The organism is Arthrobacter sp. StoSoilB20 (assembly GCF_019977295.1).
In the GTDB taxonomy this organism is placed as follows: domain Bacteria; phylum Actinomycetota; class Actinomycetes; order Actinomycetales; family Micrococcaceae; genus Arthrobacter; species Arthrobacter nicotinovorans_A.
Genome location: NZ_AP024651.1, coordinates 1,661,928 through 1,718,415, shown reverse-complemented (window position 1 = coordinate 1,718,415; position 56,488 = coordinate 1,661,928). Strand labels below are relative to the sequence as shown.

General features: G+C 63.0%; 53 protein-coding genes, 3 tRNA genes and 1 riboswitch (2 of these 57 only partly in view). Of the genes, 23 read left to right on the top strand and 33 right to left on the bottom strand.

Annotated elements, in window-relative coordinates; genetic code table 11:
- Both LDN85_RS07720 and LDN85_RS07715 read right to left on the bottom strand, forming a co-directional pair.
- Positions 1 to 1,536, bottom strand: partial view of a biotin carboxylase N-terminal domain-containing protein gene (locus tag LDN85_RS07720; protein ID WP_223945048.1) — the 5' portion only. 651 nt of this gene lie to the left of the window's left edge; the window shows 1,536 of its 2,187 coding nt (coding positions 1-1,536); the start codon lies at positions 1,534 to 1,536; its stop codon lies off the left edge, out of view.
- Positions 1,537 to 1,538: 2 nt separating this feature from the next.
- The gene (locus tag LDN85_RS07715) at positions 1,539 to 3,149 is read right to left on the bottom strand and encodes a carboxyl transferase domain-containing protein (protein WP_091550625.1); all 1,611 of its coding nucleotides are present in this window, start codon (positions 3,147 to 3,149) and stop codon (positions 1,539 to 1,541) included.
- A gap of 141 nt (positions 3,150 to 3,290) precedes the next feature.
- Between LDN85_RS07715 and LDN85_RS07710 the strand changes: the two genes are divergently transcribed.
- A complete protein-coding gene (locus tag LDN85_RS07710; RefSeq protein WP_026541511.1) occupies positions 3,291 to 3,923 on the top strand; it encodes a TetR/AcrR family transcriptional regulator in 633 nt (210 codons plus the stop codon).
- A gap of 29 nt (positions 3,924 to 3,952) precedes the next feature.
- Here LDN85_RS07710 and LDN85_RS07705 read toward each other — a convergent pair whose 3' ends face one another.
- Together LDN85_RS07705 and LDN85_RS07700 are read right to left on the bottom strand one after the other, a co-directional pair.
- On the bottom strand, positions 3,953 to 5,809 hold the full coding sequence (locus LDN85_RS07705) for an alpha/beta fold hydrolase (RefSeq protein WP_223945047.1): 1,857 nt from the start codon (positions 5,807 to 5,809) through the stop codon (positions 3,953 to 3,955).
- A complete protein-coding gene (locus LDN85_RS07700; protein WP_223945046.1) occupies positions 5,806 to 6,405 on the bottom strand; it encodes a TetR/AcrR family transcriptional regulator in 600 nt (199 codons plus the stop codon). The genes LDN85_RS07705 and LDN85_RS07700 overlap by 4 nt, the downstream gene beginning before the upstream one ends.
- Positions 6,406 to 6,638: 233 nt before the next feature.
- On the opposite strand from LDN85_RS07700, the gene LDN85_RS07695 reads away from it, so the two are divergent.
- The gene (locus LDN85_RS07695) at positions 6,639 to 7,511 is read left to right on the top strand and encodes an NAD(P)-dependent oxidoreductase (protein ID WP_223945045.1); all 873 of its coding nucleotides are present in this window, start codon (positions 6,639 to 6,641) and stop codon (positions 7,509 to 7,511) included.
- Between the two features lie 77 nt (positions 7,512 to 7,588).
- Here the strand turns inward: LDN85_RS07695 and LDN85_RS07690 are convergent, their stop codons facing one another.
- From LDN85_RS07690 to pdhA, 3 genes are read right to left on the bottom strand one after another with little or no spacing between them, the layout of a single operon-like run.
- Positions 7,589 to 8,989, bottom strand: a complete 1,401-nt coding sequence (locus LDN85_RS07690; protein WP_223945044.1) for a dihydrolipoamide acetyltransferase family protein — start codon at positions 8,987 to 8,989, stop codon at positions 7,589 to 7,591.
- A complete protein-coding gene (locus tag LDN85_RS07685) occupies positions 8,986 to 9,996 on the bottom strand; it encodes an alpha-ketoacid dehydrogenase subunit beta (RefSeq protein ID WP_026541507.1) in 1,011 nt (336 codons plus the stop codon). The genes LDN85_RS07690 and LDN85_RS07685 overlap by 4 nt, the downstream gene beginning before the upstream one ends.
- The gene (gene pdhA, locus LDN85_RS07680; protein WP_223945043.1) at positions 9,996 to 11,183 is read right to left on the bottom strand and encodes a pyruvate dehydrogenase (acetyl-transferring) E1 component subunit alpha; all 1,188 of its coding nucleotides are present in this window, start codon (positions 11,181 to 11,183) and stop codon (positions 9,996 to 9,998) included. Before pdhA ends, LDN85_RS07685 begins: the two co-directional genes overlap by 1 nt.
- A 195-nt stretch (positions 11,184 to 11,378) precedes the next feature.
- Here pdhA and LDN85_RS07675 point away from each other — a divergent pair, with 195 nt between their 5' ends.
- From LDN85_RS07675 to LDN85_RS07655, 5 genes are all read left to right on the top strand, one after another.
- Positions 11,379 to 11,849, top strand: coding sequence for an Lrp/AsnC family transcriptional regulator (locus tag LDN85_RS07675; protein WP_026541505.1), 471 nt, complete (start codon positions 11,379 to 11,381; stop codon positions 11,847 to 11,849).
- Between the two features lie 148 nt (positions 11,850 to 11,997).
- Positions 11,998 to 12,780, top strand: a complete 783-nt coding sequence (locus LDN85_RS07670; protein ID WP_223945042.1) for a hypothetical protein — start codon at positions 11,998 to 12,000, stop codon at positions 12,778 to 12,780.
- 129 nt (positions 12,781 to 12,909) lie between these two features.
- Complete coding sequence (locus LDN85_RS07665) at positions 12,910 to 13,317, top strand: DUF4383 domain-containing protein (protein ID WP_026541503.1); 408 nt, start codon at positions 12,910 to 12,912, stop codon at positions 13,315 to 13,317.
- A gap of 56 nt (positions 13,318 to 13,373) precedes the next feature.
- Positions 13,374 to 13,979 (top strand): hypothetical protein, encoded by a 606-nt coding sequence (locus LDN85_RS07660; protein ID WP_223945041.1) that lies wholly within the window; start codon positions 13,374 to 13,376, stop codon positions 13,977 to 13,979.
- 76 nt (positions 13,980 to 14,055) lie between these two features.
- Positions 14,056 to 15,075, top strand: coding sequence for a PHP domain-containing protein (locus tag LDN85_RS07655; RefSeq protein ID WP_223945040.1), 1,020 nt, complete (start codon positions 14,056 to 14,058; stop codon positions 15,073 to 15,075).
- A 99-nt stretch (positions 15,076 to 15,174) separates the two neighbouring features.
- Here the strand turns inward: LDN85_RS07655 and LDN85_RS07650 are convergent, their stop codons facing one another.
- Entirely contained in the window at positions 15,175 to 16,794 is a 1,620-nt protein-coding gene (locus tag LDN85_RS07650; RefSeq protein WP_026541500.1) for a sodium/solute symporter, read from the bottom strand.
- Positions 16,791 to 17,171, bottom strand: a complete 381-nt coding sequence (locus LDN85_RS07645) for a DUF485 domain-containing protein (RefSeq protein WP_026541499.1) — start codon at positions 17,169 to 17,171, stop codon at positions 16,791 to 16,793. The genes LDN85_RS07650 and LDN85_RS07645 overlap by 4 nt, the downstream gene beginning before the upstream one ends.
- A gap of 216 nt (positions 17,172 to 17,387) precedes the next feature.
- On the opposite strand from LDN85_RS07645, the gene LDN85_RS07640 reads away from it, so the two are divergent.
- From LDN85_RS07640 to LDN85_RS07620, 5 genes are read left to right on the top strand one after another with little or no spacing between them, the layout of a single operon-like run.
- Positions 17,388 to 18,590, top strand: coding sequence for a histidine kinase (locus LDN85_RS07640; protein WP_026541498.1), 1,203 nt, complete (start codon positions 17,388 to 17,390; stop codon positions 18,588 to 18,590).
- 21 nt (positions 18,591 to 18,611) lie between these two features.
- Positions 18,612 to 19,331: a LytTR family DNA-binding domain-containing protein gene (locus tag LDN85_RS07635; RefSeq protein ID WP_026541497.1), complete on the top strand. Its 720-nt coding sequence runs from the start codon at positions 18,612 to 18,614 to the stop codon at positions 19,329 to 19,331.
- On the top strand, positions 19,328 to 19,690 hold the full coding sequence (locus LDN85_RS07630) for a hypothetical protein (RefSeq protein ID WP_223945039.1): 363 nt from the start codon (positions 19,328 to 19,330) through the stop codon (positions 19,688 to 19,690). Before LDN85_RS07635 ends, LDN85_RS07630 begins: the two co-directional genes overlap by 4 nt.
- Positions 19,687 to 21,153 carry a cation acetate symporter gene (locus tag LDN85_RS07625; RefSeq protein WP_026541495.1) on the top strand — a complete coding sequence of 489 codons (1,467 nt, stop codon included), beginning with the start codon at positions 19,687 to 19,689 and terminating at the stop codon, positions 21,151 to 21,153. Before LDN85_RS07630 ends, LDN85_RS07625 begins: the two co-directional genes overlap by 4 nt.
- Positions 21,154 to 21,201: 48 nt before the next feature.
- Positions 21,202 to 21,891 carry a hypothetical protein gene (locus LDN85_RS07620; protein WP_026541494.1) on the top strand — a complete coding sequence of 230 codons (690 nt, stop codon included), beginning with the start codon at positions 21,202 to 21,204 and terminating at the stop codon, positions 21,889 to 21,891.
- A gap of 22 nt (positions 21,892 to 21,913) precedes the next feature.
- Here the strand turns inward: LDN85_RS07620 and LDN85_RS07615 are convergent, their stop codons facing one another.
- From LDN85_RS07615 to rpsB, 6 genes are all read right to left on the bottom strand, one after another.
- Positions 21,914 to 22,498: a DivIVA domain-containing protein gene (locus tag LDN85_RS07615; protein ID WP_026541493.1), complete on the bottom strand. Its 585-nt coding sequence runs from the start codon at positions 22,496 to 22,498 to the stop codon at positions 21,914 to 21,916.
- Positions 22,499 to 22,518: 20 nt separating this feature from the next.
- Complete coding sequence (locus tag LDN85_RS07610; RefSeq protein ID WP_026547285.1) at positions 22,519 to 23,454, bottom strand: phosphatidate cytidylyltransferase; 936 nt, start codon at positions 23,452 to 23,454, stop codon at positions 22,519 to 22,521.
- Positions 23,454 to 24,011: a ribosome recycling factor gene (gene frr / locus LDN85_RS07605; RefSeq protein WP_026541491.1), complete on the bottom strand. Its 558-nt coding sequence runs from the start codon at positions 24,009 to 24,011 to the stop codon at positions 23,454 to 23,456. Before frr ends, LDN85_RS07610 begins: the two co-directional genes overlap by 1 nt.
- Positions 24,012 to 24,113: 102 nt before the next feature.
- Complete coding sequence (pyrH, locus tag LDN85_RS07600; RefSeq protein ID WP_026541490.1) at positions 24,114 to 24,851, bottom strand: UMP kinase; 738 nt, start codon at positions 24,849 to 24,851, stop codon at positions 24,114 to 24,116.
- A gap of 120 nt (positions 24,852 to 24,971) precedes the next feature.
- Positions 24,972 to 25,808 carry a translation elongation factor Ts gene (gene tsf / locus LDN85_RS07595; protein WP_026541489.1) on the bottom strand — a complete coding sequence of 279 codons (837 nt, stop codon included), beginning with the start codon at positions 25,806 to 25,808 and terminating at the stop codon, positions 24,972 to 24,974.
- A gap of 121 nt (positions 25,809 to 25,929) precedes the next feature.
- A complete protein-coding gene (rpsB, locus tag LDN85_RS07590; protein WP_223945038.1) occupies positions 25,930 to 26,784 on the bottom strand; it encodes a 30S ribosomal protein S2 in 855 nt (284 codons plus the stop codon).
- Between the two features lie 406 nt (positions 26,785 to 27,190).
- Between rpsB and LDN85_RS07585 the strand changes: the two genes are divergently transcribed.
- The gene (locus LDN85_RS07585) at positions 27,191 to 27,715 is read left to right on the top strand and encodes a M23 family metallopeptidase (RefSeq protein WP_223945037.1); all 525 of its coding nucleotides are present in this window, start codon (positions 27,191 to 27,193) and stop codon (positions 27,713 to 27,715) included.
- Positions 27,716 to 27,728: 13 nt separating this feature from the next.
- Here the strand turns inward: LDN85_RS07585 and LDN85_RS07580 are convergent, their stop codons facing one another.
- From LDN85_RS07580 to LDN85_RS07555, 6 genes are all read right to left on the bottom strand, one after another.
- Positions 27,729 to 28,919 (bottom strand): acyl-CoA dehydrogenase family protein, encoded by a 1,191-nt coding sequence (locus tag LDN85_RS07580; protein WP_026541487.1) that lies wholly within the window; start codon positions 28,917 to 28,919, stop codon positions 27,729 to 27,731.
- A 135-nt stretch (positions 28,920 to 29,054) separates the two neighbouring features.
- A tRNA-Ile gene (locus LDN85_RS07575) sits at positions 29,055 to 29,128 on the bottom strand.
- A gap of 85 nt (positions 29,129 to 29,213) precedes the next feature.
- Complete coding sequence (locus LDN85_RS07570; protein ID WP_026541486.1) at positions 29,214 to 30,410, bottom strand: glycosyltransferase; 1,197 nt, start codon at positions 30,408 to 30,410, stop codon at positions 29,214 to 29,216.
- Between the two features lie 109 nt (positions 30,411 to 30,519).
- Positions 30,520 to 31,425: a DMT family transporter gene (locus tag LDN85_RS07565; RefSeq protein ID WP_026541485.1), complete on the bottom strand. Its 906-nt coding sequence runs from the start codon at positions 31,423 to 31,425 to the stop codon at positions 30,520 to 30,522.
- Positions 31,425 to 32,048 (bottom strand): CDP-alcohol phosphatidyltransferase family protein, encoded by a 624-nt coding sequence (locus LDN85_RS07560; RefSeq protein ID WP_026547281.1) that lies wholly within the window; start codon positions 32,046 to 32,048, stop codon positions 31,425 to 31,427. The genes LDN85_RS07565 and LDN85_RS07560 overlap by 1 nt, the downstream gene beginning before the upstream one ends.
- Before the next feature lie 49 nt (positions 32,049 to 32,097).
- Positions 32,098 to 32,946: a phage holin family protein gene (locus LDN85_RS07555; protein ID WP_223945036.1), complete on the bottom strand. Its 849-nt coding sequence runs from the start codon at positions 32,944 to 32,946 to the stop codon at positions 32,098 to 32,100.
- Positions 32,947 to 33,120: 174 nt separating this feature from the next.
- Here LDN85_RS07555 and LDN85_RS07550 point away from each other — a divergent pair, with 174 nt between their 5' ends.
- The 5 genes from LDN85_RS07550 (at position 33,121) to LDN85_RS07530 (ending at position 38,963) form a co-directional block, all read left to right on the top strand.
- Positions 33,121 to 34,350, top strand: a complete 1,230-nt coding sequence (locus tag LDN85_RS07550; RefSeq protein ID WP_223945035.1) for a multidrug effflux MFS transporter — start codon at positions 33,121 to 33,123, stop codon at positions 34,348 to 34,350.
- A 23-nt stretch (positions 34,351 to 34,373) separates the two neighbouring features.
- Positions 34,374 to 34,553, top strand: a complete 180-nt coding sequence (locus LDN85_RS07545; protein WP_026541481.1) for a glycine zipper domain-containing protein — start codon at positions 34,374 to 34,376, stop codon at positions 34,551 to 34,553.
- Between the two features lie 138 nt (positions 34,554 to 34,691).
- Positions 34,692 to 37,208 carry a DUF2156 domain-containing protein gene (locus LDN85_RS07540; protein ID WP_223945034.1) on the top strand — a complete coding sequence of 839 codons (2,517 nt, stop codon included), beginning with the start codon at positions 34,692 to 34,694 and terminating at the stop codon, positions 37,206 to 37,208.
- A gap of 19 nt (positions 37,209 to 37,227) precedes the next feature.
- Complete coding sequence (locus LDN85_RS07535; protein WP_026541479.1) at positions 37,228 to 38,511, top strand: alpha/beta hydrolase-fold protein; 1,284 nt, start codon at positions 37,228 to 37,230, stop codon at positions 38,509 to 38,511.
- 44 nt (positions 38,512 to 38,555) lie between these two features.
- Entirely contained in the window at positions 38,556 to 38,963 is a 408-nt protein-coding gene (locus LDN85_RS07530; protein WP_026541478.1) for a hypothetical protein, read from the top strand.
- A gap of 48 nt (positions 38,964 to 39,011) precedes the next feature.
- On the opposite strand, the gene LDN85_RS07525 is transcribed toward LDN85_RS07530, so the two are convergent.
- From LDN85_RS07525 to LDN85_RS07485, 9 genes are all read right to left on the bottom strand, one after another.
- A tRNA-Asn gene (locus tag LDN85_RS07525) sits at positions 39,012 to 39,084 on the bottom strand.
- Between the two features lie 115 nt (positions 39,085 to 39,199).
- A tRNA-Asn gene (locus LDN85_RS07520) sits at positions 39,200 to 39,272 on the bottom strand.
- 53 nt (positions 39,273 to 39,325) lie between these two features.
- Complete coding sequence (dnaG, locus tag LDN85_RS07515; protein WP_223945033.1) at positions 39,326 to 41,212, bottom strand: DNA primase; 1,887 nt, start codon at positions 41,210 to 41,212, stop codon at positions 39,326 to 39,328.
- 59 nt (positions 41,213 to 41,271) lie between these two features.
- Complete coding sequence (locus tag LDN85_RS07510) at positions 41,272 to 42,588, bottom strand: deoxyguanosinetriphosphate triphosphohydrolase (protein WP_026541476.1); 1,317 nt, start codon at positions 42,586 to 42,588, stop codon at positions 41,272 to 41,274.
- A gap of 64 nt (positions 42,589 to 42,652) precedes the next feature.
- Positions 42,653 to 43,834, bottom strand: coding sequence for a tRNA dihydrouridine synthase DusB (dusB, locus tag LDN85_RS07505; protein ID WP_026541475.1), 1,182 nt, complete (start codon positions 43,832 to 43,834; stop codon positions 42,653 to 42,655).
- 109 nt (positions 43,835 to 43,943) lie between these two features.
- Positions 43,944 to 45,461: a YibE/F family protein gene (locus LDN85_RS07500; protein ID WP_223945032.1), complete on the bottom strand. Its 1,518-nt coding sequence runs from the start codon at positions 45,459 to 45,461 to the stop codon at positions 43,944 to 43,946.
- Positions 45,462 to 45,589: 128 nt separating this feature from the next.
- Positions 45,590 to 46,546, bottom strand: a complete 957-nt coding sequence (locus tag LDN85_RS07495; protein ID WP_223945031.1) for a GNAT family N-acetyltransferase — start codon at positions 46,544 to 46,546, stop codon at positions 45,590 to 45,592.
- 2 nt (positions 46,547 to 46,548) lie between these two features.
- Positions 46,549 to 47,934 (bottom strand): glycine--tRNA ligase, encoded by a 1,386-nt coding sequence (locus LDN85_RS07490; RefSeq protein WP_026541472.1) that lies wholly within the window; start codon positions 47,932 to 47,934, stop codon positions 46,549 to 46,551.
- Between the two features lie 145 nt (positions 47,935 to 48,079).
- Complete coding sequence (locus LDN85_RS07485; RefSeq protein WP_026541471.1) at positions 48,080 to 49,084, bottom strand: DMT family transporter; 1,005 nt, start codon at positions 49,082 to 49,084, stop codon at positions 48,080 to 48,082.
- Positions 49,085 to 49,107: 23 nt separating this feature from the next.
- On the opposite strand from LDN85_RS07485, the gene LDN85_RS07480 reads away from it, so the two are divergent.
- Positions 49,108 to 49,335, top strand: coding sequence for an RNA-binding S4 domain-containing protein (locus LDN85_RS07480; RefSeq protein WP_026541470.1), 228 nt, complete (start codon positions 49,108 to 49,110; stop codon positions 49,333 to 49,335).
- Between the two features lie 135 nt (positions 49,336 to 49,470).
- Here LDN85_RS07480 and LDN85_RS07475 read toward each other — a convergent pair whose 3' ends face one another.
- On the bottom strand, positions 49,471 to 50,121 hold the full coding sequence (locus LDN85_RS07475; RefSeq protein ID WP_223945030.1) for an alpha/beta fold hydrolase: 651 nt from the start codon (positions 50,119 to 50,121) through the stop codon (positions 49,471 to 49,473).
- Positions 50,122 to 50,191: 70 nt separating this feature from the next.
- Here LDN85_RS07475 and LDN85_RS07470 point away from each other — a divergent pair, with 70 nt between their 5' ends.
- The 3 genes from LDN85_RS07470 to LDN85_RS07460 all read left to right on the top strand — a co-directional run bounded on the left by LDN85_RS07470 (position 50,192) and on the right by LDN85_RS07460 (position 52,849).
- Positions 50,192 to 51,034, top strand: coding sequence for an SGNH/GDSL hydrolase family protein (locus tag LDN85_RS07470; RefSeq protein WP_051420857.1), 843 nt, complete (start codon positions 50,192 to 50,194; stop codon positions 51,032 to 51,034).
- Between the two features lie 74 nt (positions 51,035 to 51,108).
- A complete protein-coding gene (locus LDN85_RS07465) occupies positions 51,109 to 52,272 on the top strand; it encodes a winged helix DNA-binding domain-containing protein (protein ID WP_223945029.1) in 1,164 nt (387 codons plus the stop codon).
- 94 nt (positions 52,273 to 52,366) lie between these two features.
- A complete protein-coding gene (locus LDN85_RS07460) occupies positions 52,367 to 52,849 on the top strand; it encodes a hypothetical protein (RefSeq protein WP_223945028.1) in 483 nt (160 codons plus the stop codon).
- Between the two features lie 36 nt (positions 52,850 to 52,885).
- Here the strand turns inward: LDN85_RS07460 and LDN85_RS07455 are convergent, their stop codons facing one another.
- Complete coding sequence (locus tag LDN85_RS07455; RefSeq protein ID WP_223945027.1) at positions 52,886 to 54,007, bottom strand: homoserine O-acetyltransferase; 1,122 nt, start codon at positions 54,005 to 54,007, stop codon at positions 52,886 to 52,888.
- 15 nt (positions 54,008 to 54,022) lie between these two features.
- Positions 54,023 to 54,139: riboswitch (SAM riboswitch) on the bottom strand.
- 185 nt (positions 54,140 to 54,324) lie between these two features.
- Positions 54,325 to 55,641 carry a bifunctional o-acetylhomoserine/o-acetylserine sulfhydrylase gene (locus tag LDN85_RS07450; protein ID WP_223945438.1) on the bottom strand — a complete coding sequence of 439 codons (1,317 nt, stop codon included), beginning with the start codon at positions 55,639 to 55,641 and terminating at the stop codon, positions 54,325 to 54,327.
- 226 nt (positions 55,642 to 55,867) lie between these two features.
- Between LDN85_RS07450 and LDN85_RS07445 the strand changes: the two genes are divergently transcribed.
- Positions 55,868 to 56,488 carry the 5' portion of a VOC family protein gene (locus LDN85_RS07445; RefSeq protein ID WP_026541463.1) on the top strand. Its footprint extends 18 nt past the window's final position, so the window shows 621 of its 639 coding nt (coding positions 1-621); it begins with the start codon at positions 55,868 to 55,870; the stop codon falls past the right edge of the window.

Below are 56,488 nucleotides of genomic sequence, written 5' to 3'. Positions count from 1 at the left end.
CGTCGCTCCGGTCCGTTCCAACCACAAGGTGAGAGCGGCGGCGATCAGCTCTACGGGACCTGCGTGCCGGAACTCCATGAACGGAAGACGGCGCTCGATCAATCCCGTATCCAGTTGCCCGGCGCGGACCTGGGAATCATTGATCAGCAGCCGCAGGTATTCAACATTCGTATCAACACCCAGCAAGGTATACCGGCCAAGGGCAGCGTCCAGGGTATCCAGGGCCGCTTCCCGTTCCCCGCCCCAAGCGATGACCTTGGCAAGCATGGGATCGTAGTCCCCTGTGATCTCCAGGTTCTCCCGCATGGCCGAATCAATCCGCACATCCGCGCGCGCCCATTGCTGCCCTGACACGGACGGATCCCCGGCGCCCTGCTCTGCGAGCGCCACGATCCGCCCCATCGACGGCATGAAGTTCCGCTCGGGCACTTCCGCGTAAACGCGTGCCTCCACGGCGTGGCCATGAAGTACGACGTCGGACTGCGCCACGGTGAGCACCTCACCTGCGGCGATCCTCACCTGCCATTCCACGAGGTCGATGCCGGTGACCATTTCAGTCACCGGATGCTCCACCTGGAGCCGGGTGTTCATCTCCATGAAGAAGAACTCGTCAGGGTGTTGGTCCGAGACCAGGAACTCGACGGTTCCGGCGCCGCTGTAGTTGACGGACCGCGCCGCGTTGCAGGCTGCCTCACCAATGCGGGCCCGCTGCTCCGCGCCGTTCGGCAGCGATTCGAACAGGGCGGACGGGGCTTCTTCGATCACTTTCTGGTGGCGTCGCTGGAGGGAGCACTCGCGCTCGCCGAGGTGGATGACGTTGCCGTGGTTGTCGGCCAGGACCTGTACTTCGATGTGCCGGGGCGTGCTGATGAGCCGCTCCAGGAAAAGAGTGTCATCACCGAACGCGGATGCAGCCACGCGCCTGGCCGTCACGAGGGTTGAGGCCATGTCTTCGGGCCGTTCCACCACATGCATGCCTTTGCCGCCACCACCGGCGGAGGGCTTAATCAGCAGGGGAAAACCCACCTCCGCTGCCGCCTCGATCAGTTCCTGGTCGGTCAGGCCGGGCTGGGCTATTCCCGGAACGCACGGCACGCCGTAGGCCATGACGTGGTTCTTGGACCGGATTTTGTCGCCCATGACGTCGATCGCACCAATTCCCGGCCCGATGAACGCGATGCCCGCGGACTCCAGCGCCTTGGCGAACTCAACGTTCTCTGACAGGAAGCCGTAACCGGGGTGGACCGCTTCGGCGCCGCTTCGACGGCACGCCTCGATGATGGCATCGATTCTCAGGTAGCTTTCCGCAGGTGCGGTTCCTCCGATTGCCACGGCGGTGTCGGCCAAAGCGACGTGCTCGGCGTCTTTGTCGGCGTCCGAGTACACAGCGACGGATCGAATGCCCATCGCCTTCAGGGTGCGGATGACACGACACGCGATTTCACCTCGGTTGGCAACGAGGACGGCGCTGAAACTACGGGGTTCGACTTCCGGGCCGGATGGTGCGGGGGCTGTAGTTGTTGTTGGCAGGGTCATGGTCACATCCTGAAGAGGCCGAAGGCGGTCTCGGGCAGTTGCTGGCGGGAGAGGACATCCAAGGCCATTCCCAGAATCCGCCGGGTGTCAGCGGGATCGATGATGCCGTCGTCCCACAACCGGGCGGTGGAGTAATACGGACTTCCTTGGTCCTCGTACTGTTGCTTGATGGGCGCTTTGAAGGCTTCCTCATCCTCGGCAGACCATTCCTGGCCGGCCGCCTCGTACTGATCCCGTTTGACGGTTGCGAGGACACTGGAGGCCTGGTTTCCGCCCATTACGGAGATCCTTGCGGCCGGCCACATCCAGAGGAACCGCGGCGAATACGCGCGTCCGCACATGGAGTAGTTGCCCGCGCCGAAGGAACCGCCGATGACCACTGTCAGTTTGGGTACCCGGGCTGTGGCCACCGCGGTGACCATCTTGGCCCCGTTCTTGGCGATGCCGCCCTGTTCGTAGTCTTTGCCGACCATGAAGCCGGAGAGGTTCTGCAGGAAGACCAGGGGAATGCCACGCTGGTCGCAGAGCTCGATGAAGTGGGCTCCCTTCAAGGAAGACTCGCTGAAGAGGACCCCGTTGTTGGCAACGATCCCCACCGGATGGCCGTGCAGGTGCGCGAATCCGGTGACCAGGGTGGTGCCGTAGTTCTTCTTGAACTCATGGAACTCCGAGCCATCCACGAGCCTGGCAATGACTTCGCGGACGTCGTACTGTGCGTTCACGTCCACGGGAACCACACCGTAGATTCCTGAAGGATCGACGACGGGCGGCAGGACGACGTCGGACACGTCCCAGGCCGGCTGCGCCGGCTTCGGCAAGGTTGCAACAATGTCCCGAACGATCTCCAGAGCGTGCTGGTCGTTCTCGGCCAAGTGGTCGGTAACCCCGGAAATCCTTGAATGGACGTCCCCGCCGCCCAGTTCCTCCGCGGTGACGATCTCGCCAATGGCCGCTTTCACCAAGGGAGGTCCGCCGAGGAAGATGGTGCCCTGGTTCCGAACGATGATGGTCTCATCGCTCATGGCAGGTACGTAGGCGCCACCTGCCGTGCACGATCCCATGACAGAGGCGATCTGCGGGATTTTGGCCGCTGACATTTTGGCCTGGTTGTAGAAGATCCGGCCAAAGTGCTCTTTGTCCGGGAAAACCTCGTCCTGCTTGGGAAGGAATGCTCCACCGGAATCTACGAGGTAGATGCAGGGCAGCTTGTTTTCCAAGGCGATCTCCTGGGCCCGGAGATGCTTTTTCACCGTCATGGGATAGTAGGTGCCGCCCTTGACGGTGGCGTCATTGGAGATCACCAGGACATGCCTGCCGTGAACCAGCCCGATACCCGCGATCACCCCGGCACCTGGTGAATCGTCGTTGTACATTCCATTCGCAGCCAAGGGTGCGATCTCCAGGAATGGGCTGCCGTCATCGAGCAGGTAGTCGATGCGTTCACGCGGCAGCAGTTTGCCGCGGGCGATGTGCCGCTCTCGTGACGCGGCCGGGCCGCCGAGGGCCGTGGTCGCCAGGCGTTCCTTGAGTTCTGCCACCAGGGCACGCTGTGCCGCTTGATTGGCTTCAAAGGTGCCACCGGCCGTTCCCGCCAGCTTGGAAATTGTCTCCATCGACCCCTGTTCCATTCCCGGCCGCAGGCCATTTCGGTTAGTGCCACGTAACTGAAATTTAGGTTAGTCTTTATTAACTGTGATGTCCAGCACAGCCGAACCAGCAGGGGTTGGGTCCGGCACTGGCACTTAGGAGGAAAAGTGACCGGAGGTCCGGAAGCAAGCAACAACGGCACCCGTGCCGCTGCAACGCAGCGGGGGCAGGCCAAGGAGCTCCGGCGACTGGCCCTGTTGTCCGCGGCCGCCGGACTCTTTGCGGAGAACGGTTTTACCCGCGTGTCCCTTGAAGATCTTGGCGCAGCAGCGGGAGTCAGCGGACCCGCCGTCTACCGGCACTTTCCAGGCAAGCAGGCGGTCCTCGGAGAGCTGCTGCTCAGCGTCAGCCGGGACCTGTTGGACGGCGGGTCAAAGGTGGTATCCGAAGCGGAGGACCCCCTGTCCGCGCTGAAGGGATTGATCCAATTCCAGGTCGACTTCGCGCTCAGCAACCCTGACGTCATCCGCGTTCAGGACCGGGACTTCGGAAGCCTCAGTGACACCGACCAGGCCGAAGTCAGGTCGCTCCAGCGCAGTTACGTCGAAACGTGGGTAGACGTCCTTGCCCGCCTCCACACCGACGCCGATGTCCCCGGCCTTCGGGTCCGGGCTCATGCAGCCTTCGGCCTTATCAACTCCACACCCCACTCGGTGCGCCACCACGGGAGGAAAATTGCCGTGAAGTCAGCCAGGCCCATCCTCGAACAGATGGCCCTGGCTGCCCTCGTGCCGGCGTAATTACCTGCTCGTCCAACCGCTGAGTCACCTCATGACGCAGCCGGACCGGCCGCCTTGGCGGTGCGATGGAACCCCTGATGCGAGTGGACCCCAAACGTGAGTGCACCCTGGAGGAGGGCGATGAGATCCCCGCCATGGGTCAGTTGCGGATGGTGCCCTGCACCCGGTACCCGGATCAGCTGGACCTGCGGAAGTGATTCAAGGCGCTCAACCATCTCCGGGGCGATGGGGTCATCGCTTCCCGTGATGATGCGGACACTGCCGCTGAATCGCCACAGCGCGTCCTGGAGTTCGGCGCGCCAATGCTTGGACCCGGCATGGGCGAGGTGCTCAGCCACCCTCCTGCCGCGGCTTCGTTTGAGGTCGCTGACGCTGGACTCAAGGGCTGTGGCGTACCCGCCCGATCCTGTTAGCTGATGCGAGAGTCGGGTGGAGCCGGTGTGCCGGAGGTAGGTGCGCGCGAGAGGTTGCACCCTGGCCAATGCGCCCTTTCGGGGCTGGAGGAAGAATGGTGCGATCAGTGTGAGGGACTTGACCTGCCCGGGGAACCGATCAGCAGCCACCACTGCCGCAGCCGCTCCGATGGAGTGGCCGATGAGGTCGGCGGGTTCGCCACCCAGGACAGCGGGCAGCCACTGCTCCCAGTCCTGAATGCCCGATCCACCGCTGAGGCCGAGCCCGGGCAGGTCGAGAACGCGTGCGCCGATCCCGGATGCGACGTCGGCCCATGTGTCTGCATTGACCGGCAAGCCGGGAAAGACAACCCTGCTGGAGCTGGCCGCGCCCAGTTCGAAGGTCCTCAGGCCACCAACGTTGACGAAACGACGGCCAGCACCTGAGACGGTGCCAAACCGATGCGCAGCCAGGTAGTCGGCCCAGCGCTCCAAGGCGACCAGCACGTCTGGCATGCGGATTCCATGCTTGCCTGCCAGTTCGATGGCGGATCCGGTGGGATAGCGGTCCTCGGACATGAACGTGAGCGTCTCGGGATCGGCCTTGGTGATCCGCTGCGGGAGCCGCTTGATCACACTGACCGGCATCCTGACCCGCGGGACCTTCGCGCCAAGATGTTCGCCCACATGGGTGAGCAGGTCTGCCAGTGGCGGGGTGGCGTCGTCGAGAATCCAATATGACTTGCCGGCAGCGGTGGGATCTACAGCTGCGGCCGTCATGAAGGCCGCCAGGTAGTCGACAGTGACCACCGGAAGGAATGTCCGTTGGTTTCCCGGCAATGCGGCAACGGTGCCGTTGTGGATTTGCTCAATGGTGGATGCCAGCCCGATGAGCTGATCGGACTCACCGGTCACGCTGTCACCGATCACGCTGGATGGATTGACCAGGGTCCAGGGCACTCCGCGTTCAAGGGCCCTGGCCTGGAAAATGGCGTCGGATTCGACCTTTGATGCCTCGTACGCGCCAAGTTCCTTGTACAACGCGTCGCGATGGTCATCGGACCATGGCACGGTCGCCGGGTCCTGTCCGCCAACCCGGTAGCCCGACACATGGACCACGCGCCGAAGATTGGGCAGTTCCGCGGCGAAGTCGATCAGCTTCTCGACGATGCCAACGTTCGCTTGGCGCGCCTCCCCGGCAGTCATCCCAAACCGGTACGATCCGGCGCAGTTGTGGATTTCGGTGACCAATTCGAATGCCGCTGGGTCACCGACGATGATCCCGGCGGAATCGAAGTCGACGATCGCCGTGCTGATGCCCTGCGCGAGGCCATGCTCCCTTGCCCAGCGCTGGACACGTGCTCCGGAGGCGGCGGTTCGCACTGCTGCCGTGACGTGCGCGCCGGCTTCGGCAAGGGTAAGGACAAGGTGCCGGCCGACCATACCCGAGGCGCCGAAGACCAAGGCATGGCGGGGCTTTTCATTCGAGGTCATCGCGCTCCCCCGGTGGCTTTGCAGCGCTGATCAATGAGTTCTGCGACGACGTCTGCGGCCGAAAGCAAGGGCTGGGTGCTCTGCATGGCACGGGAGAGGATCACCGCCCCTTCGATCATCGACACAACAACGGTTGCCAGGGACCGGGCTTCGGCGGCGTCAATACCATTGGCCTCCAGGAGCGCGGACGTGGGGGCAATCCAGGATTCGAAGGCAGCCGCGCAAGCCCCCCTCAGCCGCTCGTTCTCCGCACCCATCTCCAAAGTGACTACAGAGACCGGGCAACCCAGCCGGAAGTTGCTTCCGCTGACAAGGGAAGCCAGCGCCTCGATGGCAGCCCGGGCGGCCCCGGCGGCACTGCCTGCCGACACTGCCGCTTCAGTTATCAGCGTCTCGAACTGCTTTGCGGCGAGTTCGACCGCCGCGACGCCAAGTCCCTCCTTCCCGTCGGGGAAGTGGAAATAGATCGATCCCTTCGGGGCCGCGGCATGTTCGATCACGGCATTAAGCCCTGTTCCGCTGTAGCCGTTGGTCTGGATGAGTTCGAGCATTGACTCCGCGAGCCGCGCTTTGGTGAGGTTTCCTTTTGATGCCATGGAAAAATAATAGACCGGTCTATATATTTTTCCTAATGGCGCCCTTCACCGGATATTTTGTCCCCTTGGTTGGCTTCGGCATGCCTAGGACTGCCAGGGCCAGCTTGGGAGGATGTTTTCTGCCGCGGCTCCCCTAGGCTGAAATTCGAAGCCCTGGCGAATCGACGCAGAGAAGCAACCGACCGCATTCGACGCAGCAGGGTCCATGGACCACCGATGCAAAGGAGAAACCCATGAGGATTGCCGTCACCGGCGGAAGCGGAAAACTGGGCAGGAGCGTGGTCCGCCGGCTCACGCAGGATGGCCACCAGGTACTGAACTTGGACCGCACCGGAACCCGCGGCAAGGGATACGTCGCAGTGGATCTCCGCAATTATGGGCAGGTCCTTGATGTAGTCCTGGGCTTGGACGATCAACACGACGGCCTGGATGCCATTGTTCACCTGGCCGCCGTCCCCGCACCGGGACTGGCTCCCGACGCCGCGATCTTCGAGAACAACATGGTCTCTACCTACAACGTGTTCCAGGCTGCACGGCGGGCGGGCATCAAGAAGGTGGTGTATGCCTCCAGCGAAACAGTGCTTGGACTCCCCTTCGACATCGCCCCTCCGTACATTCCCGTGGATGAAGAGTATGCGGCACGGCCGGAGAGCACTTACTCGCTGGTGAAGCATCTTGAGGAGCAGATGGCCATCCAGCTCACTCGGTGGGATCCGGAACTAAGCATCACGGCGCTGCGGTTCTCCAACGTCATGGACCCCGAGGACTACGATGCCTTCCCGTCCTTCGACTCCGAGGCAACACTGCGTAAATGGAATCTGTGGGGCTACATCGACGCCCGGGATGGCGCACTGGCAGTGGTCAGGGCCCTGGAACATGCCGAACCGGGGTTCGAGGCTTTCATCATCGCCGCAGCCGACACCGTGATGAGTCGCAGCAGCGCGGAGTTGGCGGCGGAAGTCTTTCCCGGCGTCGAGATCCTCAAGGAACTGGGCGAGCACGAAACCATGTTGTCGATCGACAAAGCCCGCAGGCTCCTGGGCTTCGAACCAGAGCACAGCTGGCGGGCAGTCCATTCCAACCGCACTACTCCCACCGAGGACTGACGCGCGACGACCCATCCCTTAACTGCAGTTTCCTGCAAGCACTCGTAAAGGGATGGGCCGGCGCAGCTTCGGTACCGCTAGATCATGGTCATGACCATGGCGGGGTCGGCCAGAATGGCGCCAAGGTCCGCAAGGAACCGTGATCCCTGTTCACCGTCCACCAAGCGGTGGTCGAAGGACAGGCTGAGGGACATGACCTGGCGGACGGCGAGTTCGTCATTGACCACCCAGGGCGCCTTCCTTACCGCGCCCAGGGCAACAATGGCAGCCTCCCCGGGGTTCAGGATGGGAGTCCCGGCGTCGATGCCAAACACGCCGATGTTGGTGATCGAGATGGTCCCGCCGGACAGGTCGCCCGGGGAGGTCTTGCCCGCACGGGCGGTATCAGTCAGTTCCGTCAGCGCTGTGGAAAGCTCCCGCAACGACATCCTGTCCGCATCCTTGATGTTCGGAACCGTCAGGCCTCGCGGCGTTGCTGCGGCGATGCCCAGGTTGACGTAGTTGAACTGGACGATCTCGTGGCTGGCCTCGTCCCAGCGCGAATTCAGCGTGGGGTTGTTCCGCAACGCCACGAGGACAGCTTTGGCGGCGATGGTCAGCGGAGTCAACTTGAAGCCTTCGAAAGACCTGTTGCCCTTGAGCTTGGCCAACAACTCCATGGTTGCGGTGACGTCAACGGTCAGGAACTCTGTCACGTGGGGCGCAGTGAAAGCGCTTTGGACCATGGCCGCGGCCGTGAACTTCCGGACCCCCTTGATCGGTGTCCGGGTTTCGCGCCCGCCTTCGGCAGGGGGAACTTGAGCTTGCGCGGCAGCCGACGAAGCTCCGGAGAAATCCAGGACGTCATCGCGGGTGATGAGCCCACCCGGTCCGGTACCGGAGATGCGTTCAAGTTCGATTCCGAGATCGCGGGCAAGCTTTCGGACCGGCGGGGTGGATCGGGGACGCTCGGAGACTGCGGCTTCTGCCTGGGGCGAGGCTGCCGGCCCCGAAATCGCCGGGGTAGCAGGCGATTGCGGCTTTATTTCCTGGACCTGGCCGCGGGCACGCCGAGCGGGCCGGCCTGAATGTTCGACGACGGCGCCGTAGCCCACCAGGTTCGGCTCACGTTTTGCCGGACTCCCCACAGCTTCGGCAGCGGCAGTGGCCGGTGCACCTTTCACAGAGGCCCCGCCGGCTGACCCACCGGCAGCGTCCGCCGCGCCTCCCCCGCTGGAGGACCCGGCGTCGTCCACCTCGAAGGAGACGATCGGCTTGCCGACTTCCACCACCGTGCCGGGTTGCTCATGGAGTTGGGCCACCACTCCGGCGAAGGGTGAGGGCAGCTCCACAACAGCCTTGGCTGTTTCCACCTCGGCAATGACCTGGTTCAGCGTGACGGTGTCCCCCACCGCAACCTTCCAGCTGAGGATTTCCGATTCCGTCAGGCCTTCACCAAGATCCGGCAGCTTGAATTCCTTGATCATGGTGAGGTTCATCCTTCCAGTCCACTCAGCGAGTTGGGGCGGCCCAAGGCGCGATCGACGCCGTCGAGGATCCGGTCCAGATCCGGCAGGTGGTGCATCTCGAGCTTGGAGTAGGGGTAGGGCACATCAAAGCCCGTGATGCGGACGGGAGCAGACTCCAGGTAATGGAAGCAACGCTCAGTGATGCTCGCGGCTATTTCCGCGCCGAGGCCACCGGACTGGCCGGCCTCGTGGGTAATGACCAAGCGGCCGGTCTTCCGGACGGAGGCTTCCACTACAGGGTAGTCAACGGGGGCCAGCGAACGGAGGTCGATCACCTCCACGGAGACGCCCTCATCCGCTGCTGCCATCGCGGCATCCTTGGCGGTTTTCACCAAGGGGCCGTACGCCACCAGCGTCACATCGGAACCGGCGCTGACCACGGCAGCCTTGTCCATCGGAAGGGCCGTGGAGAGGTCGATGGTTTCATCGACGTCGCCTTTGTCGTGATAGCGCCGTTTGGGTTCGAAGTAGAGGACAGGATCATCCGAAGCTATGGCCTGCTGGATCATGGTGTAGGCATCCTGGGGATTGGATACAGCGACCACCCGGAGGCCGGAAGTGTGGGTGAAGTAGGCCTCCGGTGATTCGGAGTGGTGCTCCGGGGATCCAATGCCGCCGCCAAAGGGCACGCGGATGGTGATGGGCATCTTGACCCGCCCCTGGGTGCGGTAATGCATCTTTGCTACCTGGCTGACGATTTGGTCGAAGGCAGGGTAGATGAATCCATCGAACTGGATCTCGCACACGGGACGGTAGCCCCGGTAGGCAAGGCCAACGGCAGTGCCGATAATGCCGGACTCCGCCAAAGGGGAATCAATGACCCGGTGTTTTCCGAAGTCTTTCTGGAGGCCATCGGTGACGCGGAAGACGCCGCCGAGGGAGCCGATGTCCTCACCCATGAGGACAACTTTGGGATCGTTCTCGAGCGACTTGCGGAGGCCGGCGTTGATGGCACGGGCAAACGTGAGCTTGGACATCAGAGCGCACCTTCCTCGACTGGCTGGTTGAACCCGCTTGGCTGGCTGAAACTGTTCAGATAGCGCGAGTAATGGTCCTTCTGGCGTTCGATCCAGGAATTGGGCGTGCTGTAGACGTGATTGAAGACCTCCAACGGCTGCGGGTCGGGCATCCCGATGCAGCTGGAACGGAGCTCGGCTGCAACCGCATCAGCCTTGGCCTTGACGCGGGCTTCGACGTCCTCGGTGAGCAGGCCTTTGGTTTCAAGGAGCTTGCGCAGCCGGAGGATGGGATCCTTCGCGGCCCAATCTTCGAGTTCAATGGGGTCACGGTACCTGGTGGGGTCATCGGCTGTGGTGTGCGGGCCCATGCGGTAAGTGACAGCCTCAATAAAGGTCGGTCCCCCGCCGTTGCGTGCACGGTCAAGTGCCACACGCGTGGCCGCCATGACAGCAAGGACGTCGTTGCCGTCCACCCGGATGCTCGGAATGCCGAATCCAGTGGGCCTGTCAGCCAGTTGCACGTGTGACTGTATGCGGACAGGTTCGGAGATGGCCCAATGGTTGTTCTGGCAAAAGAACACCACGGGGGCTTGGTAGCTGGCGGCGAACACCATGGCCTCGTTCACGTCGCCTTCGCTGGTGGCGCCATCACCGAAGTAGGCCAGTACAGCCGTGTTGGCGCCATCGAGTTGAACTCCCATGGCGTATCCCGTGGCGTGCAGGCTTTGGGACCCGATGATGATCTGGGGCGTGGCAAGCTTGATGCGCTGCGGGTCCCACCCGTAGGAGGCATTGCCCCGCCAAACGCGGGCGATCTCGGACAGGTGCGCACCGCGGACGTAGGCCACACCGCTTTCGCGGTAGCTCGGGAAGACAAAGTCGTCATCTCGGAGTGATCGGCTCGAGCCGATCTGGGCCGCTTCCTGGCCAAGGAGCGGTGGCCAGAGCGCCAACTCGCCCTGACGTTGGAGCGCCGTCGCCTCGGCGTCAATGCGGCGGATTACTGTCATGTCCTCAAACAAGGAACACAGTTGCTCGTCGCCGACGTCCTTGATCCAAACATCGAACTCCGGGTGGCTGATCCGTTCCCCGTCCGGGGACACCAACTGGAGCAGATTGCCACCAGTCCTCAAGGGATTTTGTGCACTATGTCCTGGGCCCGGAGTGTCATGGTGCACTCCCTTGCCCGCCTGATCCGTCAACACAGGTGATCGCAACCTTCCGGCTCGTTTTCGTCGGCGCTGGCGGGACTTGTGATCCTGCCGCAGACCGGCCCTCCGGCACCTTCGCCGGAGTTAATTGTGACCCTACTCACAAGGCGCATCGGGTACAACCACCCTCCGGGAAATTGAGCATCCTGCCCTGTTTGGACCCTTGGGACCGTGCTAATCTTGCGCATTATGCAACCCTTGGATGGCACTGACACCCGGCTCCTTTCCGCCATGGCAAAGGACCCCCGCGGGACAGTTGTGGCCTTGGCCCAAAAGCTTGGCCTCTCCCGCAACACCGTGCAGGCCCGCATGGCCTTGTTGGAGAAGAAGCACGCGTTTCTGTCCTTTGAGCGCAGGATCAACCCGGCTGCCCTCGGCTACCCGTTGACTGCATTCATCACCGTCCACGTACAACAGCAAAAGCTCGCCTCGCTGGCGCAGGATCTTGCGGACATTCCGGAGATCCTCGAAGGCTTTGGCCTGACGGGTTCGGCGGATCTGCTGCTGCGCGTTGTCGCGTTGGACGCAGAGGACCTGTATCGCATCAACGGAAAAATCCTTGGCTGCGACGGTGTGGAAAGGACCGATACAGCGCTGGCGATGCGGGAGATGATTCCCTACCGCGTCCAACCGTTGCTGGGACGGCGCTCCGGGGACTGAAAAGCCCCACCCACCTGCGGTTTTCTGCGAGGCGGTACTTGCCCGGAGAACCCGCATGCGATTGGATGCAAGAGGACGTATCGGGGGCCGGCCAGAGGACCCCGGCCATGTGGTGGCCCTGCCGAAGGCTGCTGAAAGGGGCACTACCGTGAGCAACCCGCAAGAACCCGGGCAACCCAACCCCCACTACCCGGGCAACAACCCGCCGCCGGTTCCGCCGGGCCCCGGTTACCAGGCACAGCCCGGCGCCGCGCCGCAGTGGCAGCAGCCGCCGTCGTCCACGCCTGCTGAACCTGGCGGTCCCGGGTCCGGAAACCCGCCGTATGGCGGCCCCACCTACGGCGCCCCACAGCCCGGAGCACCCGGCCAGGACGCCAACAACCCCTACCCGCAGGGACAAAACGCGTACGCCCCCGGCCAGAACCCTTACCCGGAGAACCCTTACCCGCAGGGCCAATTCCAGCCCGGGCAGTACCCTCCGGGCCAATTCGGGCAACCGCCGGCCAAGAAGAGCAGGAAGGTTTTGTGGATCGTCCTTAGCATCGTTGGCGGTGTGATCGTCCTGGCCGTGGTTGGCATTGTGCTGCTGGTCAACCTCGTGGGCAATGCGACGTCCAAAGCCAGGTCCCTGGCTGACGAATTCACCAACCTGGTGGTCTCCGGCCAGACAGAGCAGGCCTACGATAACTACCTGAGCCAGCCGCTGAAGGACGAGCTGGACAAGGAGTCGTTCATGGACGGCATTGCCAGCCTGAACCTGGATGCCTCATGCAAACCGAACTACAACTCGGTGAACGTGAACAACAACAACGGCAACAACAAGGCCGATCTTTCCGGGACTTTGCAGTGCGACGGCAAGACCATAAATCTCCAGTACGTCTTCGAGGGCACCAACGACCTCAAAATGAGCAGCATCCGTCTTCGCCCGTAATTGCAGCAAAGAAATTTCCGCATTACCACCCATCCACCTGCGCATATGGTCCGAATCCCTGCTTGAGAGCCCCAGCCGGGGCTCAGCAGGACGGCCGGAACAACCGGCCATCATCGGAAGGCCCGGACCATGCGTACTTCGCCCAATCGCCTGATCGCCACCATCTTCGGAGCTGTCTACCTCCTGGTAGGCGTGCTCGGATTCTTTGTTACCTCGGGAATCGGCTTCTTCGCCACCGAGGGCGCCAACCTGATCATCTTCGCCGTGAACCCCCTCCACAACATCATCCACCTGGCCATTGGCGCCGCCCTTCTGTACTCCGGCATGAACAGCGTCACGCTGTCCAAGTCGGTCAACACCGCTGTCGGTGGCGTCTACCTCCTGGTAGGCATCCTGGGCCTGTTCCTGGTGGGTTCCTCACTGAACATCATCGCCCTCAACGGCGCGGACAACGTCCTGCACCTCGCCAGCGCCGTGGTCCTGCTCGGTGTTGCCCTGTCCCAGGACAAGGCCGCAGTGGCTTCCGCCCACGCCTGATCCGCCTGGACAGCGCCTGAACAGACTCATCAAGCAGCGATAGGACGGCAAGGACCATGGAACGCAGAAACCACCCCACACTGAACGCAGCCACCCTCCTGTTCGTGTACTTCGCAGCGATGGCCGCCGGGATGGTCGAGCTTTCACTTGCCGCCGGATATCTGACGGGAAACACCTCAGCGACACCGGGAACCGTGATCAGCGGCGTCGCAACCCTCACCGCGGGCCTGGCCTTCCTGGGTTGGTCCCTGTGGGGATTGCACCGCAACGCCCTGGTTTTCGCCCGATGGGCGTTTCCTGTTCTCTCGGTTGCTGCCGCGGCGCACCTTGCAGTCACGGTTGCCGAAGTCAGTGCCCTCCGCTCGCTTGATGTGAGCCACGTTGCCGCCCTCGGCCTGACGCTCATGGCACTTGCCGGGGCGGGCTGGCTGAGGCGGCAGCATAAGACCAACGACGGCGGCGCCCACGGCCAGCCAAGGACCGGGCGGCTTCTGGCAGCCGCGTTCGGAGCCGCCGTCGTTGTTGCCTCAGTGGCAACACCCGGGCTGGCTGCCTCAATGGCAGGACAACACGCCGTCCCGCATGGCGAGCACGGCCAGTCCCCACATGAAGAAAACGGCCAGGGCTCCAATCCCGCCCTGGTCCCGGGTCGCCATCACTAGTTGACCGCGACCAAACCGGCGCACCATCGACAATGCCCACTGTTGATGGTGCGCCCGGTTCGTGGATCATGGAGCCATGGATCCTATCGAGGCGCTCGACGAAATCTCCTTTTGGCTCGAACGCAGCCAAGCCCCCACCTTCAAGGTCCAGGCCTTCCGAAAGGCGGCCGACGCCGTGCGGCAGCTATCGCCCGAACAACTGGCGAAGCTTGCAGGCAGCGGGCGGATCACCAGCCTCAAAGGCGTCGGCAACCGGAGCGCTGAAGTCATCACGCAGGCCCTCGAAGACCGGGTACCGGAGTATCTTGCGGACCTGCGCGAGCGCGGAACGGAATCGTTGGCATCCGGCGGGGAAATGCTGCGGGCGGCTCTTCGGGGCGATCTCCACAGTCACAGCAACTGGTCCGACGGCGGCTCCCCCATCGAAGCAATGGTGGCAGCGGCCCGGACGCTCGGCCGTGAGTATCTTGCCCTCACAGACCACTCCCCCAATCTGACCATCGCCAATGGCCTGAGCGTGGAACGGCTTGAAAAGCAGCTCGGCGTGGTGGATGGGATCAACGCAAGCTCTGATGGTTTCCGCCTCCTGAAAGGAATTGAAGTAGATATCCTCGAGGACGGAACCCTGGACCAGGCTCCCCCCATGCTGGCCCAGTTGGATGTGGTGGTCGCCAGCGTCCACTCGAAGCTCCGCTCGGACAAAAAAACCATGACAACGCGGATGCTGGGCGGCATCAGCGATCCCCATACCAACGTGCTGGGGCATTGCACCGGGCGCCTGGTCCAGGGATCGCGGGGAACACGGCCCGAATCCGAATTCGATGCCGCAAAAGTTTTCAAGGAGTGCGCGGAGTGGGGCGTCGCGGTCGAAATCAATTCCCGTCCCGAGCGGCAGGACCCGCCGGACAACCTCATTGCCATGGCCTTGGACGCAGGCTGCCTCTTCAGCATCGACAGTGACGCCCACGCTCCCGGCCAACTGGATTTCCTGCAGTACGGGGCAGAACGCGCTGAAAGACTGGGGGTGCCCAAGGAACGGATCGTCACCACCTGGCCCCTGGAACAACTGAGGGAATGGCTCAGCTTGAAGAAGTAGGGAAGTGCCCGGCCTGGCGAAAGCCCAGCACACAAAAGGCTCCGCCTGCGCGTTCGCAGGCGGAGCCTTTTATGGTGGCGGGTCTATCTCTGCGCGGCCTTAGTGGTCTACGGCTTTCTCTGCACCGACACCCGTCAGCGAGCGCACTTCCATCTCCGCCTGCTTGGCCGGATCTTCACGGCGCTTGTCCAGGACAGTTCCGAGCCACCCCAGGAAGAATGCCAATGGAATGGACACTATTCCCGGGTTGCTCAGCGGGAACAGGGCGAAGTTCGCTCCGGGGATCATGGAGGTCTTGGCACCGGAAACCACGGGCGAGAACGTGATGAGCAGGATGGCCGCAGCCAAGCCGCCGTACATGCTCCAAACAGCGCCCTGGGTGGTGAACTTCTTCCAGAACAGGGAGTAGACGATCGTGGGCAGGTTTGCCGAGGCGGCGACGGCGAAAGCCAGCGCCACAAGGAACGCCACGTTCTGGCCATTGGCAAAGATGCCACCCAGAATCGCGAGGACGCCGATCACCACAACGGTTCGGCGCGCCACCTTCACTTCGGTGGTTGCATCGGCCTTGCCCTTGGCGATGACGTTTGCGTAGATATCGTGGGCAAACGAAGCAGCGGCCGTGATGGTCAAGCCGGCCACTACGGCAAGGATGGTGGCGAAAGCGACCGCCGAAATGAAGCCCAGGAGCAGCGGCCCACCCAGGTGGAAGGCCAGCAGGGGTGCGGCAGAGTTGACTCCACCGGGCGCGGACTTGATGGTTTCCGCGCCAACCAAGGCAGCTGCGCCGTAGCCAAGCACCAGGGTAAAGAGGTAGAAGAGGCCGATCAACCAGATCGCCCAGACAACGGATTTGCGTGCTTCCTTGGCCGTGGGAACGGTGTAGAAGCGCATCAGGACGTGCGGCAGGGCGGCTGTACCGAGGACGAGCGCCAGTCCGAGGGACATGAAGTCCAGTTTGGACGTTTCGGTCTTGCCGTACTGCAGTCCCGGGTTGAGGATGTTCGGGTTGTTGGCAGCCTCAGCGGCCGAACCCAGCAGGCTGGAGAGGTTGAAGCCGTAAATGGCCAGCACCATGGCGGTCATCACGGCAGCACCGGCGATCAGCAGGATGGCTTTGATGATCTGCACCCAGGTGGTGCCTTTCATGCCGCCGATCAGTACGTACATGATCATGAGTGCACCGACGACGATGATCACCAAGGCTTGCCCGCCCCAGTCGCTGATGCCCAGCAGGAGCGAAATCAAGCTGCCTGCACCCGCCATCTGGGCGAGGAGGTAGAAGAAGCAGACGGCCAGGGTGGAGAGGGCCGCGGCAATCCGAACGGGGCGTTGGCGCAACCGGAAGGACAGGACGTCGGCCATGGTGAACTTGCCGGTGTTGCGGAGCAGTTCCGCCACCAGGAGCAAGGCCACCAGCCAGGCGACCAGGAAGCCGATGGAGTAGAGGAAACCGTCATATCCATTGATGGCGATGGCACCGGTGATGCCGAGGAACGAAGCCGCGGACAGGTAGTCGCCTGCGATGGCCGTACCGTTCTGGGAGCCAGTGAATGACCGCCCGGCTGCGTAGTAGTCCGCTGCGGTCTTGTTGTTCCGGCTGGCCCGGAAGACGATCACCATGGTGACCGCCACGAAGAGGGCAAAAATGCCCATGTTGAGCAGGGTGGTGTCCTTCAACGCTGCTACGTTCACTGCTGCCGGGACCATGGTGTTCATTTGGCTGCCCCGTTGATCACATTGCCGTCCTTATCAAATTCGTGGCCCTCGATCTCGTTGCGGATTTCTGCAGCGATGGGGTCAAGCTTCCGGTTGGAGTAGCTCACGTACCAGGCCGTGATGCCGAAGGTGGTGACGAATTGCAGCAGCCCGAGAAGCAGGCCGACGTTGATATTGCCCCAGACCTTGATGGACATGAAGCCCACCGCGTAGTCAGCCAAAAGGACATACGCGAAATACCACAGCAGGAATACCACTGCCATGGGAAAGACGAAACTGCGGTGTCGTTTGCGCAGTGTCTTGAACCGTTCCGTCTGTTGGACTTCCTGGAAGTCCACGGACGCCGTTGCGTCCTGGGGTTGGGCCTCATTACCCATGGTTCCTCCTGATTGTGATGTGTCCACATCGACTCCACACGCCTCGCCAATGTGACTGCAATCACTATCGAACGCGTCGGGGTGCGGGTTCCAGAGCCGCGCCCGCAGCCGTCGCCCAGCGGTCGCGGTGCTGCGCCAAACGGTGGCCCGAGGTTCGACGAACGGTATTTCCGGTGCTTGGAAAAGATGCGGGATCGGTCCGGCTACGCTGGCCTTATGCCCGATTCACCGCTCCTCACCGCCGCCGCGATCGCTGTGATCGTGCTGGCTGTCGCCGTCGTGGTTGGTGTTGGCTACAAGGTGATGCGTTCCTTCCGGGACCTTGGCACCGACGCCGAGCGCGCCACCTACAACACGTTGCATGCAGCCTCCCGTGCCGGCCAGCACCTGAGGGGTGGCCTGCAACCTGCGGGGGCGGCCAAAGCCAGCAGGCAGCTTCGGGTCCTTCTGGGCTGCGATGCCCTGGCCATCACGGACACAGATTCAGTGCTGGCCTGGGACGGCACCGCAGAAGAACTCAGGTCGTCGCTGATGCGTCTTGCTACCGAAGTACTCACCACCGGACGAACCGTGGTGGTGCCACACGGCGGGCGCCGTTCTACCGGAAAGCCGGAGCACGGGACCCATGATTTCAGCGTGGTGATTGCTCCCATCCGTTCCGGTTCCAAGGTGGTCGGTTCGGTGGCGGCCCTGGCCCCGGCAGCAGGGGCCGGGCTGGTGAGGGCCACCAGCGAGGTTGCGGACTGGATTGCCGCCCAGCTGGAACTCACGGAGCTTGAAGCCTCACGGACGTTGCTGATGGAGGCTGAGGTCAGGGCTCTGCGTGCTCAAATCAGCCCTCATTTCATCTATAACTCCCTCAACGCCATTGCTTCCTTCATCAACACCGATCCTGCCAGGGCCAGGGAGCTCGTGGTGGAGTTCGCGGACTTCACCCGGTACTCCTTCCGGCGCCACGGCGACTTCACCACAGTGGCCGAGGAACTTCGCTGCATTGACCGCTATCTTTTGCTGGAACGGGCACGCTTTGGTGAGCGTGTCCAAGTGAGCCTTAGGATCGCCCCGGAGGTCCTCAGCACGGTCATCCCCTTCCTCAGCCTGCAACCACTGGTGGAAAACGCGGTCCGCCATGGCCTGGAAGCCAGGGACGGCCCCGGCCACATCACCATCTGCGCCAACGATGCCGGCGCGTTCGCCGAAGTGACCATCGAGGACGACGGCGTGGGCATGGACCCGGAGCATCTGCGCTCGGTGCTGGCCGGGCATACCGATGGCATCCACGTGGGACTGCGCAACGTGGATGCACGCTTGCGCCAGGTCTACGGGGATGAACACGGACTGGTCATCGACACCGCGCCAGGTGAAGGGACCCTGATCACCATGCGGGTACCCAAATCCCAACCCGGGCATGACGCTTGAGGTGAAGGTTAGTCTTTAAGGATGATCAACGTGCTCGTCGCTGATGACGAACTGCCCGCCGTGGAGGAGCTGGCCTTCCTGCTGGGACGGGATGAAAGGATTGGCGCCATCCACCGGGCGTCCTCGGGTGCAGAAGCGCTGCGGACCCTGGAAACGGAGGCCGTGGACGCGGTGTTCCTCGACATCCACATGCCGGCCCTCTCAGGCTTGGACATCGCCCGGGCGATTTCGCGCAGCAACAATCCACCCGCCGTCGTTTTTGTCACTGCTGACGAAGACTGTGCCTTGGAAGCCTTCGACCTCGCTGCGATCGACTACCTCCTCAAACCCCTTCGCGCCGAACGCCTTTCGCGCTCCGTGGACCGGATCAGCGACCTCATCAAGGATGGAACCCCCGCGCCGGAGATGATCACGGTGGATCTGGGCAGCACCACCCGCATGATCCGCCGGGATGATGTCACCTACGTTCAGGCCCAGGGAGACTACGCCAGGTTGCACACGGCCGAGGCCAGTTACCTCATCCGGGTCCCCTTGAGCGACCTCGAACAGAAATGGGCTGAGGCCGGATTCATCCGGATCCACCGCTCGTACCTGATTGCCCTGAAGCATGTGGAGCACCTTAGGTTGTCGGCCACCGGACCCAGCGTGGCGGTGGCGGGAGCTGAGTTGCCCATCAGCCGGCGCCATCTGCCTTCCGTCAGGGACAAACTGCACTCCACACGCATCCGGCCGCAAGGATGACGCGGGTCCGTGTCACAGCACCCCACCGGTCGGCCACTGCGGCTCCCGGCCGGCCGCCGTACCCCCGCGAGGTCGCAGAAGACTCCGACGCCGGCAGGATCTTCATCCGTTCCCTGATCCGCTCCCAACTGCGCCTGGCACTGGTAGTGGCCTGTGGCTTTCTGATCATCCTCGTGGTGGTCGCTCTTTTCCTCGTGTACGGGCCCGGCGTAGCTGAAACACGGGTCCTGGGGATTCCACTGGACTGGCTGGTACTTGGCCTCGGCATCTACCCGGTAATTGGCCTCAGTGCCTGGCTCTACAACCGTGCGGCAGCCCGGAATGAAGCGCGGTACCGGGATCTTGTGGAGGACAAGTGAATCCGGCTGTTGCGCTGATCGCCTTCCTCGCCGTCTCACTCTCCACAGCCGTCATCGGCTTTTACGGCCTGCGGATTTCACGGACAACCGGAGACTTCTATGTGGCCTCGAGGACGGTCCCACCCTGGTGGAATGCTTCGGCAATCGGCGGCGAGTACCTCTCTGCCGCCAGCTTCCTTGGCGTCGCCGGGCTGATCCTGCTCTCGGGAACAGACGCCCTCTGGTTCCCCGTGGGGTACACCGCAGGCTACTTGATGCTGCTGCTCTTCGTCGCCGCTCCCCTGCGTCGCTCAGGCGCCTACACCATCCCTGATTTCACCGAAGCCCGTTTGGATTCCAGACTGGTCCGCCGCGTCACCAGCCTGGTGGTGGTCGCCGTCGGCTGGCTTTACATCGTCCCGCAACTCCACGGGGCGGCGCTCACCATCCGCATCACCACCGGCCTGCCGTCGTGGGTAGGTTCGACGGCGGTTGTGGTGGTGGTGTGCCTGACGGTGGTGGCAGGTGGCATGCGCTCCATTACCTTTGTCCAGGCATTCCAATACTGGCTCAAACTGACCGCCCTGGCAGTGCCGGTGGTCTTTGTGCTGCTGGTGCTGGCCGGGAACGGCACAACTCCCCAGGCTCCCCTGCCGGTCAATCCCACCGGCCAGGCATCCGCCGGCGTGTACCAACACATTTCCCTGTTGGTGGCTTTGCTCTTTGGAACCTTGGGCCTGCCCCACGTCCTGGTGCGGTTCTACACCAACCCGGACGGGCAATCGGCCCGCCGCACAACCCTCATTGTGCTGGGCCTGCTCTCCGTCTTCTACCTGTTTCCCACGGTATCCGGTGCCCTCGGACGGATGTTCGCACCCGAACTTGCCCAGTCCGGGCAGGCGGATGCCTTGGTCCTGCTGCTCCCGGGGAAGCTCATAGGCGGCGTTGCAGGAGACCTGCTCTCCGCCCTTGTAGTCGCTGGAGCCTTCGCCGCCTTCCTCTCCACCACGTCCGGGCTGGTGGTTTCGCTGTCCGGGGTCATCAGCCAGGACCTGTTCGGTGGGAGCGTCAAGGGCTTCCGCCTCGCAGCGGTGCTGGCCGCCGTCGTGCCTTTGGGTTTTGCCTTCATGACCGACTCCCTGGCCCTTGCCGGGAGCGTGGGCCTGGTCTTTGCCTTCACGGCCTCCACCATCTGCCCGGTACTGCTGCTGGGAATCTGGTGGCGCGGGCTCACAGATGCCGGCGCCATCTCCGGAATGCTCACCGGCGCGCTGCTGTGCGGCGGGGCCATGGTGGCGGGCACACTCATGGGGCCAGGAACTGCACCGGCTTGGCTTGCCCAGCCGGCGGCATGGAGCGTTCCCGCCGCCTTCGCTGTGACAGTGGCCGTTTCCCTGACAACCAGAAACCGTGTGCCAGCGTCAGTAAACCGTGTCATGTCACGACTGCACGTACCGGAACGGCCTGTGGTTACGGAGAGATAGCTGCGGCAAGGCGTTGTCCGGCGCCCCCTCAGGGTGGACAATGACGCCATGTCCGAGGAACCAGGTGCCGCCGGTCCGGAACCGCCGGCACCAACACCGGAACCATCCCCCAGCGTCCGGGCACAATTGCTGGCCACCGAACACTGGAGCCTGCTCGCCTCGCGCAGCACCACCCAAGGGGAGGTCCTCACCAGGATCAGCATGTTCCTGACCTTCACGTCCGCAAGCCTTTTGAGCGTGGCGCTGGTGGGTAACGCCACCCAGTTTTCCGATGCGTTCAGGGCGTTCGCACTGACAGTGCTCAGTATTGACCTGGTGGTGGGCCTGCTGACGCACGTGCGCGTCATGAGCGTTGGCATGGAGGACTTGATGTATGTCCTGGCGATGAACCGCCTGCGGGCCGCCTACGTCGATATGGATCCCGGCATAGGGCCTTACCTCATGGCCGGGGCGCACGATGACGAGGCCGGCGCCAAAAAGACGTACTACTTCCTGGGCAACAGGAAGGACTTCAGCCAAGTGGCCGGCAGCAGCATGGTCTTCATGGGGTTCGTGAATTCGGCCTTGATCGCCCTGCTGCTGGGATCGGCACTCCTGGCAGCCGGGCTCCCCACAGCCGCGGCAGTTCCTGTGGCCGTTGTGGTCGCGCTGGCGTTCTTCGCCACGTCCCTGGTCCGGGGCCACAGACGCTACCTGGAAGTCTGGCAAAACAACCCACCAGTTTCGCCCACGCGCTAGCCCTGCGCCCCGGGGGTGCGGACTAGTCGATGGCCGCCATGAGCTCGACGGCACGTGCGAGGAATGCGTCCACCTGGGCTTCTTCGTAACCTTCATTGCCCTTGGCAGCCCGGAAAACGGCGCGGCGCACCGTGTCAACGCTCAGGACTTGGTCGTGCTCAAGGTAACCCACCAGTTCCGCACACAGGGCATCGACGTCCTGGATGTTGTAACTGCGTGCCCGCTTGCTGGACGGACGGCGGAACCGCTCGCCGTCGGGCCGGTGAAGGCGTCCACGCAGGATGCCGGAGAGCTTGCCGATCTGGCGCAGCCAGGCTTCCTCGCCCTCGCGGCTGATCAAGTCATCGCGCTCACGGCGGGCAAATGCATCCTCGAGCCGGTCCAGGGCGGCGTCTACGCTGTGTGCGTCGTACCCACCCTTCACGGGATCGAAAGCCACGTCCCGCACGTCAACGCTGGCCACCTGGTCAGCGGCACCTACCGGGTTTTCGAACGATGTCCTTGCACGCTGGAGGAATTCGTCCACTTGCTTGGCGTTATAGCCGTACTTGCTGCGCTCCACGCGGTCGAACGTTGCGGGGATCTGGCGTCGAATATCCACGGACACAAATTTTCCTTCGTTGATTCTCAGACGCCGCTGAGCAGCGCGAACAGAACATAGGCTACAGGGGCCGCGAACACAATGGAGTCCAAGCGGTCCATCACACCACCATGGCCGGGGAGGATGCTGCTCATGTCCTTGACACCCAGTTCCCGTTTGACCATGGACTCGGCGAGATCACCGGCGGTAGCTGCCGCCACCATGCCAATAGCCAGCACCAAGCCCACCCACCAAGGCTTATCGAGGATGAAAATGCATGCCAGGACCCCAATCAGCATGGCACCGCCCACTGATCCGGCGAAACCCTCCCAGGACTTCTTGGGGCTGATCTTTGGAGCCATCGGGTGCTTCCCGAACGAGGCCCCCACGATGTACCCGAACGTGTCATTGGAAACCACCAACAACAGCATGGAAGCGATCTGCCAGGCGCCGTCGGGAATCCCGTCCGGCCAAAAGCCGACGGGAGTCGGACCGCTGCTGGTGTGCAGGGACAGGGACGCGAAGCTGATGAGGAAAGGAATCCACGCCAAAGTGAATACCCCGGCGAAGACACTCCTCGGAGCTCCGGCGGCACTCTCGATGGACCGCCACAGCAGGACGGCAACGGAACTGGCCGTCATGGTGAACAGCAGGCCTTCAAGGCCGCCAAAATAGGCCGATACCGGCATCACCAGGCTGCCGACCATCACGGGGATGATCGGCATCCTGGTGCCTTGGGCTTCGAGGGCCCGGAAAACTTCCCATACCCCCAACACCGCAAATGCTGTGGTGAGCAGGACGAATCCCAACGGGAGGAAAAGCAATCCGCCCAAAACCGCCAAAAGCATGGAAAGCCCGACGCCGATGGCCGCCGGAAGATTACGCCCCGCCTTGGGCGTGGGGTTCGTCCGGACGCGCCTGGTGCGGTGCGGGGTATCGCGTGTCGGGACCCGTCCAGTGGGCGCCGGCTCAGCCTGGTTCATCAGACCTCGAGCAGCTCGGCTTCCTTGCGCTTAAGCAGCTCGTCGATGCTGTCAACGTGCTGCTTGGTCAGGGCGTCGAGCTCCTTCTCAGCGCGGGCACCCTCATCTTCGCCGGCTTCGCCGTCCTTGACCAGCTTGTCCAGCGTGTCCTTTGCCTTGCGGCGGATGCTGCGGATGGAGACCTTGGCGTCTTCACCCTTGCCCTTGACGATCTTGACGTACTCCTTGCGGCGCTCTTTGGTGAGCTCCGGGATGGTTACGCGGATGACGTTGCCGTCGTTCGAGGGGTTGGCGCCGACCTCGGAATCGCTCAAGGCCTTCTCGATGTCGCGCAGGGCGGTCTTGTCGTAGGGCGTGATGAGGATGGTCCGGGCGTCAGGAACACCGAAGGACGCCAGCTGCTGGAGCGGCGTGGGCGTGCCGTAGTACTCGACGATCACCTTGTTGTAGAGACCGGGGTTCGCCCGACCCGTACGGATCGTGGCGAAATCGTCCTTGGCTACCTCAACCGCCTTGTCCATCTTCTCGCCGGCTTCGAGCAAGGTCTCTTCGATCACGGGTTTCTCCTCAGAAAATAGTTGCTGCCCAAAAGCAGGCCGCAGTACACAGTAAAGATCCGCCGTGAGAGGCGGACGGTCCTAGAAATATCCTAGCCCTTGCTAGGGAGTAACCAGGGTTCCGAGCGTTTCGCCCAGGATGGCACGGGTAACGTTGCCCTCGCCTTCCATGCCGAAGACCACCATGGAAAGATTGTTGTCCTTGCACATGGTCATGGCCGTTTGGTCCATGACGCGGATGTCCCGGCGCAGGGCGTCGTCGTAGCTCAGGACATCGAGCTTCTCAGCTTCCGGATCCTTCTTGGGATCGGCGGTGTACACGCCATCCACGCCGCTCTTGGCCATGAGGACAACATCCGCGTGGACTTCCAGGGCACGCTGGGCTGCCACGGTGTCAGTGGAGAAGTAGGGCAGTCCGGCGCCTGCACCGAAGATGACCACGCGGCCCTTCTCCATGTGCCGGATGGCGCGGCGGGGAATGTAGGCCTCGGCGACCTGGCCCATGGTGATGGCGCTCTGGACCCGGGTTTCAACGCCGGCCTGCTCCAGGAAATCCTGCAGGGCCAGGCAGTTCATGACCGTGCCGAGCATTCCCATGTAGTCGGCGCGGGAGCGGTCCATGCCGCTCTGGGACAGTTCTGCGCCGCGGAAGAAGTTGCCGCCGCCCACGACGATCGCAACCTCGACGTCGGAGACAGCTGCCGCGATCTGCTTGGCGATGGCCCTGACGGTTTCAGGATCGACGCCGAGCTTGCCTCCGCCGATGACCTCACCGGAAAGTTTCAGAAGTACACGTCGGCGGGTCTTCTCGGGCTGGATTGCAGTGTTGACGGTTTCCATGGTGCCTCCCGTTGGTGGACTCTGGCTAGATTATCGTGCTGTGGGTCCGCTCAGGTACTACCCGGACGGGTGCATGAAAAAGGGGCGGCCACCGAAGTGACCACCCCTTTTCATGAATTACTAGTTTCCTACGCGGAAACGGGTTACTGCAGTTGCCTTGACGCCGGCCTCTTCGAGGACCTGTGCAACAGTCTTCTTGGAGTCCTTGGCGAATGCCTGGTCAACCAGAACTTCACCCTTGTAGAAGCCCGTCACGCGGCCTTCCACGATCTTCGAAAGAGCAGCTTCGGGCTTGCCTTCAGCCTTGGCGGTCTCTTCGGCGATGCGTCGCTCGGACTCGACCAGTTCGGCCGGAACGTCGTCGCGGGTCAGGTAGTTCGGAGCCATGGCTGCAACGTGGACAGCGATGTCGTGCGCGGCGGTGGCAGCGGCTTCGCCTTCACCGTCAACAGCGAACAGGACGCCGACCTGGGCCGGAAGGTCCTTGGACGTCTTGTGCAGGTAAGCGTCAACCGTGGTGCCCTCAACGCGGGAGATACGGCGGACAACAACCTTTTCGCCGAGGACAGCGCCCTCTTCGACAACAACCTCGGACAACGGCTTGCCGTCAACCTCGGTAGCCAGCAGGGTCTCGAGGTCGGCTGCGCCGGACTCGACTGCAACGTTGAGGACCTTGTCGGCCAGCTGGATGAACTTGTCAGCCTTGGCAACGAAGTCGGTTTCGCAGTTGACCTCGATCATTACGCCAACGCCGCCGTTGACCTTGGCAGCAACCAGGCCCTCGGCAGTGGAACGGCCTTCGCGCTTGGTAGCACCCTTGAGGCCCTTGATGCGGATGATCTCGATGGCCTTCTCGGCGTCACCGTTGGCTTCGTCAAGAGCCTTCTTGACGTCCATCATGCCGGCGCCGGTGCGCTCGCGCAGGGCCTTGATGTCAGCAGCAGTGTAGTTCGCCATGTGAACCCCTCTGTCTAGAAATTTGTGTGTTTACGGACTGACAGGACGGCCGCCCACCGTGTGAGCTGCCATCCTGTCAGTTGCCCCCGATGCCGTTTCCGGCATCAGGGAAGGTCCAGATTTACTTGGCTGCTTCGGCTTCGCCGGCTGCAGCTTCAGCTGCGGGAGCCTCAGCTGCCGGAGCCTCGGTTGCTGCTGCTTCTTCGGCCTTGCTGCCTTCGAGGAGCTCGCGCTCCCACTCAGCCAGCGGCTCTTCAGGAGCTTCGGTGGTGCCCGTTGCGCGCTGGTTACGGGCGATGAGGCCCTCAGCTACGGCGTCGGCAACAACGCGGGTCAGCAGGTTGACGGAGCGGATGGCGTCGTCGTTACCCGGAATCGGGAAGTCAACTTCGTCAGGATCGCAGTTGGTGTCAAGGATGGCGACAACGGGGATGTTGAGCTTCTTGGCTTCGTCAACAGCAAGGTGTTCCTTCTTGGTGTCAACAACCCACAGAACCGAGGGAGCCTTGGTCAGGTTGCGGATACCACCGAGGTTGGACTCAAGCTTGGTGAGTTCGCGCTTGAGGAGCAGGAGCTCCTTCTTGGTGTAAGCCGAGCCTGCGACGTCGTCGAAGTTGATCTCTTCGAGTTCCTTCATGCGCTGGATGCGCTTGGCGACGGTCTGGAAGTTGGTGAGCATACCGCCCAACCAACGCTGGTTGACGTACGGCTGGCCAACGCGGGTAGCCTGCTCGGCAATTGCTTCCTGAGCCTGCTTCTTGGTGCCAACGAACAGGACGGTGCCGCCGTGGGCGACAGTAGCCTTGACGAACTCGTAGGCGCGGTCGATGTAGGACAGCGACTGCTGGAGGTCAATGATGTAGATGCCGTTACGCTCCGTGAAGATGAAGCGCTTCATCTTCGGGTTCCAACGACGGGTCTGGTGTCCAAAGTGGACGCCGCTGTCAAGCAGCTGGCGCATAGTTACGACGGGCATGCCGACGCTCCTTCCGGCAGGTCATTCATGAGAGAGCCCAAGGGGCTGCTCTTACCCTGCCAATAGTTGACGGTTGTTTAGCCTTTGCCCGGATGGGCGTGGCTCCTGGCATCCATTGCGCTTCTCATCCGGCACAGAGCCTAAGCTCAGCCGGACCGCAAGAGGCACAATCCTCCGCAGCCTGAAGCCAAGGGGCTTCGCTGGTGGAGGGTTGGATACGCGTAGTCAGCCTGGGGCCCTCGCATATCTGAATGAGACATGCTCCTGAACCAGCTTGAGGGCACAGCAAACTGCTCCACCAAGTGTACTACAGCCACCCCACAGGTTTGACCGCAGCCGTGGTTGGTTGTCCACATAGGGCAAGTGCGGTATCGATCGCCGGCGGGCACCGCGGGAGGCTCTATCCATGACGATTGCGAAGTCCTTGATGGCCCTGCTGGCGGCGCTGGCGATTGCGGCAGGCACACTTGGCGCTGCTGCTCCGGCCGAGCCAGTTCCAGGCACGCCCGATCCGACCGGCGCCCGGTGGAGTCGGCCGCTCTCCCCCAAGCCTGCCGTGCTGCGGATCTTCGACCCGCCGGACAAACCATGGCTGAGTGGTCACCGCGGCGTGGATTTAGGACCAGCGGCCGACGGCGGAAAGGTCACCGCGCCTTCGGATGGAGTGGTGACCTTTGCCGGCGTCGTGGTTGATAGACCGGTACTGACCATCGATCACGGCGACGGTCTGAAGAGCAGCTTCGAACCCGTGGCCAGTGACCTCAAACCCGGAGACGCCGTCCGCAAAGGCCAGGTCATTGGCACCCTGGAGCCCGGTCATTGCGGTGCCGCGGCCTGCCTGCATTGGGGCGTTCGCCAAGGAGCCGATTACCTCAACCCGCTGGACTTCGTCGAGGACATGCGCCCGTCGGTCCTGCTGCCGTTGTACTGATTACCTACTGTGCCTAGACGATGGCCGAGACGCCCGTGATGGCACGGCCGGTGACCAGGGTGTTGATCTCGTGCGTGCCTTCATAGGAGTAAATGGCCTCCGCGTCGGAGAAGATCTTGGCCATGCCGTAGTCCGTAACGATCCCGTTGCCGCCCAGGATGCTGCGACCCAGGGCAACACTTTCCCTCATGCGAGCCGTTGCAAAGGCCTTCGCCAACGCCGACTGCTCATCCTTGGCCACTCCTGCATCTTCAAGCTGGGCCAGGCGCACCATCATGCCCATGGATGCCACGGTGTTTCCGAGGATTTGGACCAACTGGTTCTGCACCAGCTGGAAGGCCGCCAACGGCCGCCCGAACTGCTGACGCTCCACCGCGTAGCTGCGGGCGACGTCAAAAGCTGCCATCTGAAGCCCAACCGCCTGCCACGCCACAGCCAGGCGGGTGACTTTGAGCACCTTGTTGGTGTCACGGAAACTGTTGCCGTTGGCCAGTTTGAAGAAGTCCGGAACCACCACATTGTCCAGGACGATGTCTGCGTTCTGGACCGTACGCAGGGAGATCTTGTTCTCGATCTTGCTGGCAGAGTAGCCGGGGAGGGTGGTGTCCACCAGGAAGGCCTTGACCTGGTTGTCCGCAACGTCCTTGGCGTAAATGACTACCCAGTCGGAGAAGGTGGCGTTGCCGATCCAGCGCTTGGCTCCGTTGAGGATCCAGTTGTCGCCATCGCGCCTGGCTGTGGTGCGGGTGCCGCCGGCAACATCGGAGCCACCCAGGGGCTCCGTCAGGCCAAAGGCGCCGATTTTCTTCAGCGAGTAGATCTCCGGAAGCCAGGCATCCTTCTGCTCCTGGGAGGCAAGGGCCTCGATGGACCCTGTGAAGAGGCCGTCGTGCACGCCCATGAAAGTGGCAATGGATGCGTCCGCCCGGGTCACTTCAGCGTGGAGCATGCCGGCGAAAAGGTTGGAGTACCCCTGCCGGCGGACAGGACTGACCAGGTCCAGTTCACCGAGCTTGGGAATGAGGTCCATGGGGAACTCGCCACGGTTCCAGCAGTCCACGGCGATGGGCTTGACCTCGCGGGCAAGAAACTCCCGGACCTCAGCCAACCGGTCCTGCTCTTTTCCTGTCAGCATCTGCTCAAAGGCGTAGAAGTCGCCGTCGGCATACGGAAGATTGGCGGCGTCGAATGCAGCGTTGGACATGTTCGCTCCTTCAAGGGTGGTCACCTGCGACCAAAACTAAGTTACTGATGAGTAACTTACCTCAACTGAGGGGGAACGCAAAAGAGCCGTGGCCGACAATCCAGGATTGTCGGCCACGGCTCATGCGTGAAGGTGTAGGGCTACTCGGACTTGAACCGAGGACCTTAGGATTATGAGTCCCGCGCTCTAACCAGCTGAGCTATAGCCCCATGATGCCCGGTCCGGCCGCTGCGTAAACAGCAGTACCGGGCAAAGCACTCCAGCAATTCTAATAGCTGCCGGGGAGTGCTTTTGTCACACGACCTTGTCCTCGTAGGAGGCCCCGCGGTAGAGGTCCTCGAAGGTCTGGAGGGTGCCGTTGATGCTGTGCGGTTCCACCATCTCCCGGCTCAGCTTGCCCATGGCTTCCAGCTCGTGCTTGGGAAGCTCCACCAGCTTGGTGATCTTGGCTGCCAGTTCGTCGCTGTTGTTGGGCGTGAAAAGGTAGCCGTTTTCACCGTCACGAACCAGGTGTGGCAGGGCCATGGCATCGGCCAGCAGCACGGGAGTGGAAGCAGACATCGCCTCCAAGGTCACCAGGGACTGGAGCTCAGCAGTACCGGGCATGCAGAAGATGTCGGCCTTGATGTAAGCCTCGCGCAGGTCTTCGTCGCTTGCCAGACCGAGGAACCTTACCCGGTCCCCCAGCCCCAGCTTGGCCACCTGTGCCTCAAGGGCGGGACGGACTTCGCCGCCGCCCACAATTTCCAGGTGGACGTTCAGTTCGCGCGGGGTCTTGGCCACGGCGTCAATCAGGACGTTGACGTGCTTTTCTTCTGCCAAACGCCCGGCGAACAGGACCGTGGGATTGGCGTGAGGCTCAATGGTCTCGCCAGGCTGGAGCTCGTAGGCCGAGGAGTCAATGCCGTTGGAGAGCGGCAGGACCTTGCGCAGGAAGGCGTGCTGGTGCATGGCTTTGGCAGCCAGGGGCGTGGGTGTGGTGACCACGTCCGCCTGGCCCATGACCTTGCCCATGTCTTTCCAGGAGATGCGGCCAACAATGTCCTTGAACCACTGCGGGAACGGCAGGAACGGGTTCAGGTTCTCCGGCATGAAGTGGTTCGTGGCAACAACGCGGATACCGCGCTTCACGGCCTCGTACAGGACGTGCTCGCCGATCATGTAGTGGCTTTGGATGTGGACGACGTCCGGCTGGACTTTGTCGAACAAAAGGCTGATTTCCTTTTTGATCTCCCACGGAAAACAAATACGGAAGTACTCATGAGTGAAAACGCCGTGCGAACGCAGCCGGTGGACTGTGGCTTCGTCGCGGAACTCTGTGTAGCTTTTGCCCGTGTCCGGACGGCAGGCCAACACGTGCACGTTGTGTCCACGTGCCGTCATCCCCTTGGCCAGGCGGTAGCCGAACTGGGCGGCGCCGTTGACGTGCGGCGGATATGTATCGGCCGCAATCAGAAGGGTAAGGGGCTTGGTGGTGTCGGGAATGGTCACGTGGAGAACTCCTGATGGTCACGGTGCGGACAGCATTGCTTGTGGCAATACTGCGGTGTCGCCGGGTTGCCGGTCCGCGTGCAGCGGCGGCGCAAGGTGCAGCTCTGCCCTAAGCCTTCTTGTTGGCGGCCGCCTTCGCGTCCTTCTTGCGTTTGGTGACTTCCGGGTGGTGCCGGCTCAGGGCAATAACCCCCACGATAGCAAGCGTTGCCGCCACAGCCATGGCGATAGCCATGACGGCGTGGACATCGGGACGAAGCTCACCAAGGATCACAATGCCGATGGCGATGCCTACCATCGGGTCGATCACGGTCAGTCCTGCTATGACCAGGTCCGGCGGGCCACCTGAGTAGGCGCTCTGCACGAACCAGGAGCCAAGTCCCCCGGCGGCCGCGATGGCGATCAGGGTGTACCACTGGACGTTGAGCAGGAACAGGCCGTTGGGGTCGAGCAGGTGCTTGCCGATGATCCGCGTCAGCACGGCAACAAATCCGAAGAGGACCCCGGCTCCCAGAATGTACACAAAGGCGCTCATGCGGTGCTTGAAAAGTACGGCCAGGGTCCCGAAGATGCCCACTGCCAGAGCCAGCAGCAGGACAATGGTCAGTTCGTCCTCACTGTTGACGTGATGGTTCTCCTGGGTGACGAAGACGGCCAGCAGCACGAACAATGCCGAACCCGTGACGCACGCGCTGATGGCCACTACAGTTGCCCGGTTGATGCTCAGGCCCTGGTCCTTGGCGTTGACCACCGTGGTGATCACCAGGGCAATGGCACCAATGGGCTGAACCACGGTGAGCGGGGCGGAGACCAAGGCGATCGCGTTCATCACCATTCCAAGGGCAAGGAACAACAACCCGAGCATCCAGCGGGGATTGCGCAGGAGCCTCAGGAAACCGTTTGAACTCAGGGCCAGGCCGCCGGTATCGGCTTTGACCGCGCTGCCCTGCCGTTGGGCGCCTATTGCCAGAAAAAAGGCACCAAGCACCGCAAGGAAAACCGCCAGCCAGACCATCAGCCGTGTCCGCCGTCGTCGTTTTTCAGTTCTTTACCCTTACGCAAGATGGCCCAGAAATAGTTGTAAGCCGCAATCCAGTGTCCCAGAAGCCCGAGACCCAGGAAGGTCCAGGCGGCTACGAAGTAGACCTCGGTGAACGGAATGGGCAATTTGGAGAGGACCAGCAGGGGCGTGCCGAGCAGCAGCAGCGCCGTACGGATTTTTCCGATGATGCTCACCGGAAGGTCCGGGTGGCTGCGGAAGTAGATCAGGGAAGCAATGGCCAGGATGGCATCGGGCACCAGCAGGGCCGCCAAATACCACCACTGCACGACGCCGGCCACGGCCAACGTGAATGCTACGGCCAGGAGCGCGGCGCGGTCAGCCATCGGATCAAGGATGCGTCCCAGCTTGGAGGTCTGGTCGAAACGCCTTGCGATGTAGCCGTCCACCCAATCGGTGCTGCCCATGATGACGAGCACCAGGACAGCGAACCCATACTCCTGCTCCGATAAAACGAGCCACACGAACAAGGGGACCCCCATGAAACGGAGGACCGTGAGGATGTTGGGGACAGTGAAGATGAGGTCGTGGTCGACTTGCGGCCGATCAGGATTTGAACCAGCACCGATCAATCTCACCTATGTCCCCCTTCCCATTCCCAGTGTGTGTTTTGACTCGGAAGGCTGCCTACTTTTTCAGCAGCTTCCGCAGGGCTACAACGAAGACCACGGCGGCAGTGGCAAACGCGGCGAGGTCCTTCCACCGGGCGGCGAGCCGTTCGGTCAGGCTTTCGGGGACGGAGTCTCCCAAGGCAGCAAACTTTGCCGCAGCGAAGTCCTTGCCCTCGGTGAACTTTTCGTTGGCCCCCGCCAGCAGGGCCTGGCCCTGCTTCTTGACGTCCAACTGCTCACCGAGTTCGTCGCGGACCCCGGTGAGGTGCTCGCGACGCTTCTTCAGGCGCGAGCGAAGTTCCGCTTCCGTGGGTGCCTTGACTGCGTCCGCTTCCTTGGCAGCTTCCTTCGCAGCTTTCTCAGCCTTGGCCTTCTCGGCAGCTGCTTCCTTTTGGGCCTTCGCTGCCTTGGCGGCGGGCGAACTGGGATCCAGGATGGATTCGTCGAAGTCCGAGCCTTCCTTGGCAATTCCAAGATCGTGCTTGATGCCCCGGATGGTGTCTTCGGGGACCAGCGGCATGGCCTTCTTGAACTTGGCAATTCCGATCAGGGACGCAATGGTCACAACGATCAGGAAGAATGCTGCAACGATCAGCGCCGCGAGCCAGCCCGGCATGATGGTTGCCAGGCCCAGGATGGCGGCAACAACAAGGGCGATGACCAAAAGGGCAAGGAACACAAGGGCCACGCCAAAGAAGGCACCGGCTATGCCAACCTGGGTTGCCTTGCGCTTGAGCTCGACCTTGGCCAACGCAATTTCGTCGTTGATTTGGCGTGGTGCCAACCGCGCAACGAGCTTGAGGGTCTTCGGCAAAGTACGAATGGCTGGTCCTTGACTGGTCCGGCCGGTGTGACGTCCACTCATGGGTTCCGCCTAACTGCTTTCCTCTGGGCATCGTATGGGGCGAACGCGGACGGAATTCTTCCACCGCGGACACCTGTCCTCAAAGCTATCATTCAGGTTCCTGCTGAACTTTCGGGACCACAGTGCGGCGCGCCCGTCATACGCCAAATAAATATGACCTGGGCCATAAGATAGATGATCGTGACCTCTCCCATTGCTCCGGGCGACTCCCTGAGCCGACGCGAAAAACTTGTCTACATTCTCCTGCTGGGTGCACTGACCGCGCTGGGTCCCTTCACGATCGACCTTTACCTCCCGGCGTTCCCGGCGCTGGAGGAAAGTTTCGATGTCTCCGCCGCGGCCATCCAGCTCACGTTGACCGGTACCACCGTAGGTTTTGGGCTCGGCCAGCTGGTGGTGGGTCCGTTCAGCGATAAAGTGGGGCGCCGCCTTCCGCTGATCCTCGCCACTGCCGTGCACATCGGCTCGTCCCTCGGAGCAGCGCTGGCAACAGACATTGGGATGCTCTCGCTTTTCCGTGTCCTGATGGGAATCGGCGCGGCCGGCGGTGGCGTGGTGGCCATGGCCATGGTCCGGGACCTCTTCCACGGCTACTCCATGGTCCGCATGTTTTCAAGGATGTCACTGGTCAATGGCCTGGCCCCGATTCTTGCCCCCGTCATCGGATCGCAGCTGCTCCTGGCGTTTCCGTGGCCCGGCATTTTCTACTTCCTGGCCGCCTACGGCCTGATGGTGATCCTTGCCTCCATCTTCTTCATCAGGGAGACACTGCCCGCAGAGCAGCGCGGCAAATCCACCATCACAGTGGGTCAGCGCTACAAATCGGTCCTGACGGACCGGATCTTCGTGGGCATGGTACTGGTGGGAAGCCTGAACTTCGGTGGCTTGTTTGCCTACCTCTCTGCGTCCACCTTCCTGTTCCAGAATGTCTACGGATTCTCGCCCCAGGAATACGGAATCCTGTTCGGTATCAACTCCCTGGGCATTGTTGCCGGTGTCCAGATCAGTTCACGCCTGATCCGCCGCGTGGCCCCGCAGTGGATCGTTGCGGGGGCAACGGTCTTCATGCTGTTCACAGCCCTCGTGATCGTGGTGCTGGACCTTCTGCACGTTGGCCTCTGGGGCATCCTCATTCCGTTGTGGTTCTACATCTGCGCGACCGGCTTCATGTTCCCCTGTGTCCAGGTCTTGTCCCTCGCGAACCACGGCGCCCAGGCAGGCACCGCAGCCTCCCTCCTGGGAGCATCCCAGTTCATGATGGCCGGAATCGTCCCGCCGGTAGTTGGCTGGCTGGGCGTAAGCTCCGCTGTTCCCATGGGTTCAGTCATGGCTGTGTGCATCACCGGCGCGATCGCTGCCCTCTGGCTGGTGGTCCGCCCGCGCACCGTTCCCTCCATCCATTAGGAACGCCCCCGTAGGCTGGGACCATGACCAGGAAACCGCACCGTAACGGCAGGGGACTCTTCCTCGGCGCCCTGCTGGGCGCCATGGCCGGCGCACTCATAGGCCGGGCGGCCGGAAGTGCCCTGTTCGGCGCGATCCTTGGTGCCGTCGTCGGTGCCGCCGTCCTGTACCGGGTGAACCCCGGCCCCTGGAACAGGGGCTAGGGCGCCGGCACACAACCCGACCCGCAAAAGGCGAACCGCCGCCGTCGGGCCGTCGAGCCTCTCCCTTTACACGCTTCCGCAAGGCAGAATGGTGGCCAGCCGGGCTATCCGGCGCCGGACCGGTGAAGGGGACATCACATGAGCGCGGCTGTGGAATTGCGGGGCGGTGTCCGCGGCTTGGCTACGCTGCGACGACTGCCCCTGACACTGGGGTTGGCAGCTTTGCTGTGGGTCCTGGGGGCAATAACGGGGAGTCTGCTGGATGGACCCAGCGAGGCTTTGCTGGACCAGCTGGGCCTGGGATTGGCAGTGGAGCCAGGACCATGGTGGTCCGTTTTCACGTCGGCATTCTTTGCCTCGTCCCTTCTGGACTATCTTGCCTGCACGGCCGCAATCCTGGTGGGCGTCGGAATCGCCGAGCGCGTGATGGGTTCCTGGGCCGCCCTGCTCGCCTTCATTGCAGGCTCAGCCCTCAGCGCCCTGGTACTTGTGGCACTTGTGACGTTCGGAACCGACGCGTCCGACCAATGGCTCAGTTTCCTGGGCGGCGAATATGTTGTAGGCGCCTATGGCGGCGCTGCCGCCGCCCTCGGATTTGCGACGGCGGCACTGGACGCGCTCTGGCGGCGGCGGCTGAGGACCTGGCTGCTGGCCGCTACGCTGATGTTCGCCCTGTTCGTGGGGGTGGCCCAAACACTTCAAGCACTTGCCGGTGCCGTGCTGGGCACCCTGGCCGGCTGGGCCATCCAGTCCTTGGTCTTCCGGCGCCGCGCAGGCTCACTGCATTCCTCAACCATCCGTGAAACCCGCTTCCTGGTGGGGACCGTAGTAGGCGTTTTCGCCCTGGGACCCCTGCTCACGCAACTGACCGGCACGTGGGAAATCGGTCCCCTGTCCGTGGTCTCGGAGGTCATGCTCCAGGCCAGTCCCGATGCCGATGAAGTCAAGGAAGCCTGCGACAACGACACCAGCTGCGTGACGTTGCAGGGAATCGTGGGCGTGCAAAGCTTCGGCGCAGCAATCCTGACGCTGATACCGGTCCTCCTGCTCCTCGTCTGCGCTGAAGGACTGCGCCGGGGTCGCCGGCTCGCCTATCGGCTGACCCTGGTGATCCAGGCGTACCTTGCCGCCGTCACGGTCCTGTCCATCGTCCAATACGCCACCGATCCGGAAGTCACCCTGGGCGATGACGATTTCGGCTATCTCCTGCTGTACGCGGTCCCGGCATTCCTGGCCCCGGTAATCATCGTGGCGTTGCTGCTGGCCAACCGCCACAAGTTCAGGGTGGAGTCCAGCGACGCCGGATACCGGGTCCTGGGAAGGACATCGCTGGTCCTCGCGGTGGTCGCAATCGTCCTGTATGTCGCGTTTTGGTTCGCGGAAGGCAACCCTGGCCGCTCGACCCTGTGGGACCTCGCCGGCCAACTGACGCACATCCTGGTCCCCTTCCCTGTTCCCTTTGTGGTGGCCCTCCCCCAAGGCCTGCTGAGCACCGTGGTGTATGGACTGGGCGGGGACATCATCTGGCTATGCATCCTGGTGCTGGTCCTGAACAACTTCCGGCGGTTCAGGCAACTTGCAACGGACCCGGCAGCTGATCTGGGCCACACCCGGGAGTTGCTCCACGACGGCGGCGGCACGCTGTCCTGGATGGCACTGTGGGATAACAACCAGTACTGGTTCGCCCCGGACAGGAAGTCCGGTGTTGCCTACCAGGTTCATAACGGTGTTGCCCTCACGGTTGCCGGCCCCTTTGGCGCAGAAGAGCATCACGCGGACGCAGCCACTGGATTCGTGAACCACTGCGCCGGCCTGGGACTGACACCGTGCTTCTATTCAGTGACCGCCGAACTGGATGGACCGCTCCTGCCCCGGGGGTTCCGCAAGTTGGAAGTGGCCGAGGAGACGCTCCTCAACGTCCAGGCCATGACCTTCAAGGGCAAGGAATGGCAAAACGTGCGCACCGCCCTGAACCGGGCAGAGAAACTGTCCATCAAGGACCACTGGTATCCGTACCAGGGAATGCCCCCGGGAATCAGGGCCCAACTGGCGGAGATCTCCGAAGAGTGGGTTGCGGACAAGGCCCTGCCGGAGATGGGCTTCACCCTGGGCGGCCTGGATGAACTGAAGGATCCTGAAGTCCTCTGTTGCGTGGCGGTCGATGACGACGGCCTGGTCCATGGGGTCACCAGTTGGCTGCCGGTATTCCGGAACGGTGTCATCTCCGGCTGGACGCTGGACTTCATGCGACGCCGGACCACCGGTTTCAAGGGAGTGATGGAATTCCTGATCGCCTCTGCCGTAACCCACTTCAAGGAAGAGGTCCACATGATCTCCTTGTCCGGCTCGCCGCTTGCGAACGCCGGTGCCGGTGCCAGTGCCAGTGCCAGTGCCAACGACGGCGACCACAGTTCCCTGGACCGCGTCCTGGCACTGCTCGGCAATGCCCTGGAGCCGATGTACGGATTCAAGTCATTGGCCGCCTTCAAATCGAGGTTCCAGCCGGAGCACCGCACCCTGTACATGTACTACCAGGACCCCCTTGCCCTCCCATCGATCGGCATCGCGGTAGGTTCCGCGTACCTGCCCGGGCTCTCCACGGCGCAAAGCGCGGGCCTGCTGCGGCAAATGGTTGCCCGGGAACCTGCAGCATGACGCCGGGAACCCACTAGCCATGGACGACCTCCTGAAACTTGAGATCAGCGGCCCTGTGGTCATGACCGTTGCCGGGGCGATCGGCGTCGTGTTCTTCCTGGTGCTCTTCCTGCGGCCGTCTGCCCGTTGGGCGTTGACCGCGATCGTTGCCATCGTGGCGGCTGCGCTGCTGGGGTGGTTGACGGTGTGGATCGTGGAAGACGTCATGGACGTCTTCCATGTGGGCCTGACCCCCCGCGTCTGGTTCTGGGCCATCTCCTGCTTCGCAGCGCTGGGACTGGCCGTGGTCAGCTTCCGGCACAGCCGCGCGTGGCGGAAGGTGGTGGCTGCGGTGTCCATCCCTGTCTTTGTCCTGGTCGCGGCCCTGGGCATCAATACGGAGTTCGGGCTGAACAACACACTGGGTTCGGCCTTGGGCATTTCCACCGAGGGCGCCATCGAGTTGAACAAGCCGAACCCGGATGCTTCCATACCCGCCGGGCCCCTCTGGGAGAGCTGGAAACCGCCGGCAGGAATGCCCGCCAAAGGCAAGGTGGGCACCCAGGTGATTCCGGCGACTGCCTCCGGATTTGAGGCCAGGCCGGCAGGGATCTACCTGCCTCCGGCAGCGCTGACCGCGAACCCGCCCCGGCTGCCACTCTTCGTCCTCATGATGGGCCAGCCAGGCCTTCCGGATCCCCAGTATGTCTCAGCGGCACTGGACGAATTCGCGGCGAAGAACAACGGCCTGGCCCCAATCGCGATCGTGGCGGACCAGATCGGACCGGATGAGAACGACACCTTATGCTTGGACACTGCCAAGTACGGCAATGTGGAGAAGTACATCAATGAGGACGTAGTGAATTGGGCGAAAGCCAACCTGAACATCCTCCCGGACCGCGGGCATTGGACCATCGCCGGCTACTCAAACGGCGGCCAGTGCGCGATCTCCTTCGCCCTGAAATACCCCAAAATGTGGGGCAATGTGGTGGACATCTCCGGTGAAGAATTCCCGGGGGCCGAGGACCCGGCTGGGAACCTCGCATCCATCTTCGGCGGCAGCCAGGCGGACTACGACGCCCAAAAGCCCATCAACATCATGAAGGGCAAGCAATTCCCGGACACAACCGCAGTCTTCACCGTCGGCTCCGATGACGTCACCTACGTGGCCGCAGCGAAAGCTGTCTCAGCCGCGGCACGGGAGGCCGGAATGACGGTGACCTATTACGAGGTTCCCAACGGCGGCCACGTGGGACTGGCGCTTAATGCGGGGCTGACCAAAGGGTTCGAGGTCCTCTACCCACGGCTTGGCCTTTCCCGCTAGGTATTCCCCTGTTGCCTGCCCCGTACCGGCGATAAAGTTGAGGTGTGCCCCATTGGCAAGAGCTGCAGCCGCTTCCGGCACCGTGGCAGCGCCGGGATGAACGCATCCTGCCGCTGTGGTGGGACCGCTTGTGCTCAGTGACCAGTCCCCAGTCGGCCGCCCTCTATGCCGCGGGCCTCTTTACCGATGACCGCCGCCGGCCCATCGCCCAGTGGTACAACCCCGAAGCGGACGCCGCATTGCTTGTGGCCCCGGAGACGTCCCCCGAGTGGCCGGTCCAGCGGTTTGGCATCTTCTATGCACCACCCGGCGGAGGCTTCACGCGGGTCTACTCGGCCCCGCACGAGTGGCATCCGCGCGAACCCAGGACCCCGCCGACGGAGCAGGATTCGTTTGTGGCGGCCGTGGCCGAGGCCGCACGCTTCCTGCAGGTGGAGATGGATTTCGTCTAGAAAAAGTTGGACCCCACACCGGCGTGATGCCGATGCGGGGTCCGGATGCTCCTCCGACTGGACTTGAACCAGTAACCCTTCGATTAACAGTCGAATGCTCTGCCAATTGAGCTACGGAGGAATGAAGCGGTTATGACTTTAGCAAAGGTTTTACCGGAATGCGAAATCGGCTCCGGATACCCCCTCCGGGTATAAAAATACCCCCGTTCCGGAACCCGGAACGGGGGTATTGTGCGCTCCTCCGACTGGACTTGAACCAGTAACCCTTCGATTAACAGTCGAATGCTCTGCCAATTGAGCTACGGAGGAATGAAGCGGTTACTAGCTTAACAGGGGCCCGGCAGAAAACGAAATCGAGCTTCTCAGCCGTCCGATCGCAGCGCCCGGCGCTCCATTTCGAGCTGCATCAGTTCGCGGTTCAGGCGTTGGAATTCCTCCGGATTTGCTCCTGCATCCAGTCGCTGCAACTGGCCCATCTTGTCTGCCTTGATACGGGTGATCTGCAGTTCAAACAGGCGGGCCAGGATGTCGCGGCAATACCGCTGCATGGCCTCCGGGGTACTGGCAGGCAGGGGCGTTACTGCCAGCTCGGATACCAAGGGCCGCAGCGGCTCGGGTACTTCCTGGCGGACCTGCTCCACCCAGGCCACGGGATCGCCCGCGTGGGCAAGCCCGGCAGCCCGCACTGCCGTGTGGACGGCAGCGTAGGCGGGGGTGGCGAAGTGGGAGGCTTCGAAGCGCTCCCAGGCTCCCCCGCCCAGCACGCCCGGCTCCTGGAGGACAACCTCCAGCGCCTGGCGTTCCATGCCGGCAATGGGGTCCCGGGGATCGGGGCGTTGAAAGACAAGGCCGCTCGACGGCGGTGCTCCCGCCGGTTGTTCGGCGGCACCGGCCGACAGTGGTGCACTGCCACCGGATGCAGCGCGCTTTGCCGCCGCCCCCACGTAACTGCTGACTTCCTCAATGGGCATACCCAGCCAGCCGGCCAGGTTGCGTGTGTAGCCGGGCCTGGTGGCTGAATCCCTGATCTGCGCCACCACAGGGGCGGCTTCGCGCAGGGCTGCCACACGGCCCTCGACGGTGTCCAGGTTGTGCCTGCGGAGCGTCGCGCGGATGGCGAACTCGAAGAGGGGCTTCCGGGTCCCGATGAGGTCGCGCACCGCGGCGTCGCCCTTGAGTTGGCGAAGGTCGCAAGGATCCGCGCCCGATGGTTCCACGGCAACGTAGGTCTGGGCCGTGAAGCGCTGGTCTTCCTCAAACGCCCTCAGTGCCGCCTTCTGGCCGGCGGCATCGCCGTCGAAGGTAAAGATGACCTCTCCCCCGCTGCCGTCGTCCGAAAGCAGCCGCCGGGCAACCTTGATGTGTTCGGTACCGAAGGCAGTACCGCAGGTGGCCACCGCCGTCGTGACTCCTGCGAGGTGGCAGGCCATAACGTCTGTGTACCCTTCCACCACCACCAGCTGCCGCTCCTTGGCGATGTTCCGCTTGGCGATGTCGATCCCGTAGAGGACCTGGGACTTCTTGTAGAGGGTGGTTTCCGGGGTGTTGAGGTATTTGGGGCCCTGATCGTCTTCGTAAAGCTTGCGGGCACCGAACCCGATCGTGTCCCCTGCGATGTCCCTGATGGGCCAGATCAGCCTGCCTCGGAAGCGATCGTAGATGCCCCGGTTTCCCTCGGAGAACATGCCTGTGAGTTTCAACTCAGCATCGGTGAACCCCCTGCCGCGCAGGTGCTTCAGCAGGGCGTCCCAGCCCTGGGGAGCGTACCCCACGCCGAAATGTTCGGCGGCCGCACGGTCAAAGCCGCGGCCATCCAGGAAGTTCCGGCCCTCGGCGGCACCGGGGGTGAGCAACTGCGCACGGAAGAACTCGTCGGCGATCTTGTGGGCATCCAGCAGGCGCTGCCGCTTGCCCACTTCCTCACGGCTGGGACCGGTTCCGCCGTCCTCGTAGCGCAGTTCGTAGCCAATCCGGGCGGCCAATTTCTCAACAGCCTCATGGAAGGAGCTGTGATCCATTTTCTGGACAAAGGAGATGGCATCACCGTCTTCGCCGCAGCCGAAGCAGTGGTACCTGCCCACCTGCGGGCGGACCGTGAAGGAGGGGGATCGTTCGTCGTGGAAGGGGCACAGGCCCTTGAAACTGCCCAGCCCGGCGCCCTTGAGCGTGACGTAGCCGTCAACGACTTCCTTGATATCCGTGCGCTGGCGTACTTCGTCGATATCTTCACGTTTGATCAGGCCAGCCACGTCACCATCCTAGTCTCTCGCCCCAGGACTCCCGGCCGTTAACGCCGGCTGCCCAGGAGTCACCAGAGCGATGGCAGGCTGCCCACGAGCCGTTCGTACACGGCCAGTGCCGAGACGTCCGTCAGTGATGCCACTTGGTCGATCACCACCCGCAACCGGGCTCCGTCGTCGGCAGCGTCACGCCAGTCCGCGGCGAACATCGGCTCCAGGTGGCGGTCGCCGGTGGCGTTCAAAACACCGACCAGCGCATGCAGCACTTCGCGTTGACGTTCGTACACCGGCTGGCGGTGGTCCGTGGAGATGACAAAGGTGGTGGCCAGGCCCTTGAGGACCGCGATCTCAGTGACGGTGTCCTCAGGAACCATGAGCTCGGCGTCGTAGCGGGTCAGGTTGGCCGGACCGAAGTGGGCACGGGTTGTTTCCATGGCACTTTGGCAGAACCGGCCGATCAACTGGCTGGTCATGTCCTTCAAGGCGGCCATGGATTTCCGGCTGCCATCGGCTTCCCGGACCCAGACCTTGGTGGCCTCCAGCCGCGCCAGCGCAGCATCGATTTCGGCGGGATCGTTATGTGGCAGGTACCACTGCTTGGTGTAGCCCACCACGCGCGCCCGGTGGTCGGGGTTGTCCAACCACTTAAGCTGGAAGTGTCCGGCGACTATCGCGTCCTCAACGTCGTGGACCGAGTACGAAATATCGTCCGCCAGGTCCATCACCTGGGCCTCGATGCAGGAGCGGTTTCCGGGGGCGCCTTCGCGGAGCCATTCGAAAACCGGAAGATCGTCCTCGTAGGCGCCGAACTTGCTGGTCCGCTGTCCATGGATCACGGGGGCATCGACGGCGGACCACGGGTACTTGGAAGCGGCGTCGAGGCTGGCGCGGGTCAGGTTAAGCCCTGCCGGCCGGCCGTCCTCGGCAAGGACCTTGGGCTCGAGGCGGGTCAGCAGGCGAAGCGTTTGGGCGTTGCCTTCGAAACCGCCAATGGTATGGGCGACCTCGTTCAACGCGGACTCGCCGTTGTGCCCGAAAGGCGGGTGGCCAAGATCGTGGCTCAGGCACGCAGTGTCCACAACGTCCGGATCGCAGCCCAGGGAACGGCCCAGCTCACGGCCCACCTGTGCCACTTCCAGGCTGTGTGTCAGACGGGTGCGGACAAAATCGTCAGTATCCGGGGCAACCACTTGCGTTTTGGCACCCAGCCGGCGCAGTGCGGAGGAATGCAGGACCCTGGCCCGGTCACGTTCAAAGTCGGAGCGGTACGTGTTCTTCCGTGGCTCTTCGACCCACCGCGCAGAGTCCGCTTCCGCATAGCCGGGAATGGCCAGGACGTAGTCGTGGGTGCTGCTGTTGTGGCCGAGCACTGCTTCGGTTCCCATTGGTATCTGCCTCCTTCAAGCGCCGGGGTGTGGAGCTTCTTGAGTCAGTCTTACACGTGTGAGGCTAGCCGCCCGAAACGTCCAGCTCGGCAGCGGAGATATCCGCGCTCTGTTCAGCGTTCAGCTGACGGCTCACCAGCCAGTCCTTGGGCAGGGCAGGCTTCTTGGGTGAACCCGCACGGCCCCTCGGGCCTTCGGAATCGACGCCAGGGTAGGGCGAGTCCATGTCCAGTTCATCGAGGTATTCGCGCAGCACCTCAAGGGTAGGCACTGTAGCCAGTTTCGCCCGGAGTTCGCCGCCCACGACGTAACCCTTGAAGTACCAGGCCATGTGCTTGCGGATCTCGCGCAGGGCCTTGTATTCGTCGTTCCCGAAGGTCTCCACCATGAGCTCGGCGTGGCGGTAGACGCCCTCAGCCACTTCGCGGAGCCCGGGACGGTGCCGTTGGTCGCTGCCTTCAAAGGCTGCCTGCAGGTCGCCGAACAACCAAGGACGGCCCTGGCAGCCACGGCCAACCACCACGCCGTCCACGCCGGTTTCCCGGACCATGCGGACAGCGTCCTCGGCCGACCAGATGTCTCCGTTGCCCAGCACGGGGATATCCGGGAGGGCTTCACGAAGCCGGGCGATGGCGGACCAATCGGCCTGGCCGGAATAGAACTGTGCTGCGGTCCGTCCGTGGAGGGCGACCGCGGCCACTCCGGCATCGCGGGCAATCCGGCCGGCGTCGAGGTACGTCAGGTGGTCCTCGTCAATCCCTTTGCGCATCTTGATGGTTAGCGGGATGCCGCCCTTGGAAGCTTCCTTAACCGCAGTGTTGACGATGGAGGTGAAGAGGTCGATCTTCCACGGCAGGGCCGAACCGCCGCCGCGCCGGGTCACTTTGGGCACGGGGCAGCCGAAGTTGAGGTCGATGTGATCCGCCCGGTCCTCCTCGACGAGCATCCGCACCGCTGCGCCTACCGTCACCGGATCCACGCCGTAGAGCTGGACCGACCGGACTTTCTCGTCCTCGTCGTGCGAGATGATGCGCAAGGACTCGGGCGTCCGCTCCACCAGGGCACGGGAGGTCACCATCTCGGCCACATACATGCCGCCACCGTATTCACGGCAGAGCCTGCGGAAGGCCGAGTTGGTGATGCCCGCCATGGGGGCAAGGATTACCGGGGTGTCCACGGTGATCCCACCGAGCTTCAATGGCGGGAGCTCGAGCTTTGGTGCGGGGGGCGTTGCTACAACAGTCACCTGTCCATTGTTGCAAAGCGGGGCAAATCCGTGGACGCCCTGCCTGAACTCTGCCTTGTTTGTCCATGCGTACGTAGTATTGCGGGGCGAACAGGAACAGGGCTTGGGTTTAGGTGGCGTCGTTCGTGTCTCCGCGCCGCTCCGCTTCGCGCTGTGCCCGTCGGCTGCCAGGCTGCGCCGGCTTGCCGGACGCGTCAAGGCGCTCACCGGCGTCGTGATCTGCCGTCGGAACGGAACCCACGACGGCGGCAGCGACCGCCAAGGAACCGGTGTCCTTAAGCTCATCTGCAGTTACAGCGGGGCCACCGGCAGCAGCGAGTCGCTTCATGCCAGTGGCCTTGACCACCAGGACCGCGATCAGCGTGGTGACCGGGATGGCCAGGACCAGTCCGATGGAGCCCACGAGTGTCCGGATGACTTCCTCGGACAATTCGGCGCTGGTCAGTGCTTCGGCCAGAGGGCGGTCGTAGAGCATCACGATGATGAGGATCGGGAGGGCCGCCCCGGCATAGGCAAAGGCGATGGTGTAGACCGTCGAAGCAATGTGGTCCCGGCCGATCCTCATGGCCGAGGTAAACAGCTTGCGTGCACTGGTGTTGGGGGCGAGTTCGTAAAGTTCCCACACTGCGGAGGACTGTGTGATGGTCACGTCGTTCAGCACGCCAAGGCCGGAAATGATGAGGCCGCAAAGGATGATCCCGGAAATCGAGATCTGGGGTGACATATTGACCAGCGTCGAGGCATCGTGGTTTCCCACACCGGCCAGGTTGGCGGCGTCAGTGGCCCAGGCAGCCAACAATGCGGTGATGCTGAGCCCAAAAATGGTTCCCAGCAGCGCCGTCGATGTCCGCGCCGAGAATCCGTGCGCGAAGTACAGCACCCCGATCATGATCACCGTTGACCCCACCAGTGCCAGCAGCAGCGGCGGCTTGCCCTCCACCAGTCCAGGCAGGATGAAGCTCACCAGGACAAAGTAGGCACCCACCAGTCCGAGCAGCGCACGGAAACCGCGCCAACGGGCCACCGCAATGACCACCGCTGCGTACAACACGGCGAGGATGGCGATGGGGATGGACCGGACGAAGTCGACAAAAACGTACGCTGGAGCTCCGCTGCCGGCGTTGGCGCCCTGGACTGCGGAGAGGTTCAGGTACCTGATGGAATCCCCCACATCCACGCCGTGGGACATGGCTACGTCAGGGTTGATGACCACCTTGACGACGTCTCCACCCTTATCCGGCTCAGTGAAAGCGAACGTGCATTGCGACCCGCCTTGGTTTGGATCGGTTTGGCCCGTGCTGCCCTGGCCTGTGCCGGACGGGTCCGTGGTGCCCTGGCCTGTGCCCTGGCCGGCATCGGCCTGGCCGGTTTGTGTGCAGCTTTCCACCACCACGCTCTGGATCCGGCCGGTATCGAAAGTTACGCCCGGCGCGGCCTGGTAGGGGCTGGAGAAGGTGATTCCTTCGCGGCTTCCGGAGGGCCACATGACCATCATGGCGACGAGCGTCAGGACCCCCAGCGGAACCAGTATGGCCGCCAGGATCCAATTGGCCTTTTTCCGCGAGGCAAGGGCCTGCGGGGTTGGCTCTGGACTTTCAGAATGTCCGTGGGAGTGACCGTGGCCCATCAGCAGCAAAACCTCATGGCCTTAAGCCTACGCGGCACCAGGGCCGCTGCAGACACTGCCGGGAAACGCAGAATCCCACGCTGCCCGCAGAAAGCGGCGGCGTGGGATCCGTAACGGCGAATCAATGGTCAGTCGCTGACGATCACCGTATCCGCGCCCCGTACATGGGCTTTCCCGGAGTCCAACAGGGGCTCCAGGACAGTGCGCAGCGCCGTCATTGAATCATCAACTTCCAGCAGGACAGGGTGCTGGTAGGCAATGAGTGCCAAAAGGTCCCGCACCGCAAAAGCTGCTTCCTCGGCCGAGAGCTGTGGATCATGGCCCAGGAAGACATCGGAAGGCTCGTCGGAGTTGCCTTGGGCGTAACTGATGGCGAAGGCCTGGATCTTGCCCTTCCTGCTGGCTGGAACGCCCTGGCCAAATGCACTGGCTTTGGGCGCGCGCAGGACAATCGCCCCATGGGCACCAGTGAGGTCGTGCAGGAACAAGCGCTGCACCGTGGCGATGCTGAGTTCCCCCGGGCTGTCCCAGTGATGGACGTGCGAGTAATACTTGCCCACCACGTCGCTCAACTCAACGGATCCCGTGGCCAGGTCTTCCACGCGCTCTGAAGCGGCTTCCTCGTCGCCGAAGCGCGGCAAAGACAGAGGTTCCGGCTTCACCACAACCAACTGGGAACGCTGGATGGGAACCAGTCCCGCGGCAGCAGCAAAAGCCGCACCCGCAGTGCCCGGCTCCACCTTGCTGCGCAGCTTGGAAACGCCCGACGGCGAGTTCGCGGCTTCGCGGCGGAGCATGGTCAGCAGGGTGGCACCCACGCCCTCACGCCGGTGGTCCTTTGCAACCTCGATGTACGCCCAAAGACGTTCGGGGTGCAGGGAAGCCTCGTGGACCACGCCGGCGGCAACGGGAATCCGCACGCCATCGACCACGTCTTCGGCCACGATGCACCGACGCCAGGGCTGGTTGCCGGACGGTGCCAGGGCCGCCCGGAACTGCTCAGCGGGAAGTGTCTCGGGGCCACCCCAGATTTCCAGGAGGGCGAGGTCGTCGCCTTCCTTCCATTCGCGGTACTCCAAAGCCACGGTCAGGCGCCGATCAGTCGAGCTGCCAGGTAGCCCTCAACCTTGTCCAGGGAGACGCGTTCCTGGCTCATGGTGTCGCGCTCACGGATGGTCACGGCCTGGTCTTCGAGGGTGTCGAAGTCCACAGTGATGCAGAACGGGGTACCGATTTCGTCCTGGCGACGGTAGCGGCGGCCGATGGCGCCGGCGTCGTCGAAGTCGATGTTCCAGTTCTTGCGCAGCTGGGCACCCAGGGCCTTGGCCTTCGGGGACAGATCCTCGTTGCGGCTCAGCGGAAGGACGGCGGCCTTGACCGGCGCCAGGCGGGGATCAAGCTTGAGCACGGTGCGGACGTCGACGCCGCCCTTGGCGTTGGGTGCCTCGTCCTCGGTGTAAGCGTCGATCAGGAACGCCATGAAGGACCGGGTCAGGCCTGCGGCAGGCTCGATCACGAATGGCGTGTAGCGCTCGTTGGTGGCCTGGTTGAAGTAGCTCAGGTCCGTCCCGGAGGCCTTGGCGTGCGTGGACAGGTCAAAGTCCGTGCGGTTGGCGATGCCCTCAAGCTCGCCCCACTCCGAACCCTGGAAACCGAAGCGGTACTCGATGTCCGTGGTGCCCTTGGAGTAGTGGCTGAGCTTTTCCAGCGGGTGTTCGAAGAAGCGGAGGTTGTCCTCACGGATGCCCAGGTCCGTGTACCAGGACATGCGCTCCTTCATCCAGTACTGGTGCCACTCTTCGTCCGTTCCGGGCTCAACGAAGAATTCCATCTCCATCTGCTCGAATTCACGGGTACGGAAGATGAAGTTGCCCGGGGTGATTTCGTTGCGGAACGACTTGCCGATCTGGCCGATGCCGAACGGCGGCTTCTTCCGGGACGTGGTCAGGACGTTGTTGAAGTTCACAAAAATGCCCTGGGCGGTTTCCGGGCGCAGGTAGTGCATGCCTTCTTCGCTGGCCACCGGGCCGAGGAATGTCTTGAGGAGGCCGGAGAATTCCTGGGGCTCGGTCCACTGGCCGCGTGTGCCACAGTTGGCGCAGACGATGTCGGCCAGGCCGTTTTCTGCCGGGCGGCCCTTCTTTTCCTCGTACTCTTCCTCGAGGTGGTCCGCGCGGTAGCGCTTGTGGCAGGACAGGCATTCAACCAGGGGGTCGGAGAAGACTTCCACGTGGCCGGACGCTTCCCATACCTGGCGGGGAAGGATGACGGAGGAATCCAGGCCTACAACATCCTCGCGGCCGCGGACCATGCTCTGCCACCACTGGCGCTTGATGTTTTCCTTCAGTTCGGCGCCAAGGGGACCGTAGTCCCACGCCGAACGGGAGCCACCATAGATTTCACCGGCCTGGAAGACAAAGCCCCTCCGCTTGGAGAGGGAAATGACCTGGTCAAGGACGGATTTTGCTGCCATGGGTAACTCCATTTGTTCTACAGGGCCGCTGGGTGCGGTCCGCGGTGGTGTGCCCCGGAATCCGGACGAGGTTGTCCGGCGGGGTGTCGGGGGAAAAGTTTGTTGCAAGTACCCGAAGATACCTGAAAGTCATGCGAGTCCTACCCTACCGGCCTTTGGCAGGGCTTCTCCTTGTCAAGGCACCTTTGGGCCAGGGCAACGTCGCTACGATGATCGCGGCCAGCGTCAGGACCGTACCCAGCACCGTGGGCAAGGCGACCACCGCGCCGGGACTGGGGATCACGACGTCGAGCACCAGCGAGCCCACCAGTTGACCGGCGATCATGCCCAAGCCGGTGATCAGCACGCCCAAGCTGCGGACCAGCAGCGCGGCCAGGCCAATAAACAGGCATCCCATGGGGCCGCCGAGGTAGTACCACCATTCCGGGGGAAGCGGATTTCCCGGTCCTGCCACAGCCAGCTTGATGATCCAGGCCACCCAGAGGATGGCCGACCCGGCAATGAAATTGACCAGGGTGGCTGCGATGGGTGTCCCGTAATGCACTGTGGCGGTACCGTTCATGGCCTGCTGGAAACTCATGAAGAATCCGGCTGCAAGCGGCAGCAGCACTGGAAGGACCAGCGAAGCAATGTCCGCATCACCGCCGAACCGGGGTGACACAGCCCAGGCCACGGCGGCCACTGTCAAGACACTGCCGATGACGCGGACTCCCGTGATGGCACGTTTGCCGCCTGGCCCGATTCCCATCCTGTCCACCAACAGCCCGCTCAAGGTTTGTCCTGTCACAGCCGCCACCGTGAACAAGGCCACACCGAGCAACGCCACCGTGAACGACTGGGCAAAGACGAAGAGAGCGCCGATGGCTCCGGCCATGACGTAGAAACGGGGAAAGCTGCGGTTGCGGACCGCGGGGATGATGCGTTGGAGGCCAGCCCTGCCCCTGGGGGTGGCCAGCGAAATCGCGGTAATCAGCAGCAGGCCTGTGGTGAAGCTCACCACGGCAGCTGCGATGCCGTCGTCGAGCCTGGCGCCGAGGGCCCCATTGATCCTTCCCTGAAGCGGGATGACCAAGCCTGTTGCTACTGCGACGGGGAGGCCAACGGCGAGTGGAAGGGTGGGACGGGGAGAAGGCTGCGGCACTGTCACCACACTACTTCAGGCATCATTGCTGTATGAGCACTCCGGAAATCGAAGAGATCCCCATCCGCGACGACATGATTCGCCTTGGCCAGCTCCTGAAGCTTGCCAACCTCGTGGAGGACGGCGTTGAGGCCACGGAGCTCATCAAGAACGGCCTGGCCAAGGTCAACGGCGAAATCGATGACCGCCGTGGCCGCCAGCTCCACGTCGGCGATACTGTGACGGTCAACGGCCGGACAGTCCGAATTATCGCCGCCTGATACAACTCATCGCCACTGTTACAACGCGGGGTCACTTGTGGCCCCCTGCCCGACGTTCAAGGGTGCATAGGTGACCCCGCGTTGGTTTTGGGCCGCGCTGGTTTTGGGCCGCGCTGGTTTTGGGCCGCGCTGCTCCTAGGCGGTGAGCACTTTGTGGGTGAGGAATTCGCCCACGTGGCCGATCTCCTGTTGGTTGATCCCGTGCCACATTCCTGTGTAGAGCACCTTGGTGAGGTCAACGTGCCCGCGCACCCAGCCCATGGTGTACTCGATCTTGTCCTGGGTGATGACGGGATCCTGCTGGTCCCGGCCCCAGAACATGGGCAGCGAACCATCCAGTTCGTGGTCCCGGAACGCGGCGTCAGCGCCGGCGTCGATCACAAAACCTGAAAGCCCGACGACGGCGGCAAAGTCTGCGGGACGGTAGCGGAGCATGGTGGTCACCATGGCCATCCCCATGGAGAAGCCCAGCAGGGTGACCGAAGTGTGGTTCGCCTTGACCGTATCCAGCCATGCCAGCGCGTACTCGGCCGCAAGCTTCACAGCGTCCAGTGAGTAATCGATCGATGCCGTGAGCGGGAACCATGTGAAGCCCGGACCCATGGGCATGGGTGCACGAAGTGCCGCAACCACGAAGCCTTCAGGCAGCAATCCGGCAAGGCTGAAGAGGTCGTCCTCGTTGGAGCCGTAACCGTGCAGCAGGACCAGGAGAGGCTTGCCTGCCCGCTCGGCTTCATCATGGGACCACAGGACGACAGGTGCTGGAAAGGTGGTTGCTTCAGTCATGGCTCCATTCTTGCAGTTACCCACAAGTAACAACCTACGGTGGCGTAGGGTCGCGGTCAGGGGGCAGGATATGAGCGTGAGTGAGAACAATCAGTTGTTGAAACCCGGCGATCCTGTACAAAAACACCCCTGGACCCGATACGTGGCGCTGGGAGACTCCTTCACCGAAGGCATTGGGGACCCCGAGCCCCGGAATCCCGGCGGCCACCGCGGCTGGGCGGATCGGGTGGCGGAGGAGCTGGGCCGCGGCCAGGAAGACTTTGCCTACGCCAACCTTGCCATCCGTGGCAGGCTGCTCCAGCAAATCATCGATGAACAGGTGGCCCACTGCCTGGAACTGCAGCCTGACCTGGTATCCATCTCCGCAGGCGGCAACGACCTCATCCGGCCAGGCGGCGACCCCGATCTTCTGGCCGAAAAACTCGATGCCGCAGTAGGTGAGTTGAGCTCCGGAGGCGCTGCCGTGGTGCTTTTCAACGGCCCGGACACGGCATCCTCCGTCCTCGGACGCATCCGCGGCAAGGTTGCCATCTACAACGAGAACCTCAGGACAGTGGCCGCACGCCACGACGCCATCATCGCTGACATGTGGTCACTGAGGCAGCTGGCAGACCCGCAAATGTGGGACCCGGACCGCTTGCACTTCTCTCCCCTGGGCCACCACACGATCGCCATGATGGTCCTGGACGCCCTGAACGTCCAGCACACCCTCGAACCGCTGCTGCCCAAGCCACTGCCGCCCCGCACGTGGCGGGAGGCCCGTTCTTCGGACCTCGTTTGGGCCCGCGAGTACTTTGTCCCCTGGGTTATCCGAAGACTGCGGCACCAATCCTCCGGTGACGGCATCAGCCCCAAACGTCCGACGCCGGGTCCCGTCTTTGGTTCCAGCGGCACCGTGCTGCCACGGCGCTAAGTCCACGTCCTGGTGCTGGTAATCCGGAGTCATGGTGGCTGCAGTTCCTGTAGCTTCAGATTCGTGTGGGCTCGATGACCGACAGCGCGTTGATGTTTGCCGAAAGCGTCCGGCGGCTGCGGCTGCGCCGGCAGGGATTGCGGGTTCCTTCGTCCGCGGACGCCGGGGATGTGGTCCGCAACCTGCTTGCAGTGCAGTCCCAGGAATTTCCGTATGCGCGGTGGACCCTTGCCCAAAGGACCATGGCTTCCACCACCGCCAATGACGTGGAAAGGGCCGTTGCAGAGGGAACCATCCTTAGGACGCACATCCTCCGGCCCACCTGGCATTTTGTGCACCGGGACGACCTCGGCTGGCTCATGGGACTCTCTGCGGAGCGGCTCCATCAGGGAAACAACGGCATGTACCGCCAAACAGGGGTTGACGCGGAATCCACCGCCCTCAGTGGCCGGATCCTGGCTTCGGCGGTTGCCGACGGCGCCCACAAGACCCGGGAAGAGCTGGGCGGGATCCTGGAAAAAGCCGGTCTCCCCGGCAAAGGCCTGGGGTTCATTTACCACCTCATGCACGCAGAGATCAGCCGCATCCTGGTGAGCGGCTCTCCCATCCGCTCAGCCGGTGGCGCGCTGAAGCAGACGTATGCCCTCTTCGAGGAACGCGTGCCCGGCTTCGTTCGTGCGCCCCTGACAAGCGAGGACCGCGAAAAGGCCTTGGGCGGGTTGGCGCTTCGGTACTACACCAGCCGTGGACCCGCCACCATCAAGGACTGCGCCGTCTGGTCCGGGCTCACCATGAAAGATGTGAAGCTGGGCATCGAGGTCGCGGATACGTTGTCCCCCGGCGCCCTTGCCACGGTCACCCAGGACGGCCTGGGGTTTTACCTGGCCCGGGAAGATGTCAGTGAGCTCACCGATCCCGCGTGCTCTTCGCCGCCTGACGAGGCAAAACTACCCCGTGTTGACCTCATCCAGTGCTACGACGAATACGTCATGGGCTACTCACAGTCCAGGCACTATCTGGGCGGGACAGCACCCTACTTCCCCGAGGACAACGGACCCATGCACGTAGTCCTGCTGGATGGCAGGTTGGCCGGATGGTGGCGGCACGGCTTTTCAGGGGGTGCCTGCCAGCTGGACGTCCGGATGAACCGGGCAACAACCGCGGCGGAGCAGGAGGCCTTAGTGGCCGAAGTGGAAAGGTACGGCCGGTTCCTGGGCATGGAAGCCACGCTCGTGTGAAAGTGCCAGTGCCTCCGGACTGCTCGGTTCCCTTGGGCAAAGTCCATGCTGGATGGCAGGGCTAAGCTGGAACGAGACCTAGGAGGCCTGCACTGTGAACAATCTGATCTTCTGGATCATCGTCTGCTCGTGGCTGATTCCGCTCGGGATCCGCATGTACAACCGCTCCCGAGCCCGCCGGATCCAGCAAGGAACGTTCCGCGACCCCGGCTACCCACCGCAGAACCTGCCCGGTCCGGGCTACCCACCGCAGCAGAACTACCCCGGCCAGCCGTACCCACCGGAAAGTTACCCGCAGCAGAACTACCCCGGCCAGTCGTACCCACCGGAAAGTTACCCGCAGCAGAACTACCCCGGCCAGTCGTCCGAGCCGACCGTCATCCGCCCGGCGGAGACGTCACCGCAGTCCGGGTCGCCGTCGGGCACTTCATCCCCCACGCCGTACCCTGCCGCCGGCAGCCCGGAGCCGCAAGGCTACCGTGCCCGCAAGCTGGCTGAGCTGGACGCGAAGTTCAGCAACGGAGAGATCGCCATGGAGGACTACATGAAGCAGCGCGGCGAGATCATGAACGGCTGAGGCTTACGGCCGACCCAGCCCGCGGCAGCCGGCAGCTCAGGCGAAGAAGGCTTCCCGAAGCTGCGGAGCGAGCTGCCCAATCTCCGTGAGGAAACCGTCGTGGCCGATCGGTGCCTCAATAACATGGACCGGAACCACACCAGGGAGCGCGGCTGCCAACTCCCGGGATTGAGCGGGAAAATACAGCCTGTCGCTATCCACCGCTGCCACGAAAAACTCCGCCGTGGTCCGCGACAAAGCTGACTCCAGGGATCCCCGGCCGCGTGCGACGTCGTGGGACATCAGGGCTTCTGTGATGGCGATGTAGCTGTTGGCATCAAAGCGGTGGACGAGCTTTGTCCCCTGGTGGTCCAAGTAGCTTTCCACCTGATACCTGCCACGCTCACCGAGCACCGCGGCGGCCAGGGGTGTCTCCTGGTGCTGGGCTTCCCGGCCGAAGCGGAAATCCAGTTCCAGCGCCGAGCGGTACGTGATGTGGGCGATCCGCCGGGCCAAGGCCAGCCCGTGTTCAGGTGCCCTGCCTGCGTAGTAGTCGCCGTTGTTGAAGTTCGGGTCCTGGCGGATGGCCAGTGTTTGGGCCTGCGCGAAGGCGATCTGCTCGGCCGTGCTGTAGGCGCCTACGGAAATCACGGCGCAGCGTTTGACGCGTTCCGGGTAGGTCACAGCCCATTCCAGGGCGCGGGCACCGCCCATGGATCCACCCAGGACGGCGTGCCAGGAGTCGATTCCCAAGGCATCGGCGAGGCGCCCTTCTGCCACAGTGCTGTCGCGCAAGGTGACCAACGGAAACCGGGAGCCCCAGGGGCGGCCATCGGGTGCCTCCGACGACGGTCCCGTGCTTCCATAGCAGCCGCCCACGATGTTGATGGAGACCACGAAGAACCTGTTGGTATCGATGGTGGCTCCGGGGCCTACCAATTGCTCCCACCAGCCTTCCTCGTCCGTGGCTCCCCGTGCCACGTGGGTGCTGCCCGTGAGGGCATGCTGGATCAGGACGGCGTTGGAGGAATCTGCATTCAACTGGCCCCAGGTCTCGTAAGCCAGGACGACGTCGGGAAGGAACCCGCCGGCTTCAAGTTCCAACGGCCCGATGCCGGCGTACTTGACGGTTCCGTCTTCTTCTCCGGATTTTGGAAGGGCTGTAGCAGTAATGGTCATTCCTTTGACACCTTAACCTCGCGCTTGCCCGTCGCCTTGCGTGCGAACAGGCCAGGTCTTCACCCGGGGCACCCCACCGCGGAGGAGGGTTGCCGGCCAGCAAGCCGGGGCTGTGTGCTGGCACTCATGACCTAATACGAAGAGTCTAGGAAATACAGGGCGGTTCTGGCGAAGAATGTGACAACAGTGTGACGGTTTTGGGCAGCTTCGTTCACCAATCGCCGCCGTGGGATGCCGTCCGGCGAATAATCGACGGCCCGGACGGCATCCCCTTGGTTGAGGCGGCTACAGCCGCCCGACAGCTTTCAGCGGAGGGTTCAGGCTCCCTTGGCGGCCCGGAATCCAGCTTCGAGGTCTGCGATGATGTCATCCACGTGCTCGATGCCCACCGACAAACGCACCAACCCAGGGTTCACGCCCGCGGCGACCTGCTGCTCCACGGTCAACTGGCTGTGCGTGGTGGAGGCCGGGTGGATGACCAGGGATCGGACATCGCCGATGTTGGCAACATGCGAGTGCAGTTCCAGACCGTCCACGAATCGCTTGCCGGCTTCAACGCCGCCCTTGATGTTGAACGCCACAATGGCCCCGGTACCCCGGGGACCGTATTTGCGGCCGCGGTCATACCACGGGCTGGACGGCAGGCCCGCATAGGCGACCGATTCGACGTCGTCGTGGGCTTCCAGCCACTCGGCCACCTTGCTGGCGTTGGCTACATGGCGCTCCACCCGCAGGCTCAGCGTCTCAAGGCCCTGGGCAATCAGGAAGGCATTGAACGGTGAAACAGCTGAGCCGAGATCGCGGAGCAACTGGACGCGGGCCTTCAGGACGTAGGAGAGGTTGGCGCCCAATGCTCCGTCCTTGCCCAGGTCCCTCGCGTAGACCAGGCCGTTGTAGCTGGGGTCCGGGGTGTTGAAGCCCGGGTAGCGCTCCGGGTCCTTACCGAAATCGAAGTTGCCGGAATCGACAATCACGCCGGCAATGGCAGAACCGTGGCCGCCGAGATACTTGGTGGCGGAGTGGACCACGATGTCGGCGCCCCACTCAATGGGACGGATGAGGTAGGGCGTGGACAGCGTGTTGTCTACGATCAGCGGCACGCCGGCTTCGTGGGCAGTCCGGGCAACTCCCTCGATGTCCAGGACGTCCTGGCGCGGATTCGACACCACCTCGCCAAAGAAGAGCTTGGTGTTCGGCTGCACGGCATCGCGCCACTGGTCCAGGTTGTCCGGGTCCTGTACGAACGTCACCGAGATGCCGAACTTCTTCAGGGTGTGGGCCAGCAGGTTGTAGGTGCCGCCGTACAAGCTGGGGCTTGCAACGATGTGGTCTCCGGCCTCGGCGATGTTGAGGATGGCGAAGGTCTCCGCAGCCTGGCCCGAGCTCAGCAGGAGCGCACCCAAACCGCCTTCGAGGCTTGCGATCCTCTGTTCCACCGCATCCTGGGTGGGGTTGCCGATCCTGGTGTAGATGGGTGCGAGCTCAGCCAGGGCAAAGCGGCTGGCTGCGCTTTCGGCGCTGGGGAACACGAAGGACGTGGTCTGGTAGATCGGCAGCGCCCTTGCTCCCGTTGCGGAGTCGGGCTCCTGGCCTGCGTGGATCTGGCGGGTTTCGAAAGACCATCCTTGGGACATGGAGTTCTCCTGTTCGTGGCGCATGGGTTCTGTGGAAACGTGCTGCATGTGAGCTGGGCCCCAGTCTAGGAAGTGTCCGGAGCCTAAGACAGCTTTGTGACGCCGGTGGAATCTTTCGGTCTTTCAGCGTCTCTCCATGACGCCGTCCGGTAGCACTTATACACATCCCACCTTAGTTAGGCTTGACTTAGCTGAGACCCCGATCACAAAGTGCCAAGATGAAGCCATGCGCATGGATCACGTCTCTTACGCCTGTGAACGAGATGGCCTTTTGGCCACTACCGAACGAATTTCCGCGGCACTGGGAGTGGACGCTGTCCGGGGCGGAGTGCACCCGCGCTTCGGTACCCGGAACATGATCATTCCCCTTGCGGATAACAAGTACCTGGAAGTGGTGGAGGTCCTGGACCACCCCGCTTCCGACAAAGCACCTTTTGGCCAGGCAGTTCGTGCCCGCTCGGCCGCCGGTGGCGGCTGGATGGGCTGGTGCGTCGCCGTTGACGACCTGGCACCCTTCGAGGACCGCCTTGGCCGCTCAGCCGTTCCGGGTAACCGCAAGTTCCCTGACGGCCGGGAACTGGTGTGGCAGCAGATCGGCATCCTGGGCTTGATCGCAGATCCCCAGGTCCCGTACTTGCTCAAGTGGGAGGGCGACCCCTCACTGCACCCGTCCAGGATCTACGAGAGCGACGTCAAGATGTCCAGCCTCACCATTGCAGGCTCGGCGGAACGCGTCACGGAATGGCTCGGAGAAGCGGTGGAGAAGCCGCTTGAAGACGTTGCTGTCCAATGGATGGCACCGCATGGCACTCCGGGAATCATGTCCGTAACTTTCGAAACCGCCTCA

Coding starts and splice junctions, on each gene's coding strand:
- LDN85_RS07715 (WP_091550625.1), bottom strand. CDS start 3,149: ATGGAGACAATTTCCAAGCTGGCGGGAACGGCCGGTGGCACCTTTGAA.
- LDN85_RS07705 (WP_223945047.1), bottom strand. CDS start 5,809: ATGACCTCGAATGAAAAGCCCCGCCATGCCTTGGTCTTCGGCGCCTCG.
- LDN85_RS07700 (WP_223945046.1), bottom strand. CDS start 6,405: ATGGCATCAAAAGGAAACCTCACCAAAGCGCGGCTCGCGGAGTCAATG.
- LDN85_RS07695 (WP_223945045.1), top strand. CDS start 6,639: ATGAGGATTGCCGTCACCGGCGGAAGCGGAAAACTGGGCAGGAGCGTG.
- LDN85_RS07690 (WP_223945044.1), bottom strand. CDS start 8,989: ATGAACCTCACCATGATCAAGGAATTCAAGCTGCCGGATCTTGGTGAA.
- LDN85_RS07685 (WP_026541507.1), bottom strand. CDS start 9,996: ATGTCCAAGCTCACGTTTGCCCGTGCCATCAACGCCGGCCTCCGCAAG.
- LDN85_RS07675 (WP_026541505.1), top strand. CDS start 11,379: ATGCAACCCTTGGATGGCACTGACACCCGGCTCCTTTCCGCCATGGCA.
- LDN85_RS07665 (WP_026541503.1), top strand. CDS start 12,910: ATGCGTACTTCGCCCAATCGCCTGATCGCCACCATCTTCGGAGCTGTC.
- LDN85_RS07660 (WP_223945041.1), top strand. CDS start 13,374: ATGGAACGCAGAAACCACCCCACACTGAACGCAGCCACCCTCCTGTTC.
- LDN85_RS07655 (WP_223945040.1), top strand. CDS start 14,056: ATGGATCCTATCGAGGCGCTCGACGAAATCTCCTTTTGGCTCGAACGC.
- LDN85_RS07650 (WP_026541500.1), bottom strand. CDS start 16,794: ATGAACACCATGGTCCCGGCAGCAGTGAACGTAGCAGCGTTGAAGGAC.
- LDN85_RS07645 (WP_026541499.1), bottom strand. CDS start 17,171: ATGGGTAATGAGGCCCAACCCCAGGACGCAACGGCGTCCGTGGACTTC.
- LDN85_RS07640 (WP_026541498.1), top strand. CDS start 17,388: ATGCCCGATTCACCGCTCCTCACCGCCGCCGCGATCGCTGTGATCGTG.
- LDN85_RS07635 (WP_026541497.1), top strand. CDS start 18,612: ATGATCAACGTGCTCGTCGCTGATGACGAACTGCCCGCCGTGGAGGAG.
- LDN85_RS07630 (WP_223945039.1), top strand. CDS start 19,328: ATGACGCGGGTCCGTGTCACAGCACCCCACCGGTCGGCCACTGCGGCT.
- LDN85_RS07620 (WP_026541494.1), top strand. CDS start 21,202: ATGTCCGAGGAACCAGGTGCCGCCGGTCCGGAACCGCCGGCACCAACA.
- LDN85_RS07610 (WP_026547285.1), bottom strand. CDS start 23,454: ATGAACCAGGCTGAGCCGGCGCCCACTGGACGGGTCCCGACACGCGAT.
- pyrH (WP_026541490.1), bottom strand. CDS start 24,851: ATGGAAACCGTCAACACTGCAATCCAGCCCGAGAAGACCCGCCGACGT.
- tsf (WP_026541489.1), bottom strand. CDS start 25,808: ATGGCGAACTACACTGCTGCTGACATCAAGGCCCTGCGCGAGCGCACC.
- rpsB (WP_223945038.1), bottom strand. CDS start 26,784: ATGCCCGTCGTAACTATGCGCCAGCTGCTTGACAGCGGCGTCCACTTT.
- LDN85_RS07585 (WP_223945037.1), top strand. CDS start 27,191: ATGACGATTGCGAAGTCCTTGATGGCCCTGCTGGCGGCGCTGGCGATT.
- LDN85_RS07580 (WP_026541487.1), bottom strand. CDS start 28,919: ATGTCCAACGCTGCATTCGACGCCGCCAATCTTCCGTATGCCGACGGC.
- LDN85_RS07565 (WP_026541485.1), bottom strand. CDS start 31,425: ATGGTCTGGCTGGCGGTTTTCCTTGCGGTGCTTGGTGCCTTTTTTCTG.
- LDN85_RS07555 (WP_223945036.1), bottom strand. CDS start 32,946: ATGAGTGGACGTCACACCGGCCGGACCAGTCAAGGACCAGCCATTCGT.
- LDN85_RS07550 (WP_223945035.1), top strand. CDS start 33,121: ATGATCGTGACCTCTCCCATTGCTCCGGGCGACTCCCTGAGCCGACGC.
- LDN85_RS07545 (WP_026541481.1), top strand. CDS start 34,374: ATGACCAGGAAACCGCACCGTAACGGCAGGGGACTCTTCCTCGGCGCC.
- LDN85_RS07540 (WP_223945034.1), top strand. CDS start 34,692: ATGAGCGCGGCTGTGGAATTGCGGGGCGGTGTCCGCGGCTTGGCTACG.
- LDN85_RS07535 (WP_026541479.1), top strand. CDS start 37,228: ATGGACGACCTCCTGAAACTTGAGATCAGCGGCCCTGTGGTCATGACC.
- LDN85_RS07510 (WP_026541476.1), bottom strand. CDS start 42,588: ATGGGAACCGAAGCAGTGCTCGGCCACAACAGCAGCACCCACGACTAC.
- LDN85_RS07500 (WP_223945032.1), bottom strand. CDS start 45,461: ATGGGCCACGGTCACTCCCACGGACATTCTGAAAGTCCAGAGCCAACC.
- LDN85_RS07490 (WP_026541472.1), bottom strand. CDS start 47,934: ATGGCAGCAAAATCCGTCCTTGACCAGGTCATTTCCCTCTCCAAGCGG.
- LDN85_RS07480 (WP_026541470.1), top strand. CDS start 49,108: ATGAGCACTCCGGAAATCGAAGAGATCCCCATCCGCGACGACATGATT.
- LDN85_RS07475 (WP_223945030.1), bottom strand. CDS start 50,121: ATGACTGAAGCAACCACCTTTCCAGCACCTGTCGTCCTGTGGTCCCAT.
- LDN85_RS07470 (WP_051420857.1), top strand. CDS start 50,192: ATGAGCGTGAGTGAGAACAATCAGTTGTTGAAACCCGGCGATCCTGTA.
- LDN85_RS07465 (WP_223945029.1), top strand. CDS start 51,109: ATGACCGACAGCGCGTTGATGTTTGCCGAAAGCGTCCGGCGGCTGCGG.
- LDN85_RS07455 (WP_223945027.1), bottom strand. CDS start 54,007: ATGACCATTACTGCTACAGCCCTTCCAAAATCCGGAGAAGAAGACGGA.
- LDN85_RS07450 (WP_223945438.1), bottom strand. CDS start 55,641: ATGTCCCAAGGATGGTCTTTCGAAACCCGCCAGATCCACGCAGGCCAG.